58 protein-coding genes, 2 tRNA genes and 1 pseudogene (1 of these 61 running past the window's edge) are annotated in these 55,220 nt (G+C 68.9%); 42 read left to right on the top strand and 19 right to left on the bottom strand.

Features of this window, described 5'->3' with window-relative positions; genetic code table 11:
- Positions 1-735: 735 nt before the first annotated feature.
- On the top strand, positions 736-3,123 hold the full coding sequence (locus ASG40_RS06050; protein WP_055882436.1) for a bifunctional diguanylate cyclase/phosphodiesterase: 2,388 nt from the start codon (positions 736-738) through the stop codon (positions 3,121-3,123).
- A 327-nt stretch (positions 3,124-3,450) separates the two neighbouring features.
- On the top strand, positions 3,451-4,107 hold the full coding sequence (locus ASG40_RS06055) for a YoaK family protein (protein WP_055882440.1): 657 nt from the start codon (positions 3,451-3,453) through the stop codon (positions 4,105-4,107).
- Positions 4,108-4,447: 340 nt separating this feature from the next.
- Here ASG40_RS06055 and nusG read toward each other — a convergent pair whose 3' ends face one another.
- The 9 genes from nusG to ASG40_RS06095 form a co-directional block, all read right to left on the bottom strand.
- Positions 4,448-5,137, bottom strand: a complete 690-nt coding sequence (gene nusG / locus ASG40_RS06060) for a transcription termination/antitermination protein NusG (protein ID WP_156387580.1) — start codon at positions 5,135-5,137, stop codon at positions 4,448-4,450.
- Between the two features lie 6 nt (positions 5,138-5,143).
- Positions 5,144-6,097, bottom strand: coding sequence for a DUF7146 domain-containing protein (locus ASG40_RS06065; RefSeq protein WP_055882445.1), 954 nt, complete (start codon positions 6,095-6,097; stop codon positions 5,144-5,146).
- Positions 6,078-7,556: a DEAD/DEAH box helicase gene (locus tag ASG40_RS06070; RefSeq protein WP_055882448.1), complete on the bottom strand. Its 1,479-nt coding sequence runs from the start codon at positions 7,554-7,556 to the stop codon at positions 6,078-6,080. The genes ASG40_RS06065 and ASG40_RS06070 overlap by 20 nt, the downstream gene beginning before the upstream one ends.
- Positions 7,553-8,173, bottom strand: a complete 621-nt coding sequence (locus tag ASG40_RS06075; protein WP_055882450.1) for a helix-turn-helix domain-containing protein — start codon at positions 8,171-8,173, stop codon at positions 7,553-7,555. Before ASG40_RS06075 ends, ASG40_RS06070 begins: the two co-directional genes overlap by 4 nt.
- A complete protein-coding gene (locus ASG40_RS06080; protein ID WP_055882456.1) occupies positions 8,170-8,430 on the bottom strand; it encodes a hypothetical protein in 261 nt (86 codons plus the stop codon). The genes ASG40_RS06075 and ASG40_RS06080 overlap by 4 nt, the downstream gene beginning before the upstream one ends.
- A gap of 84 nt (positions 8,431-8,514) precedes the next feature.
- On the bottom strand, positions 8,515-8,799 hold the full coding sequence (locus tag ASG40_RS06085) for a hypothetical protein (protein ID WP_055882458.1): 285 nt from the start codon (positions 8,797-8,799) through the stop codon (positions 8,515-8,517).
- A complete protein-coding gene (locus ASG40_RS06090) occupies positions 8,792-9,031 on the bottom strand; it encodes a DUF837 domain-containing protein (protein ID WP_244480542.1) in 240 nt (79 codons plus the stop codon). Before ASG40_RS06090 ends, ASG40_RS06085 begins: the two co-directional genes overlap by 8 nt.
- A 166-nt stretch (positions 9,032-9,197) precedes the next feature.
- Positions 9,198-9,560: a hypothetical protein gene (locus ASG40_RS21835; RefSeq protein WP_156387581.1), complete on the bottom strand. Its 363-nt coding sequence runs from the start codon at positions 9,558-9,560 to the stop codon at positions 9,198-9,200.
- 186 nt (positions 9,561-9,746) lie between these two features.
- The gene (locus ASG40_RS06095) at positions 9,747-9,968 is read right to left on the bottom strand and encodes a hypothetical protein (RefSeq protein ID WP_055882465.1); all 222 of its coding nucleotides are present in this window, start codon (positions 9,966-9,968) and stop codon (positions 9,747-9,749) included.
- Between the two features lie 58 nt (positions 9,969-10,026).
- Here ASG40_RS06095 and ASG40_RS06100 point away from each other — a divergent pair, with 58 nt between their 5' ends.
- The 13 genes and pseudogenes from ASG40_RS06100 to ASG40_RS22060 form a co-directional block, all read left to right on the top strand.
- Positions 10,027-10,209, top strand: a complete 183-nt coding sequence (locus ASG40_RS06100; RefSeq protein WP_156387582.1) for a hypothetical protein — start codon at positions 10,027-10,029, stop codon at positions 10,207-10,209.
- A gap of 51 nt (positions 10,210-10,260) precedes the next feature.
- Positions 10,261-10,515 (top strand): hypothetical protein, encoded by a 255-nt coding sequence (locus ASG40_RS06105; protein WP_055882472.1) that lies wholly within the window; start codon positions 10,261-10,263, stop codon positions 10,513-10,515.
- 234 nt (positions 10,516-10,749) lie between these two features.
- Positions 10,750-11,049 (top strand): hypothetical protein, encoded by a 300-nt coding sequence (locus ASG40_RS21045; RefSeq protein ID WP_156387583.1) that lies wholly within the window; start codon positions 10,750-10,752, stop codon positions 11,047-11,049.
- Positions 11,050-11,539: 490 nt separating this feature from the next.
- Positions 11,540-12,214: a helix-turn-helix transcriptional regulator gene (locus ASG40_RS20290; RefSeq protein ID WP_082523925.1), complete on the top strand. Its 675-nt coding sequence runs from the start codon at positions 11,540-11,542 to the stop codon at positions 12,212-12,214.
- A 176-nt stretch (positions 12,215-12,390) separates the two neighbouring features.
- The gene (locus tag ASG40_RS06110; protein WP_055882475.1) at positions 12,391-12,747 is read left to right on the top strand and encodes a hypothetical protein; all 357 of its coding nucleotides are present in this window, start codon (positions 12,391-12,393) and stop codon (positions 12,745-12,747) included.
- Positions 12,748-12,846: 99 nt separating this feature from the next.
- Positions 12,847-14,157: a hypothetical protein gene (locus ASG40_RS06115; protein WP_156387584.1), complete on the top strand. Its 1,311-nt coding sequence runs from the start codon at positions 12,847-12,849 to the stop codon at positions 14,155-14,157.
- Positions 14,158-14,160: 3 nt separating this feature from the next.
- On the top strand, positions 14,161-14,418 hold the full coding sequence (locus ASG40_RS06120; protein ID WP_156387585.1) for a hypothetical protein: 258 nt from the start codon (positions 14,161-14,163) through the stop codon (positions 14,416-14,418).
- Positions 14,415-14,885, top strand: a complete 471-nt coding sequence (locus ASG40_RS06125) for a hypothetical protein (RefSeq protein ID WP_055882483.1) — start codon at positions 14,415-14,417, stop codon at positions 14,883-14,885. The genes ASG40_RS06120 and ASG40_RS06125 overlap by 4 nt, the downstream gene beginning before the upstream one ends.
- Positions 14,878-15,315, top strand: a complete 438-nt coding sequence (locus ASG40_RS06130) for a S24 family peptidase (protein ID WP_055882485.1) — start codon at positions 14,878-14,880, stop codon at positions 15,313-15,315. Before ASG40_RS06125 ends, ASG40_RS06130 begins: the two co-directional genes overlap by 8 nt.
- Before the next feature lie 13 nt (positions 15,316-15,328).
- Positions 15,329-16,102, top strand: coding sequence for a hypothetical protein (locus tag ASG40_RS06135; RefSeq protein WP_055882488.1), 774 nt, complete (start codon positions 15,329-15,331; stop codon positions 16,100-16,102).
- Positions 16,103-16,155: 53 nt separating this feature from the next.
- Positions 16,156-16,431, top strand: a complete 276-nt coding sequence (locus tag ASG40_RS06140) for a hypothetical protein (RefSeq protein ID WP_156387586.1) — start codon at positions 16,156-16,158, stop codon at positions 16,429-16,431.
- Positions 16,432-16,538: 107 nt separating this feature from the next.
- Positions 16,539-16,739, top strand: a complete 201-nt coding sequence (locus tag ASG40_RS20295) for a hypothetical protein (protein ID WP_082523927.1) — start codon at positions 16,539-16,541, stop codon at positions 16,737-16,739.
- Positions 16,740-17,224: 485 nt separating this feature from the next.
- Positions 17,225-17,653, top strand: a pseudogene (locus ASG40_RS22060) (tyrosine-type recombinase/integrase); the annotation flags it as partial.
- A 193-nt stretch (positions 17,654-17,846) separates the two neighbouring features.
- On the opposite strand, the gene ASG40_RS06145 reads toward ASG40_RS22060, so the two are convergent.
- Positions 17,847-17,922: transfer RNA gene (locus tag ASG40_RS06145), tRNA-Asn, on the bottom strand.
- 271 nt (positions 17,923-18,193) lie between these two features.
- Between ASG40_RS06145 and ASG40_RS06150 the strand changes: the two genes are divergently transcribed.
- The 15 genes from ASG40_RS06150 (at position 18,194) to ASG40_RS06215 (ending at position 34,083) form a co-directional block, all read left to right on the top strand.
- Positions 18,194-18,267, top strand: a tRNA-Cys gene (locus ASG40_RS06150).
- Between the two features lie 168 nt (positions 18,268-18,435).
- Positions 18,436-19,083 (top strand): protein-L-isoaspartate O-methyltransferase family protein, encoded by a 648-nt coding sequence (locus ASG40_RS06155; protein WP_055882495.1) that lies wholly within the window; start codon positions 18,436-18,438, stop codon positions 19,081-19,083.
- 339 nt (positions 19,084-19,422) lie between these two features.
- Entirely contained in the window at positions 19,423-20,862 is a 1,440-nt protein-coding gene (locus ASG40_RS06160; protein WP_082494616.1) for a TolC family outer membrane protein, read from the top strand.
- A gap of 191 nt (positions 20,863-21,053) precedes the next feature.
- Positions 21,054-21,662, top strand: coding sequence for a PopZ family protein (locus tag ASG40_RS06165; RefSeq protein WP_055882677.1), 609 nt, complete (start codon positions 21,054-21,056; stop codon positions 21,660-21,662).
- Positions 21,663-21,757: 95 nt separating this feature from the next.
- Positions 21,758-24,490, top strand: coding sequence for a valine--tRNA ligase (locus tag ASG40_RS06170; RefSeq protein WP_055882498.1), 2,733 nt, complete (start codon positions 21,758-21,760; stop codon positions 24,488-24,490).
- Between the two features lie 162 nt (positions 24,491-24,652).
- Entirely contained in the window at positions 24,653-25,381 is a 729-nt protein-coding gene (locus ASG40_RS06175) for a DUF2459 domain-containing protein (protein WP_055882500.1), read from the top strand.
- 367 nt (positions 25,382-25,748) lie between these two features.
- Complete coding sequence (locus tag ASG40_RS06180) at positions 25,749-27,284, top strand: Do family serine endopeptidase (protein WP_055882504.1); 1,536 nt, start codon at positions 25,749-25,751, stop codon at positions 27,282-27,284.
- Between the two features lie 216 nt (positions 27,285-27,500).
- Complete coding sequence (locus ASG40_RS06185) at positions 27,501-28,502, top strand: OmpA family protein (RefSeq protein ID WP_162243294.1); 1,002 nt, start codon at positions 27,501-27,503, stop codon at positions 28,500-28,502.
- Positions 28,499-29,770 carry a hypothetical protein gene (locus tag ASG40_RS06190; protein WP_055882509.1) on the top strand — a complete coding sequence of 424 codons (1,272 nt, stop codon included), beginning with the start codon at positions 28,499-28,501 and terminating at the stop codon, positions 29,768-29,770. The genes ASG40_RS06185 and ASG40_RS06190 overlap by 4 nt, the downstream gene beginning before the upstream one ends.
- A 14-nt stretch (positions 29,771-29,784) precedes the next feature.
- Positions 29,785-31,035, top strand: a complete 1,251-nt coding sequence (locus ASG40_RS06195; RefSeq protein ID WP_055882512.1) for a hypothetical protein — start codon at positions 29,785-29,787, stop codon at positions 31,033-31,035.
- Between the two features lie 110 nt (positions 31,036-31,145).
- Complete coding sequence (locus tag ASG40_RS06200) at positions 31,146-31,697, top strand: hypothetical protein (RefSeq protein ID WP_156387587.1); 552 nt, start codon at positions 31,146-31,148, stop codon at positions 31,695-31,697.
- A gap of 70 nt (positions 31,698-31,767) precedes the next feature.
- Positions 31,768-32,298 (top strand): hypothetical protein, encoded by a 531-nt coding sequence (locus ASG40_RS06205; RefSeq protein ID WP_443136587.1) that lies wholly within the window; start codon positions 31,768-31,770, stop codon positions 32,296-32,298.
- Between the two features lie 154 nt (positions 32,299-32,452).
- Complete coding sequence (locus ASG40_RS21050) at positions 32,453-32,611, top strand: hypothetical protein (protein ID WP_156387588.1); 159 nt, start codon at positions 32,453-32,455, stop codon at positions 32,609-32,611.
- A gap of 133 nt (positions 32,612-32,744) precedes the next feature.
- Positions 32,745-33,662 carry a hypothetical protein gene (locus tag ASG40_RS06210; RefSeq protein WP_338011764.1) on the top strand — a complete coding sequence of 306 codons (918 nt, stop codon included), beginning with the start codon at positions 32,745-32,747 and terminating at the stop codon, positions 33,660-33,662.
- Positions 33,663-33,759: 97 nt separating this feature from the next.
- Positions 33,760-34,083, top strand: coding sequence for a hypothetical protein (locus tag ASG40_RS06215; protein WP_055882519.1), 324 nt, complete (start codon positions 33,760-33,762; stop codon positions 34,081-34,083).
- Between the two features lie 84 nt (positions 34,084-34,167).
- On the opposite strand, the gene queF is transcribed toward ASG40_RS06215, so the two are convergent.
- Positions 34,168-34,617 carry a preQ(1) synthase gene (gene queF, locus ASG40_RS06220; protein ID WP_055882522.1) on the bottom strand — a complete coding sequence of 150 codons (450 nt, stop codon included), beginning with the start codon at positions 34,615-34,617 and terminating at the stop codon, positions 34,168-34,170.
- Between the two features lie 223 nt (positions 34,618-34,840).
- Here queF and eno point away from each other — a divergent pair, with 223 nt between their 5' ends.
- Positions 34,841-36,127, top strand: a complete 1,287-nt coding sequence (gene eno / locus ASG40_RS06225; RefSeq protein WP_055882525.1) for a phosphopyruvate hydratase — start codon at positions 34,841-34,843, stop codon at positions 36,125-36,127.
- A 114-nt stretch (positions 36,128-36,241) separates the two neighbouring features.
- Here eno and ASG40_RS06230 read toward each other — a convergent pair whose 3' ends face one another.
- On the bottom strand, positions 36,242-36,784 hold the full coding sequence (locus tag ASG40_RS06230; protein WP_055882527.1) for a chlorite dismutase family protein: 543 nt from the start codon (positions 36,782-36,784) through the stop codon (positions 36,242-36,244).
- A gap of 109 nt (positions 36,785-36,893) precedes the next feature.
- Here ASG40_RS06230 and ASG40_RS06235 point away from each other — a divergent pair, with 109 nt between their 5' ends.
- From ASG40_RS06235 to ASG40_RS06245, 3 genes are all read left to right on the top strand, one after another.
- Positions 36,894-37,313, top strand: a complete 420-nt coding sequence (locus tag ASG40_RS06235) for a thiol-disulfide oxidoreductase DCC family protein (protein WP_055882531.1) — start codon at positions 36,894-36,896, stop codon at positions 37,311-37,313.
- A gap of 58 nt (positions 37,314-37,371) precedes the next feature.
- Positions 37,372-38,031 (top strand): DUF1345 domain-containing protein, encoded by a 660-nt coding sequence (locus ASG40_RS06240; RefSeq protein ID WP_055882534.1) that lies wholly within the window; start codon positions 37,372-37,374, stop codon positions 38,029-38,031.
- 206 nt (positions 38,032-38,237) lie between these two features.
- Positions 38,238-39,158: a bestrophin family protein gene (locus ASG40_RS06245; protein WP_055882538.1), complete on the top strand. Its 921-nt coding sequence runs from the start codon at positions 38,238-38,240 to the stop codon at positions 39,156-39,158.
- Positions 39,159-39,168: 10 nt separating this feature from the next.
- Here ASG40_RS06245 and ASG40_RS06250 read toward each other — a convergent pair whose 3' ends face one another.
- A complete protein-coding gene (locus ASG40_RS06250; RefSeq protein ID WP_156387589.1) occupies positions 39,169-39,414 on the bottom strand; it encodes a hypothetical protein in 246 nt (81 codons plus the stop codon).
- A 798-nt stretch (positions 39,415-40,212) separates the two neighbouring features.
- Here ASG40_RS06250 and ASG40_RS06255 point away from each other — a divergent pair.
- Positions 40,213-40,620, top strand: coding sequence for a response regulator (locus ASG40_RS06255; protein WP_055882545.1), 408 nt, complete (start codon positions 40,213-40,215; stop codon positions 40,618-40,620).
- 6 nt (positions 40,621-40,626) lie between these two features.
- Here the strand turns inward: ASG40_RS06255 and ASG40_RS06260 are convergent, their stop codons facing one another.
- The 3 genes from ASG40_RS06260 to ASG40_RS06270 all read right to left on the bottom strand — a co-directional run bounded on the left by ASG40_RS06260 (position 40,627) and on the right by ASG40_RS06270 (position 44,439).
- Positions 40,627-41,961 (bottom strand): amidase, encoded by a 1,335-nt coding sequence (locus ASG40_RS06260; protein WP_244480543.1) that lies wholly within the window; start codon positions 41,959-41,961, stop codon positions 40,627-40,629.
- Between the two features lie 4 nt (positions 41,962-41,965).
- The gene (locus ASG40_RS06265; protein WP_055882548.1) at positions 41,966-42,934 is read right to left on the bottom strand and encodes an ABC transporter substrate-binding protein; all 969 of its coding nucleotides are present in this window, start codon (positions 42,932-42,934) and stop codon (positions 41,966-41,968) included.
- Positions 42,935-42,996: 62 nt separating this feature from the next.
- Complete coding sequence (locus tag ASG40_RS06270; protein WP_055882551.1) at positions 42,997-44,439, bottom strand: acetamidase/formamidase family protein; 1,443 nt, start codon at positions 44,437-44,439, stop codon at positions 42,997-42,999.
- A 345-nt stretch (positions 44,440-44,784) separates the two neighbouring features.
- On the opposite strand from ASG40_RS06270, the gene ASG40_RS06275 reads away from it, so the two are divergent.
- Positions 44,785-45,690: a hypothetical protein gene (locus ASG40_RS06275; protein ID WP_055882554.1), complete on the top strand. Its 906-nt coding sequence runs from the start codon at positions 44,785-44,787 to the stop codon at positions 45,688-45,690.
- Positions 45,691-45,793: 103 nt separating this feature from the next.
- Here ASG40_RS06275 and ASG40_RS06280 read toward each other — a convergent pair whose 3' ends face one another.
- Positions 45,794-48,127, bottom strand: a complete 2,334-nt coding sequence (locus ASG40_RS06280) for an NADP-dependent malic enzyme (RefSeq protein WP_055882559.1) — start codon at positions 48,125-48,127, stop codon at positions 45,794-45,796.
- A 57-nt stretch (positions 48,128-48,184) separates the two neighbouring features.
- Between ASG40_RS06280 and ASG40_RS06285 the strand changes: the two genes are divergently transcribed.
- Positions 48,185-48,853 carry a CatB-related O-acetyltransferase gene (locus ASG40_RS06285; RefSeq protein ID WP_244480544.1) on the top strand — a complete coding sequence of 223 codons (669 nt, stop codon included), beginning with the start codon at positions 48,185-48,187 and terminating at the stop codon, positions 48,851-48,853.
- A gap of 38 nt (positions 48,854-48,891) precedes the next feature.
- Positions 48,892-49,143 carry a DUF3297 family protein gene (locus tag ASG40_RS06290; protein WP_055882565.1) on the top strand — a complete coding sequence of 84 codons (252 nt, stop codon included), beginning with the start codon at positions 48,892-48,894 and terminating at the stop codon, positions 49,141-49,143.
- A gap of 58 nt (positions 49,144-49,201) precedes the next feature.
- Here ASG40_RS06290 and ASG40_RS06295 read toward each other — a convergent pair whose 3' ends face one another.
- Positions 49,202-49,864, bottom strand: coding sequence for a hypothetical protein (locus ASG40_RS06295; RefSeq protein WP_055882568.1), 663 nt, complete (start codon positions 49,862-49,864; stop codon positions 49,202-49,204).
- Positions 49,865-50,008: 144 nt separating this feature from the next.
- Here ASG40_RS06295 and ASG40_RS06300 point away from each other — a divergent pair, with 144 nt between their 5' ends.
- The 4 genes from ASG40_RS06300 (at position 50,009) to ASG40_RS06315 (ending at position 55,012) form a co-directional block, all read left to right on the top strand.
- Positions 50,009-50,677 carry a response regulator gene (locus tag ASG40_RS06300; protein WP_055882570.1) on the top strand — a complete coding sequence of 223 codons (669 nt, stop codon included), beginning with the start codon at positions 50,009-50,011 and terminating at the stop codon, positions 50,675-50,677.
- Entirely contained in the window at positions 50,674-52,062 is a 1,389-nt protein-coding gene (locus tag ASG40_RS06305; protein ID WP_082523929.1) for a sensor histidine kinase, read from the top strand. Before ASG40_RS06300 ends, ASG40_RS06305 begins: the two co-directional genes overlap by 4 nt.
- A 62-nt stretch (positions 52,063-52,124) precedes the next feature.
- Positions 52,125-53,762 carry a DEAD/DEAH box helicase gene (locus tag ASG40_RS06310; protein ID WP_055882572.1) on the top strand — a complete coding sequence of 546 codons (1,638 nt, stop codon included), beginning with the start codon at positions 52,125-52,127 and terminating at the stop codon, positions 53,760-53,762.
- Positions 53,763-53,818: 56 nt separating this feature from the next.
- Positions 53,819-55,012, top strand: coding sequence for an App1 family protein (locus tag ASG40_RS06315; RefSeq protein ID WP_055882576.1), 1,194 nt, complete (start codon positions 53,819-53,821; stop codon positions 55,010-55,012).
- Positions 55,013-55,028: 16 nt separating this feature from the next.
- Here the strand turns inward: ASG40_RS06315 and ASG40_RS06320 are convergent, their stop codons facing one another.
- Positions 55,029-55,220, bottom strand: partial view of a tetratricopeptide repeat protein gene (locus ASG40_RS06320; protein ID WP_082523930.1) — the 3' portion only. It continues 711 nt past the right edge of the window; only the last 192 of its 903 coding nucleotides appear in the window; its start codon lies off the right edge, out of view — the gene reads right to left on this strand; it ends in the stop codon at positions 55,029-55,031.

Here is a 55,220-nt window from a genome sequence, read left to right on the forward strand (position 1 = left end):
GAGCAGCCATCGCATCCTCCTCAGGCTCCAAACCCAAGGAAGGAATCACGACCGAGATGCTGACGCTACCCCGCGTGAGTCCTGCTCAGCGAGGCTTGGTATAACGCGTTCAATTTACAAGTCGATTTTCGCTACCGCCTCAAACTCATCGCCGCCATTGGTCAGCTCTTGTGACGGGCGCCCGGCGGTAAATCTGCCGGTTAGCTCTAACTAACCAACCGGTTGGCGGCACTCACAGACACATATCACCGAACGCAAAGGGGGTCACAACGCGATATTATTTCAGCTTGATAACTGCAAAATTTCAGCTTTAAGTAGGTTTGTGCCCGTCTCATTTTAGGCAGACAAAATTATAGACGAACTTTTTCGTTCGATCATCACTGCCTCATACTCAGATCTGCTCCGCCATATTACAGCCGTCGGTCTACAGATTGAGCAGCAGCAATGTCGAGACAAGCTGCATGCCTGGCTCCGTAAGAATGTTTGCGCCAAACTAGATGCGGCTGGACCAAAATAAACTTAACAGGCGCTACGGTAAGTTCACAGATTTGGGTCCTCAAGCAGATTCGTTTTAGGTTGCATTTACGAAAATTTCTAGCATGTCATTTCATAAACTAAGACAGTTTGCCCCACCCTGATCGTACCTCTGAATGCGCGATCTGCTGCCAATCATTAAGGCAGCCTACATGGGTTCGGCGTGATCCTAGCGAGTGAACGCGCTCAAGGTCTCACCGTATGCTCACCGTCGTTGGTTGTCTCGTTGAGGCCCATGATTTCCGCCTTGTCGCCCTCGCGGCGGCCATCTGCGCTTTGTCTGCGCTGACGACGGTCTTCCTCGTCAGCCACGCCCACCGCGCAGACAGTTGGATGCAAGTCGGCTGGCTTGCCGTTGCTGCTGGTGCTGGAGGCTCAGGCATCTGGGCAACCCACTTCATTGCCATGCTCGCCTATGCGCCCGGCCTGCCCGGCGGTTATGATATAGCACTGACAGCCTTGTCCCTTGTTATCGCTGTCGTCCTAGTCGGAAGCGGCCTATCCATCGCGGTTCTGGTTGGCGGCAGCCTCGCAGCTTGGGCCGGCGGTGCGATGCTAGGTCTTGGCATCGCGGCGATGCACTACACCGGCATGGCCGCCTATTACGTTGCCGGCAATAAGGATTGGGATCTAGCGACGGCGACCCTCTCGATAATACTCGGTACCATCCTGGGTAGTGCAGCGCTCGCGACCAGGCTCGGGAGCAACGGCGTGAGGCGGCAACTGCTTAGCGCCTTGCTGTTAGTCTTAGCGATATGTGGCCACCATTTCACCGCCATGGGTGCGGTGACTATCACGCCAGACCCCACCATCGTGATCTCTGAGGCCGCAGTCCCGAACAGTTGGCTTGCAGTCGCAGTTGCACTGGCAAGTTTTGCTATCCTGCTTCTTGCCGGAGCTGCTCTGGGACTCGACATCCGTGACCGCCGGCACGCCAAGCGTGAGACGGACCGTTTGCGCAGTCTCGCAAACGCCGCTGTCGAGGGCCTTATGGTCTGCACCGGCGATACAATCGTCAGCGCCAACAACAGCTTCGCCCGCCTTGTCGGCGTAACCCAAGAGGCGCTTGCAGGCTCGTCACTCTCGACCTTCCTTCCGGCCGAAGCTGCACGGCTTGCTTTGGCCAGCCACCCCGAGCGGCCGGTCGAAACCGAGTTGCGGCGGGCGGACGGTGGGATGGTTCCGGTCGAGGTTATCATGCAGACGGTCGAGCACGCCGGCCAGCCGCATTACGCCGTAGCAGTTCGCGACCTCAGGGCTCGCCGGAAGGCTGAGCACCAAATCCAGTTCCTGGCTCACCACGATCCGCTCACCGGGCTCGCCAATCGCGCCAGCTTCGGCAAAAGGCTCGATCAGGAGATGCGGGCGGCAGATGCGAGCAAACGCAATCTCGCCGTGCTCTGCCTCGACCTCGACCGCTTTAAGGAGGTCAACGATCTCTTCGGCCATGCCGCCGGCGACGCAATGTTGGAAAACGTCGCTCGCATCGTCACGAGCGAACTCGCCGACACGCAGATGATGGCCCGGCTTGGAGGCGACGAGTTCGCTGTCCTGATGCCATGCGATGGCCCGTCAGAGGCCGGTCGCCTCGCCGAGCGAATCTTGGAGGCGCTACGATCTGGTGAGACTGAGGGTAGCGGCCCGCAGATCGCCACCAGCATCGGCATAGCCCTCTACCCGGACGACGCTGACGAGCGGACAATGTTGCTGAACTATGCCGACACCGCGCTTTACAGAGCCAAGTCGGAGGGCCGCGGCACCTATCGCTTCTTCGAGGCACGTATGGGTCTGGAGGTGCGTCAGCGCCGCCTGTTGGAGCACGACCTGCGGCACGCCGTGGCGCGTGGGGAGATGCATCTGGTCTACCAACCGCAGACAGATGTCGGCAGCGGCGAAGTCACCGGCTTTGAGGCCTTGTTACGCTGGAACCACCCTAAGCGGGGCTATATCTCGCCGGCCGTGTTCATTCCCATCGCCGAAGAGAGCGACGCCATTCTACAGATCGGCGAATGGGTGATGCGGGAGGCCTGCCGCGAGGCTTCAAGCTGGCCGAGGCCGCTTTCGGTGGCGGTCAACGTCTCGGCAGTTCAGATCCATAGCCCGCACCTTGTCGGGCTTGTACACGAGATCTTGCTCCAGACCGGCCTAGCACCGCATCGGCTGGAAGTAGAGGTCACGGAGACGGCGCTTATCCGAGATCCAAGCCGGGCGCTGCTCACGCTGCGGCAGCTGAAATCGCTCGGACTGCGCATTGCTATGGACGACTTCGGTACCGGCTACTCGTCGCTGTCGAACCTGCGGTCGTTCCCGTTCGACAAGATCAAGATCGACAGTTCGTTCGTCCGGGATGTGGACACCAACGAGCAGACGGCAGCCATCGTGCGATCGGTGCTCGGCCTCGGGAGCGGCCTCCGGTTGCCGGTCCTGGCTGAAGGTGTTGAGACGGCCGCAGAACTGAATTTCCTCATCGCTGAGAATTGCCACGCTGCTCAAGGCTACTTAATGGGTCGTCCTTCGCTTATTTGCGAGTTTTCCCACTATACACATGGCGCGGAACCGATCCTGCTGAATGAGCACAAGGTTGCTTGAGATATAAATAACAACGCCTAATGTTGCTGACCGGGTAATATTTCACTGTCGTATATAACTATTTTTAAAACAAATTAGAGCAAAATCACTTGTGTTATTCGTCCCGCGCTGCTTTACAAAGCTTCCGCAAGCGGAACTTCTTGTAGCCTACGACGGTTAGATAGCCGTCGTTAAAGCGGCGTCAGCTTCCAAACTGCGACACTGCTCACCAAGTCTGCAGGTTGGCCTCACTCGAATCGAAAAGCCATTTGCAGCGAGCTTGAACCTTGGCGCTGGCGAGTTGGTAGAAGGGTCGCAGTCACCTGTGATCCCGCTAAGGCCAGCATCATGAAACGCCCGTGGCAACTGACTTTCGGCCTGCTGCTCACGGGGCTGGCGGGCTACATCGATGCGATCGGGTTCATTCAGCTCAGTGGCCTCTACACCTCGTTCATGAGTGGCAACACCACGCAGATGGGTGTGTCGGTTGCTCATGGCGCGCTGGGCGGTGCGGTCATGCCGGCGGTCTTGATCGTCACGTTTCTGCTCGGTTCGACGATCGCCAGCGGCTTATCGATCGTCGCTCCCGCGCCTTGGAAGACAGTGATTGTGCTGGCCTACGAAGCTATTCTCGTCTTCGGCGCTTTCGCCCTCGGGCTCCAACTGCCCGAACTCGGTCTGGTGTCATTCTTCCTAGCTCTCGCCATGGGCGCGCAGAACGCGGTTCTTGGTTCCGTTCAAGGCTTTCGAGCAGGAACGACGTTCGTCACTGGAGCGCTATTCAGCCTCGGTCAGAAGCTCGCCGCTGCCTTCACCAAGACGGGGCCGCCTCTGGGATGGGTTGGCGATGCAGCGGTCTGGCTGGCCCTGCTGATCGGAGCCGTCGCCGGAGCGGCTGTCTACAGCGCGATCGGTATCTTCGCCTTGATCTTTCCCGCTGGCCTTACGGCCGGCCTCGCGGTGATGGCTGCGCTATTTGCCAGGGCGCATCGTGGCGTTTCATGAGGGCGACACGACCCCCGCCAGCACCTGCGCGTTCGCCAGGAGCTGGATGGTCGTGGCCACTAAGCGCGAAGGCCCGATCTCTGACGGTACACGCGCCGCCGCGCCGGAACGCAACCTAATCGGCCAGTCACCCGAGGCTTGATGGTGCCGCAAACAGGCACGGAACGGCGCCACCGCCTTGGCCAACACCAGGGGATGCTGCTTAGTATTTCGCTAGTCCCCCGTTGGGGGTCTCTTTGGTTGACCAGCCTACATAGCGGCGAATACGGCTGTCCCGTCGCCGTGGGGGCTCAACGTCACGCAACGCGGAGGTAAGCGCCCACTGTTCGTCTCATCTATACTAGATCGGCTGCACCTCGGCAATCCCAAGTTCGATGGGAGACGAGCGGCCGAAGATGCTGACTGCAACCTTGATCCGGTCGTGGGGCAGGATTTCTTCCACGGTCGCGGGGAAGCTGGCGAACGGCCCCTCCCGCACCACGACGTTCTGCCCGACCTTCACTCCGACCGGCTGAACGATCTCACCATCAGCGATGGCCTGCACGAATTGCTGAAGCGCCACAGGATCGAGCCGAGCCGGTTTCATCACGAGGCCGGAGACGTTGCCCTGGACCGATGTGTCTTCCTCGGGGTGGCACACGATCTCCGCCAATCCCGGACAGGCGCGGGCCTCGGCGAGATGCCGCTCGTCCTTGACCCCAATGAAGACCGTCCGCATCAGGAGCGGCGTCCGGCGCACCACGCGGCGTCCGCGGCGCACGACGATCTCCGATGCACGCGGCAGGTAGGTCGTCACCTCGATCTCGGCCAATGAATCGCAGGCGCGCTTTCCCATTCGGGGCAGGGTGCGGGCGACGTGCCAGGACAGCGTGGGGTCGATGGTGTCGGCCCTGGTGCCCCGGATGGGATCGCCTGCGCCTCCGGATCCCGTCGTGCCGGGCTGGCCGTGAGTGAAAGCGGATGACACCCGGCGCTCGGCCCGGCGCTGACGCCGGTCCCGTGCACGTTGACGTTTATCGCGACGGCTCATGCTGGATCACCTTCCCGTGCGGTGGCTCTTCTGGTCGCCCGCGGCTCTCGCTTCGCGCAGGACGTCGTTCCAGTCGGCCCCGGCCGACCTGGGCAGCTCGACCCTGACGCGGGCGATCTTGGAGGACAGTCGGTGGGCGAGCCCGTAGGCCGCGGCCTGACCGGCGAAACCGACGTCCGCATCTCCGAACACGATCACTTCGCCGACGCCGTCTGGCGGGACCCATTTTGCGAGCATGGCGGCGCTGACGGCCGCCCATACGGGCACGTCAAACAATACGGACGCGGCAAGAGCCGTCTCGATGCCCTCGGCAATCCCAAGAATCGGAGCGGGATCGAACAGGCGGACGGCCGAGCCGTCAGGTATCGACCCCGGCATCAGGCGGCGCGGGGCCTCCACCTGCGCTTTGGTGCCCTCGGCGGTGAGATAGGGCCGGTGGATCGTGGCCGGGCTCCCGTCCGGGGCTGAGACCATAGCGATCATCGCTGGATGCCAGGATGGCGCGTCGTCCTGGTAGCGTAGGCGCTTCACGGTCCGGATGCAGTCGGGCGCCGCCGACACGTCCACGCGGGAGGCCAGGTAGAGCGCTACGGGGTCACCCGGGGTGACGCGACTGGATCCGCGCCAGAGCCGGCGGAGTGCCTGCCGGCATTCGTCCGCGGAAGCGTGTCGACGGCTCGTCTGCTCGGGGACGCTGCCCAACAGGGCGTCGATTCGCTCCGCCAGAACACGGAAATCGCATCCCGTGGTCTTCATCGCGAGATCGGCCCCATCGCCGGCCCCGCAGTGATTGCAGATCCAGGTGCCTCGTCCCTCACGATCGTCGAAGCGGAAGCGGGTCTTGCCTCCGCACATGGGGCATGGGCCCTGCTTTCCCGACAGGTAGCGAGGGTCGACACCAACGAGCGGCAGAAGGCCAGCCCATCGACCACGTGCGCGGTCACTCAGCGGCGTGCGCATGCGAACGGCCCCTCGTTTTGATGTAGGCGATCTGGCGGGACTTGATCCACGACAGGACGAAAGCCGTCGGCTCGACGAGCGGAGCATTGTGGTACCGATCGGGCCAGACACCCGTCAGTTCACGAAATTTGTGAGCCGCCCAGCCCTCGGAATAGTTGCGGCGTCGGGCGACGTGCTTCAGCTGGCCGAAGAGCGATTCCTTCTCGATCGTGCTGGCGCGGGCCCGCTTCGGGGTCATCTCCACGAGATCGCCGTCGTCGCACTGAACCTCGCTCTGACGCTCGGGCTTGAACCCGCAAGCCGGGCACTTGGGTGCCTTCAGAGGTTTCAGGAACGAGCACGAGGGGCACTCCTTCGGCATGGCCTCGGGCTTCGCCTTGGCCTCGCGCTTCTGCCGCTCCCGGCCGTCGTCGAGGACGTCATGATGGATGTCAGTGACGAAGCCGAGCCGCAGGTGCGTGTCGCTGTGGTCCAGCACCAGGAGATCGTCCTTCCCGGGTGCCGTTCGCAGGCCCCGGCCGATGATCTGCACGAACAGCATCTCGGACTTCGTAGGCCGCGCCAACACGATGCACCGCACGTCCAGATCGACCCCAGTGGTAAGACATCCGACGCTAGCGATGGCCGTCAGCTCACCCGACGTGAAGCGGCGGAACAGCACCTCCCGCTCGTCGGCCTTCGTGTAGGCGTCGATGTAGCCGGTGGGCACGCCGGCCGCTTCGAACTGGGCCTGGAGGTTCTTGGCGTGCGCTCGGTCGACGCCGAAAATGAACGTCGGGCGGTTCTCCCCACGTTGGAGCCAGGTCTGCACCACATCCGCGACGAGGGCGGGCTTGTTCATGGCCTCGCCGAGGTCGCCCTCGTGGTAATCGCCGGCCACCGTTCGGACGCCGGTTAGGTCGGGGTGAGATGGGACGTAAACCCGGAAGGGGGAGAGGTAACCACCCTCGATCAGGCTGGCCGTCGTGGTGACCGAGATCAGGTCGTCGTAGAATTTGCCCAGGCCCCTGGTCCACGGGGTTGCCGACAGGCCGACGAACGGGACGGTGGCCCAATCGGGCGAGCCCATCCACAGGCCCAGCATCTCGAACCACCGGTGAGCCTCGTCGATCACGACGATGTCGAACCGTGGGATCGCCCTGCGCTGCAAGGTCTGGATCGAGGCGACCTGAACCGGTTTGCTTGCGTCCGTCATCGGATGCGCGCCCTGGATCACGCCGACGTCACGGATGCCCTCGGCCCAGAACGACCGGACAGTCTGGTCGATCAGCGATAGGGCAGGGACCACGAAAAGGACCCGCTTCCCCTTGGCTAGAGCGCCCCTGACGATGGCGCCGGCGACGACCGTCTTGCCGGCCCCCGTCGGGGCCTGGACCATCGGCCGGCGATGCCCCGTTGCCAGGGATTCGCGCAGCCGCTCGACGATGCGGCTCTGGTGGGGTCGGAGGACGCGGCTCACCGGACGGCGTCCTCACCGACGACCGCAAGCTCGACCCAGGCGTCGTCGTCCTCGCCGTGGGGATCGGGGGGGCCGAAGGCGTCGTCCCCGAACGGGTCGCAGGGTCCCAAGGCTGGCCGAGGCCTCCCCGTCAGTGCCTCATCCTGAAACCTTGTCTCACGGCTAGGAAGAAGGTTCTTTTGGGTTCTTGGGAGGTTCTTTCCCCGGCACGTGGTGCCGCTAACCCTACCTTGATATGCCGCTAACCCTACCTTCATTTGCCGGTAACCCCCCTCGGAGTTACCGGCATCATCTGCCGGAAAGGCGGTGTCTTCGGGTTGCTCCCTGGCGGCGGTGATCAGGTCGAAGTCGTGCTCGATTCTGAGCGCGATCAGATCCGATGCCCGGCCGCCGGACCCGTTGCCACGACGGGTTCGGGTGATGACATTTGCGACCTGGAGTTCCGCCAGGACGAGGCGGACCGTGCGGACGGCAAGCCCGGTCTCCTCGGCCAGCGTGGCCTGAGACGGCCAGCACCGCCCGTGCTTGTCGGCTCGATCCGCAAGGGCCGTCAGCACGACACGACAGGTGGCACGGACCCGCTGGCGCTTGGTCCACTTCAGCGCGACCATGCTCATCGACCGGCCACCATCGATTGGGCGACGAGGTCGTCGGCGGTCCGATAGGCGTGTTCCGCGGCGTCCGGAAAGCTCGCTGCCTTCGCGATGGTCGAGGCGCTGTAGCGCAACAGGCGCTCGCCGAAATCGACCACCATCTGGTAGTCGCCGACCGCCTCCGCTCGCCGCACCAGATCGGCGCGCAGAGCCCGCAAGGCATCGTCGGCGGCGTCGTACAGCCTACGGTCGGCATCTAGCCGTGACTTGAGATCGGACATGGCACTTCCGTTCCGGGAACCGCTGGCGCGGCCGGTGAAAGGGATCGAGACGGAGGTTCGCGTGGTCGCGGCAGGCGCGTCGGATCAGGGCGGGGCGCGGATCTGCGCCTTCGGTCGAGGCTTGAGGTTCAGGTGGCCGCGAAACTCGGCATCGGGCGGGCAGTGGCGCTCACGCAGAGCCTTCAGGCAGACCGCGGTCTGACGATGGGCCGAGGACCGCTGGCGATTGGTCTCCGCCGCCACCGGCAGATCGTCGGCGTCCAGGTTCAGGGCTAGGCGCCCGTCCTCGGCCGCCCGCTTCTCGTGCCAGCGGATCAGGCGATCCAGCGAAGCGGCGGACGGCACGTCGTAGGCGAAGTCCTCAACCATGGTGCTCCTCGGGGGTGTGGAGCCGGGCCTGCAGCCGACCGTTCTCCACGGTGAGGCACGCGATCTCGTCTTCGAGGTCGAGGCGGGTACGCTCCTCGGACGAGAGGTGCGCCCGCATGAACGCCGTGTAGGCATCAACCGCGGCCCGGTGGTCGGCGGGATCCTCGCTGACCTGGGCATGGCGCTTGGCCTCTACCCATCGGTCGAACAGGAAGCTGCGATACGCTTTCACGCGCTCTACGATCGGCGGAGACGTCGAGAATGGAGAGACAGCAAAGGGCATCGGCCAAAGCTCCGGGGTTCGGGAGCGCCGTAGTCAGGCGGGAGGATGAGGGCGGTGGTGGCCGGCTACAGGTGGCTCACGGAGGCGGCTGCGCGTGGGTGAGCGGGATCATTCGTCACTCTCCCTGAGCCAGACGCCGAGACCGGCCAGCGAGAGCCCGAAGCGCATCAGCATCCGGCCCACCGGGTCGCGCAGCCAAACGGGACACGCGTTCCGCAAGCGCTTCGAAATCTGCCGCGAGGCACGCCAACTCATCTGAACTCTCCCGGCTGCGCGCCGCGCGTGCCGCTCGGATGGCTTCGATCTCGACGGCCTCGACGCGCCGGGCCTTGCGGTACCAGAGGTCGAAAGCTCGCCAATAGGACAAGCCGGCCCGGCGGGCGGCGCGTCCGATCTGGGATTTGACACGGTCGTCGGAGCCGACGGGTCGCGCCAAGTCGCGCAGCCCCTCGGCTGCTTCAAGGACAAGGGCGGTCACCGACCTCTCCCAAGACTTTTGGGACATCTCCCAACGCTCCTTCGCCACAGTGATGGGCGTGACGAGGAGGTTGAGAGTGCGGTCCCTGAACGGCGGAACGAGCAAGGCCGGTCCTGACGCAAGCGGTGCTCTGGCGGGCGAGCGCGGGCGTCAGGGTCGGCCCTTGGCAGTGAAAAGCGGTGACGATCACGATGAAGCCTCCGCAGGTGCGGAGCGGCGCTTCACCGGCTCCAAGTCCGGGGAGCGAACCTTGCCGCCCGAAATGGCCTCGATCCGGGCAGCAACACGGATGGAGGGACCCCGCTCTCTGAATCGCAGCTTGCGAACGCCGAAGCGGGACAGGCCGACCTTCTCGGCCACGGCCGCGTCGTCGAACCCTTCGGAGCGCATCCATTCCTTGAGCAGCATGGCGGGCCTACTCCCGTCCGCAGCGGCGCAGGCGCCGGCTGGGCTGACGCCTGGCCGATTGGCCGAGGCCCTGGCGGTTCTGATGGTGGACCTGATCGAAGTGGTGCCACTGGACGACCGCCCCGCCGCGCGAGAGCGACTGTCCAACCGGTTGGACAACCAGGCGCGGCGAGCGAGCGGAGGGCCGGCAGCAGCGCTGCTCGGCGCGATCGCTTTCGCACTGATGCGCCTGGAGCAGTGAAACCCCACGGCGCCGTGCGAGGCGCCTCATCCCAGAGGGAAGGAGACCATTATGGCGAACGAAGAGGACCTGTTCGAGATCGAACTGGCGGGGATCGAGCGCACCCTCGGGCGCGACCTCGGCGATACCGCTTACGATGTCGAGTTCGACTGCACCCGGGGGCATGCGATCATCCACATCACGGTGAGCCTGGATGCGGAGTCGGTGACCACTACGGAGATCGTGCCACTGGCGATGAGCGATCTGCACCGGGCGTTCGCTGCCATTGCGGAGCAGACGAAGGCGTGGCGGATAGAAGCTGTTTAGGCGGGGCGCGCCGCTAAAACGTGACGGCCGGGCCAATTCACTATCGATATTACGAGAGCGATGCTCGGATTCCGCTCCATCAGCCAGCGTCCGGCTATGATGAGATGGATCGACAGCACGTTGACGAGGTTCGGTTCCCACCCTTTCCGCCGAACCATCCACGTTGCAGAATGGATCGAGAACAAAGCTGTTTTGCTTTAGATTGATCGGCGTCGGAACGAGGGAGTTCGAAAAATGAGCGAAGAGAAACCTGCACTGCTGCGCATTGAGAGGCCGGAATCCTACGGCGACTTTACGGCGGTCTTTGAGCTTCCTGGATCCGCTGGAACGATCAGCATCACGGTGCCGAGCGAAACGGACGAGAAACACATGGTCGAAGTGGCACGTGACCACCTCCATCGCCTCCTGCAGGCAACGACCGAGGTGACATTGGATTGGATTGTACCCGACGACCGCCGACAGAAGATCGACCCCGACCGCAAACAGACTCTCGGCTTCGGCAGCCGTGGGAGTCGGGGAGTGAGAAACCCGTGAGCATTCTGCACGAAATGATAATGTCCCACGCGCACTGATCCGCGACCGCAACATGGCGGTGGGCCGAATCAGGCCCGCCGTCATAGTCAGGGTGATATCGAAGTGTTCGGCGCGCATTAAAGGCGAGCCTCACGGATCAGATCGCTGGGTCGACTGTAGTGGGTTGTGGAAATCCGAGATGGTCGAAGAGCGGCCCAAGCTGCGGCTGTAACGGCACCACCGCTCATATTCTCGACATGAGCAATGATGTCTACTGGTACTGGCCGCTGACCATTTTCCCACCGCTGGAGGGTCCGGGCCGGATTGCGACCTGACAAGCCCAGCCGACGCGCCAGCACATCCAAAGATAATTTTCGGCTGATCCGCCACTGGCGCGGCGAGGGAAAAATGCTCATGGCTCATCCTATAGCCCATGAGGCTAACTAAGCGCAATGGGCTAAATAGCCGCTGCGGCTATAGACGAGAGAGCGCAGGCAGCGCATAGGGCTATATGACCTCTGAGCCACCAAACCGAATCGCCGAAATCCGGAAGAAGAAAGGCATGACGCAGCAGGCGCTTGCGGATGCCGTTGGAGCACATTGGATAACGATATCTAAGCTTGAGCGAGGAAAGTTGCCACTTAGTTTTGAATGGGCCGAAAAACTAGGCTCAGCCCTTGGAGTGGGAGAATTTCAGGTATTTAAAGAGGTGATGTCAGCAAAGCCAGTTTTCATTGATGGGATAATTACTGAAGGCGGTAGAGCTCATTTTTATAAAGATGAAGCCGGAAAAGAAGACTTTGACGCTATTCAGGTAGAATTAGATCTAGGAAAAAGAGCCAATACAGTTTGGTTTGAGATTGATAACGATGGCTTTTTTCCTTTTTTCCAAACACACGATCTTATCCAGGTAGAATGGCTAACGAGCAGAGACTCGGATCTGTTCATCAATAGACTCTGCCTTGTGGATTTGAGAGATAGCGACAAAGATACCGGTGATTTAAGACTCGGATTTATAGTTAATGGCACCAAAAAGGGTTTTTATAATTTAAATATTCTCAGTGGGGCTCCAATTAAAGACGTCCAAGTCAACAGCGGGGTAGCTGTTGTCACTATGGCTTTGTTTAATCCCGCGGTTTGGCGCGGCAAGGCCGATAATCTTGAGCCTATCGAGCCGACAACATAGCCGCATCGGCTAATATGAACTTGACATTGACATAGCCGCTAGGGCTAACATGCTCTCATCGCCTTTCGCGGTGGAGCCCTCCCATGTTCGTCCAGGCCAACCCCTACCTCCCGATCATTGGTCTGGCTGCACTGTGGCTCGCGCGCCACCTCACTCTCCGTATGGAGGGCTGAGGGATGGCCGCTGTCGGATCTGCCTCACTGAACCACGCTGAAGTCGGCCAGCCCGAGTGGCGCAGCGCCCTCCTGGCCGAGGCGATCCGGCATACGGCGCATGTCGCCGGCCCAATCAACCCCTTCGCGCTTCACCGCCACCTTCAGGATTGGGTCGGCATTCCCGAGGAGGCCTGCGGCGGTGAGATCAACACCATCCTGTTCGCGATGGTCCGCAGCGGCCTTTACACCTCGAACACCCACGATGAGGCCACCGGCACCATCACCATGGGCGTCGAGACGCGCCTGACGGCCTCGCGCACGCTGACGGTCTGCCTGCACGGCGAGCCCTGCGGCGACTACGAGGAGACCGAAATCTGAGAGGTTTCGGGTGAGCGCGGCGCGCCACCCGACACGAAGCGGTCTCCGCCAGCGCTGCAACGCCAGCGGAGACCTTCCCCGAACCCAGGAGCTAAAACCATGGAACAGGGCAACCGCCTTGATAGCAGACCCGTGTCCGGACGACAGGCCGACACGCAACACGATGCAGCCGACCACGTCCTCGACGAGGCCGTCACCCGGCTTCTGGCCGCCCCCGAGGGTGCGCCGGCCACTCCACCCGACCGCCGGGCGCTGGTGGCCTACTCATCCTGGCTGGCGATGGAGAGGCGCTACCTGTGCAGGGAGCTCTATCCGCACCTGGGGCATCGAGCGTCGGAGTTCATCGTCGGCATGAATGCCGGCTTCGATTTCCATCGCTCAGCGACCTCCGACCCGTCGAGCCGTGCCGTCGCCATGCTGGCGGCCATTGGCTGCGACTGGACCAAGGACGGCTACCTGGGCCTTGGCGATAGCGGCGATCCGGTTCCGCAAGAGAAGGCATTCCCGCATCCCGATGCGCGCCTGATCGATCTGGAGCAGGATTTCCTCGCTGCGAGCGCGGCCTACACGTCCGCTTGCGACCGAGAGGAGGTGGGATGGGCCGAACGCGACCGCCGCGAGGAGCCGTATCGGGAAGCCAATCGGCGGCTCCTTCTTCATCCGGAGCCGCACTCCATTTTTTGGACCGGGGACTATCTGCGCAGCATTCTGTCCGGTCGCTCTGCTCCTCTTTCGGCACAAGATGCGGCGGTGATCGGCAAACTGCGACGGGCTCAGCTCGTAGAGTTGCTGCCGCTGGTGGAAGCGCGTGATGCGAGGCGTGAAGCACTCGCTCTGGAACTGCGGCTCGAAGTTCTGGAGGCCGACGTCAAGACGGCATTCGCTGCGTGTGCTGCGATCACTGAAGAGATTTATCGGCTGCCGGCCAAAACCGTCGACGGGTTGGCTCTCAAGGTTCGGGTTCTGAAACTCGACGAACCCGGCTTCTGGCAGCGCCCGGATCAGAGAGTAGGACAACCGGGCTATTGGCACGAAGCCGCTTTTGCCGAGATTGCAGACGGCGTCGAGTACCTGCTTGCCACGGGGCAGGCCCGTCCGAGAACTGCTACCCCTAGCGACCTCGCCCGGGCCTGCGTCTGGGCCATAAGGCGGCGAGCCGAGATCAACCGCCAATGCTCTGCCGAGGGCTGGTGCGACGAACAACTCGATCGAGAATGCCAGAAGGTCGACGATGTTTTCACCCGAGCCATCCAGGAGCCGTCGCAGGGGCTGGGAGACATAATCGCCAAGGCCCAACTCGCCCTGAATGACTACGAGTGCTTTACCGCCTATCCCGGTGCTGGGCTCGACGATGGCAAGCGCATCGTTCTTACGGTGCTACGTGAAGTTGCTCAGTTGGCGGAGGCCTGATCGATGGCCGCCGCCACGCACCTCGCCTCAGGCGCCGATATGCGCCTCGCCCTCCGCCAACAGATCGAACGCGCCATCGAGGCGGCGTTCGACACCGCGTACCGGCTCATCGTCATCCTCGACGAGATGACGGGAGACCCGGACTTCGAGCCGGAAACCGACCGCGAGGACAACGGAGACACCGAGCCTGCCATGGCAGCGCTCGTGGGATCCGAGACGCAAACCCGATGGGTCGGGTTCGAGATGGGAGTGGCAGCATGATCGTTGCTCGCACCCCCCAACCGACGCAGGGCGTCCGCGGCGTCAACGTCGTCCTCTACAGCGGCGGCGAACTCCACATCGACGACATCGAGACCGCCGCCCAAGGGCAGGCGATCCTCGACGAGATCGACGGGGCCATTTCGACGATCGAGGACCAGTTCGCGCACGGCGTGACGAGCGAGAAGGATCCGAGCTGGCGCGCTCGTGCCGAGATCGCTCTCAAGCGAAAGCGACGCCAGCGCCCACGCCTCCAGCAGCGCATCGGCGAACTGCGCCGGGCCGAACGGCAGGTGCTGCCCCCAAGCGGTAAGCACCTGGCCGACTACGAGCGTCGGGAGGCCCGCCGAAGGGCCTTCATCGATGCTGCCAAGCAGATGCTTGACGCGGAGATGGTCACGGAAATCTGGGCGCGGGCTGCCGAGCAGGCCCCGGACGCTTTTGCCGAACTGGAGGCCAGCCATGATTGATCAGCAGACAGCGCTTGCCCGCATCACGCCCGGGGCTGACTCCGTGCAGATGGATCGGCGGATCGGCGTCATGCTCGGTGAGTGCGACGGCCGTACCGATCGCGACGGAACAGCCCTGGGCGGCCTGCAGGCAGTCCCGGTCCGCAGCGACAACATGGAGCCGACACTACGGCGTGGCGACTTCGTCCTGGTGGCCCCCACCGACGCCTACCAAGGCGAGGGCGTCTACGCGACGGTGAGCCTGGGCGCCGTCGTCCTGCATCGCTTCGAAAGGGTGGGGAAAGGCCGGATCCGCATGTGGTCCGACAATCCTCACTACACCCGCTACGAGATCTCGAAGGACGAGTTCCTGGCGATGCTCTTTGCCAAGGTCGTCATCACGGCGAGGGTGGTCGATCGGCTACTCCTGCCTGACGCGCTTCGGGTTTGAGGGGGCTTGCATCATGAGCACGCTCGTTCTGCAGACCCGCATCGGCTCCCGCGGTGGCCAGCCGCTGCACGTCGTCAACGCCGCCATGGCGATCCTCGACCGCAGACTTCCGACGGCGGCCGAGGAAGCGGACACGGGCGAACCAGCTGGCGTTGTTCGCGGCTCGGACCGGCACGCCATGCTGCCGGGGCCCGACCCCATCCATGCAGCCATAGTGGCGCACCGGACTGCGTGGGACGCTTTCCAGACCGCGTCAGAGGGCGGCCCTTCCGAAGTGGCTTCCCTCGCGATGGCCGAAGCGCTCGACGCGCTGCTTGCGACCTCATGCGAAACCCGGTCGGGAGCCTTGGCCTTGCTGAAGCACCTGACCTGGTGGCTCGACGAGGAGACCGAGTTCGCTGGCGACTACGAGCCCGAGTACGGCATCGCGAAGGCCCGTGCCGCCGACCTCACCATTGCCTTCACCGACGGCATCCGGGGGGACGAAGGGGCCGATCCGATCCTCGCAGCAGTTGCCGTGTCTGCTGCGGCCGAAGAGGCCCACTTCCGTGCGGTCGAAAGCCTCGATGAGGACGACGACAGGTCCATGGCTCGGGCCAACGCTGCCTGCGACGCGGCGAGCGCGGCTCGCCTGCAGGTAGCCGAGACCACCCCGACGACGCTCACCGGCATCCACGCGCTCGCCATGCACTATGCCGAGTGGGCCGAATGGTCAGCCCAGGCCGACCTCGCCCACCTAGCGACGGCCCTACAGCGCCTCCTGCCGGCCGAGAGGGCGCGGTTATGAGGGTGCCGGGACCCGCTGACCTTGCCACCGCCTGGGCCGCCCTGGAGCCTCCAGTGCGCGACCGTATCGGTATGATCGCCCTCGACATGGTGTTCCAAGGCTTCCTCTCCGGAAACGCCTTCGCGCCTGAAGATCGCGTCATTCACTCAGACGAGGAGCGCGGCGAGGCCGACGCCCGCGAAGGCGAGAGACTGAACAGCCTCTACCGCACCATCGAAGATGCGTTGCCAGACCTCTTTGGGCCGCCGGGCGAAAATCCGGCTTGGGCTTTGCCGATCGTCGAGCCGGGCTCTGTCGCATCCAGGGCAGACACAAGGATGACGACATGACCCCGCCCTCATCGCCTTCAACCGTCGCGGTCGGGCAACACGCTCGTGATCGGGCGATTCATCAGGCGCGGGGACTGATGGGCTGTGGTCGGGGGAGGGGACATTAGATGCCGCGCCGGGCTGCTCTGGTCACCCAAGCCGATATCGCCAGAGCAATTCGTGCCGCGCAGGCTGCTGGTCTGTCCGTGCACCGGGTCGTGGTGCGGGCCGACGGCGTGGCGGTCGAGACCAATGAAACGCTGCTCGATCGGAGCGGCCGCGATCCGCAAGAGGGCATTGCACGAGAGGGCAGGGTGGTGGTCCTATGACGACCACGATGCCGCGCCCTCGACCACCCTACCTGCTCCGCGAAAAGACCCGCCACGATAAGGTGGTTTGGTACGTCCGTCGCGGTGACGGTCCACGCATCCGCCTGCGCGAGCCTTACGACACACCGGCATTCTGGCGAGAATACCGCGCGGCTATCGAGGGCAAGCCTGCGCTGCCGAAGCCAGATCTGACCACCGGCACGATCGCGTGGCTCGTCGAGCGATACGTCGGCAGCGCGCAGTGGAGCGAGGAACTGTCGGCCGCCACGCGGGCCCAGCGCCACGGCTTGCTCAAGGCCATGGTCACGATTGCAGGGCACGAGCGCGCTGATGCCATCAACAAGCGATCGATCCAGGAGGGTATGGATCGGCGCAAGGCCAAGCCTCATGGCGCCAACAACTGGCTCAAGACGATGCGGGGCCTGTTCGCCTGGGCGGTCGACCGCGAGTACCTGACGACCGACCCGACGCGAGGCGTCAAGCTCATGGCCGGGCCGAACGATCGCGTCGGATTCCACATCTGGACCGATGACGAGCTCGCTCGGTTCGAAGCGAAGTGGAAACTCGGCACGCGTGAGCGGCTGGCATTCGACCTCCTGCTCTACACCGGCCTGCGTCGAGGGGATGCCGTGCGGGTTGGCCGCCCGCACCTACGCAACGACCTGTTGCGGGTCACAACCGAGAAGACAGGCCAGATCGTCACGATCCGCATCCTGCCGGCCCTCGCAGCTTCGATCGCGGCGAGCCCGACTGGCGAACTGACGTTCATTGCCGGCGAGCGCGGCGGGCCCATGACGAAAGAGAGTTTCGGGAATTGGTTTCGTGAGGCTTGCCGCTTGGCCGGTTGCCCCGGCGCCGCGCACGGACTGCGTAAGGCAGGGGCGGGGAGGGCAGCCGAAGATGGGGCCACCGAGGCAGAACTGAACGCCTGGTACGGATGGGCCGACGGGAGTCGAGAGAGCGCCACCTATGTGCGTGGGGCCAATCGAACCAAGTTAGCCGAGAACCTTGCGACGCGCATAGCAGAGCGGATGTCCCCCGCACCATCCGACCCGGTGCGGGGCGGAAGCGAGAAATCAAAGCAAGATCAAGGGCTTGGAATTAGGCTGGCTCCCCGAGTAGGACTCGAACCTACGACAAAGCGATTAACAGTCGCTTGCTCTACCAACTGAGCTATCGGGGACCACGGCGGGGTCTCTACACACGGGAACGGCGGGGCGCAAGGGCCGGGGGGCGAGGTTTCACGAATCCGTCACGCAGCGTCGTTCCCGACGTGATGCCGTTCCTTGCCTGCCTCGCGGGATGCCTTGCCTCACGTGACGGATGCGTGACGCCGATGTCGGGTTGGCCGTTGCTCAAGGGGGCCCGCCTCTGCTAGAGAGCCGCTCGCCCCTGATCGGCTGCCCGATCCGGACCAGCGCGGCACGGCCCCAGGATGGGGTACGGCCAGACGAGGCCTCGTGGCGGAGTGGTTACGCAGAGGACTGCAAATCCTTGTACGGGGGTTCGATTCCCTCCGAGGCCTCCAATTTCCTTCTTCCCTTCGAACGCTTTCGGTTTCCGACCGGGAACCTTGCGTTTCTCGAGCCGATCCCCGACAAACCGCGGGCTTCGGCCGCCGAGCTCGGACCGTCCTGTCGGATGCGTCCTGCGAGAGTTTCGGCACGCCCCGGCGGCCACGGGAGAAAGGGCACCGATGCTCGATGATGCGCAGGCGCGACGCCTCATGGTCGATTGCCAGTTGCGGACCTTCGACGTGACCAATGTCGCGGTCCTCGACGCCTTCGGCGCGGTCCCGCGCGAGCGGTTCGTACCGGCGGACCGGGCGGCCTTCGCCTACAGCGACCAGACCCTGCGGCTGGGACCGGACCGGGCGATGCCCGCGCCGATGCTGCTCGCACGCATGATCCAGGCCCTGGCGGTGGAGCCCGGCGCCCGCTTCCTCGACGTGGCCGCCGGCTACGGCTACGGGGCGGCGATCCTCTCCGGTCTGGGCGCCGAGGGCGTCGCCCTCGAACCCGACGCCGCCCTGGCGGCGGGCGCCCGGGAGCGACTGGCCGGCCGGCCCGGCGTGAGCGTGGTCGAGGCCGCCCTCGACGGGGGCCCGACCGAGGGTGGCCCGTTCGACGTGATCCTCGTGGAGGGCCGCGTCGAGGTACGGCCGCAGGGCCTCCTCGACCAGCTCGCCGACGGCGGCCGCCTCGTCTGCGTGATGGGGCGCGACCGTGCCGCCAAGGCGACCCTGTTCGTGCGTGCCGGCTCCGCTTTCGGCTCGCGCCCGCTGTTCGACGCGGCCTTGCCGGCCCTGCCGGGCTTCGCGGCCGACGCCGGCTTCGTCTTCTGAGACGGTTTCCGCTCGAATCGCGTGTGAACCGTCTCACGAAGCCCGCGCGGCGCCTGAGCGGAGCCCATTTCGCATCACGACGTGATCAACCGGAGATGGCATGAGACGCCCTCCGCGCGCCCCCGATCGGGTGTCGCTTTTATGCGGCACCCGATCACCTTTCTTTACCCACCGGCCGACGGGGCCTGTGCCGATGGTGCCAAGCTCGTCTAGACAGAGCACCGGGGCGGGCAACCCGGACTGCGCTTTCTGGATCCCCACGGACGTCAAGTGGGAACCCTCGGGCGCCGCGACCGTCGCTGGACGGTCGGCCGGTTCATCGAGAAACCGCAAGGGCTGATGGACGTGAGAGAACGGAACTCCGCGACGCGGGCTGAGCTTGCGCTCGCCGGCTTCGCCGCACCTGGGCTGGGTCGTCTGGCGCTGGCCGGATTGTCCCTGGCCGGCCTCGCCGTCGCTTCGGCGGCCCCCGCGAGCGCCGAGACGCTCGAGAGCGCCCTGGCGCGGGCCTACCGCGCCAATCCCGTGCTCAACGCCGGCCGCGCCGGCCTGCGCGCCACCGACGAGAACGTGGCGCAGGCCCAGGCCGGGTATCGGCCGACCGTCAACCTCAGCGCCGACATCGGCATCCAGCAGTTCCAGGGCCGCATCTCGGGCCAGCAGCTGAACAACACCACCCGGCCGGGCGGGGCGGGCCTGACGATCAACCAGAACCTGTTCGACGGGTTCCAGACCAACAACCAGACCCGACGCGCCGAATCGAACGTGCTGAGCACGCGCGAGTCCCTGCGCGCCACCGAGATGAACACCCTGTTCAGCGCGGCGCAGGCCTACATGAACGTCCTGCGCGACACGGCCAACCTGGAGCTGCAGCGCAACAACGTCGAGGTGCTCGAGGAGCAGCTTCGCCAGACCCGCGACCGCTTCAACGTCGGCGAGGTCACCCGCACCGACGTCGCCCAGGCCGAGGCGCGCCTGGCCGGTGCCCGCTCCAGCGTGAGCACCGCCGAATCCAACCTGCGGTCCTCCATCGGCGATTACCGCCGTCGCATCGGCGTCGAACCGCGCCAGCTCGCCCCGGGCCGCCCCCTCGACCGATTCGTGCCTCCCGGCCTCGATGCCGCGGTGGGGATCGGCCTCAAGGAGCATCCCCAGATCCTGGCCTCGCTCCATGCGGTGGACGTGGCCGAGGCGCAGGTGAAAATCTTCGAGGGCCAGCTCTATCCCCGCGTCGGCCTGCAGGGCGCGGTGCAGCAGCGCTACGACACCCAGTTCCCCGGCGACAACGGCGTCACCGCCTCCATCGTCGGCTCGATCTCGATCCCGCTCTACGAGGGCGGCCAGACCTATTCGCAGATCCGCCAGGCCAAGGAGCAGGTCGGCCAGGCCCGCATCAACGTCGAGGACGTGCGCGACCAGGTCCGCTCGGCGATCGTCACCGCCTGGGGCCAGCTCGAGGCCTCCAAGGCCCAGGTGATCGCCTCCCAGGCCCAGGTCCAGGCCAACGAGGTCGCCCTCAACGGCGTACGCGAGGAGGCCCGCGTCGGCCAGCGCACCACCCTCGACGTGCTGAACGCGCAACAGGAACTGCTCAACTCGCGCGTCAACCTCATCATCGCCCAGCGCGACCGGGTGGTGAACTCCTACGGCGTCGTCCAGGCAGTGGGCCGGCTGACGGTGCGCTTCACTGCGATCCCGACCGCGATCTACTCCCCCAAGGAGCATTTCGACCAGGTCAAGGACCTCTGGTACGGCGTGCGGACCCCCGACGGGCGCTGACCCCGGCCGACGGTTTCCTGTGGCCCGCGGTGTTGCGGAAGGGTCCCGCGGCTTGTGCTCCGCCACGGGCGTGAGCATCGTGATCCACCGGATCAACCGTTCCTTAACCTTATGCTCCGAGCATCGTCCTTATGAGTGCAGCGAGCCCCAAGGCGCAGGACAAGGCCCAGGAGCTGGGCCAGGAACCCTCCATGGAGGAGATCCTGGCCTCGATCCGCCGCATCATCGCCGACGACCAGGTCGCCAAGACCGAGGACGCGGAGCCCGTGCGCTCCCCCCAGCCCAGGCGCCAGGACGACGACATCCTCGATCTCGCCGAGGTCGCCCGGCCGATCCGCAAGCCGGCCCCGATCGAGGAAGAGCCGATCGGCTTTCGCGAGGCGACGGCCGACGACGTCATCGACTTCGACTCGATCTCCTTCGACGACGCGCCGGAGCCCGAGCCGGAACTCAGCTGGGACGAACCGGCTCCCGCGCCCCGGCAAGAGATCCGCGAACAGATCCGCGAGGAGGTTCGCCAGGACGCTCGCCAGGAAGTTCGGCACGAGCCCTACCGGGACATCCGGCCCGAGCCCGCGAGCGCGCACGACCGCCTCACCTCGGCGGTGACCGATGCCAGCGTCCACCAGGCCTTCGGCATGCTGGCGAGCACGGTGCTCAGCCACAACGCCCGCACGCTGGAGGACCTCGTGCAGGACATGCTGCGCCCGATGCTCAAATCCTGGCTCGACGACAACCTGCCGGTGATGGTCGAGCGCCTGGTGCGGGCAGAGATCGAGCGCGTGGCCCGCGGCCGCTGAAGCGCCGATCCGCCGGGCGTCGGTTGACGCGGGCCCCGTGACGGGTTGAAAGCGGCCGGACGCGACGTTCCGCGTGAAGTGGCCCCGACTCCGTCATGATGGACAAGACCTTCGACCCCGCCGCCGTGGAGGCGCGCGTCTCGGCCGCCTGGGAGGCCGGCGAAGCCTTCAAGGCGGGCCGGCCCGACCGCGCCGGCGCCAAGCCCTTCACCATGATGATCCCGCCGCCGAACGTCACCGGCAGCCTCCACATGGGCCACGCCCTCAACAACACGCTCCAGGACATCCTGTGCCGGTTCGAGCGCATGCGCGGGCGCGACGTGCTCTGGCAGCCGGGCACCGACCACGCCGGCATCGCGACGCAGATGGTGGTGGAGCGCCAGCTCGCGGAGGCCGGCAAGCCCGGCCGGCGCGAGATGACCCGCGAGGCCTTCGTCGAGACGGTGTGGGCCTGGAAGGCGCAATCGGGCGGCGCCATCGTCAACCAGTTGAAGCGCCTGGGCGCCTCCTGCGACTGGTCGCGCGAGCGCTTCACCATGGGCGTCTCGGGCGCGCCCGACGACCAGATGGTCCGGGCCGTGACCAAGGTCTTCGTCGATCTCCACGCGCAGGGGCTGATCTACCGCGACAAGCGCCTCGTGAACTGGGACCCGAAGTTCCAGACCGCGATCTCCGACCTCGAAGTGCTGCAGGTCGAGGTGAAGGGCCACCTCTGGCACTTCGACTACCCGATCGTGGACGAGGCCGGCGCCGAGACCGGCGAGGTCATCACGGTGGCCACCACCCGCCCCGAGACCATGCTCGGCGACACCGCCGTGGCGGTCCACCCGGACGACGGGCGCTACACGTCCCTCGTGGGTCGGCGGGTCCGCGTTCCGTTGGTCGGCCGGCTGATCCCCATCGTCGCCGACACCTATTCCGACCCCGAAAAGGGCACCGGCGCGGTCAAGATCACCCCGGCCCACGACTTCAACGACTTCGAGGTCGGCCGGCGCGCCGGTTGCACCGCCATTAACGTCCTGGATGCACAAGCGCGCATAACCCTCGATGGAAACGAGGCTTTCCTGGCCGGTGCATCGCCGGAGCCGGAGACCCTCGCCCTGCACGGCCTCGACCGCGAGGCGGCGCGCGCCCGCGTCGTCGCCTTGATGGAGGAGCGCGGACGGCTTCGCCTGACCGAGCCCAACACCCATGCCGTCCCGCACGGCGACCGCTCGGGCGTGGTCATCGAGCCCTACCTCACCGACCAGTGGTACGTGAACGTCAAACCCCTGGCCGAGCGGGCGCTCCAGGCGGTGCGAGACGGAGAAACCCGTTTTGTTCCAGATACCTACCAGAAGACGTTCTTCCAATGGTTGGAGAACATCGAACCCTGGTGCATCTCGCGCCAGCTGTGGTGGGGGCACCGCATCCCGGTCTGGTACGACGAGGACGGCGGCATCTTCGTCGCGACGAGCGAGGCGGAGGCACGCGAACAGGCCGAGGCCCGGCACGGTCGCCCGACCGCCCTCACCCGTGACGAGGACGTCCTCGACACCTGGTTCTCCTCCGGCCTGTGGCCGTTCTCGACGCTGGGCTGGCCCGACGCGACGCCCGAGCTCGACCGGTTCTACCCCACCGACGCCCTGGTGACGGGCAAGGACATCATCTTCTTCTGGGTCGCCCGGATGATGATGCTCGGCCTCCACGTCACCGGCCGGGTGCCGTTCGCGACGGTCTACCTGCACACCCTGGTGCGGGACGCCGCCGGCGCCAAGATGTCGAAGTCGAAGGGCAACGTCGTCGACCCCCTCGGGCTCATCGACCAATACGGCGCCGACGCCCTGCGCTTCACCCTCGCCGCCATGAACGCGCCCGGGCGCGACATCAAGCTCGGCGTCAACCGGGTCGAGGGCTACCGCAACTTCGCGACCAAGCTCTGGAACGCCTCGCGCTTCGCCGAGATGAACGGCTGCGTCCTGCGGGCCGACTACCGGCCCGGGGACGCCGCCGAGACCCTGAACCGCTGGGCGCTGGGCGAGGCCGCCCGCGCGGTGGCCGAGGTGACGGCGGCGCTGGAGGCCTACCGCTTCAACGACGCGGCGGCCGCCGCCTACCGCTTCGTCTGGAACATCTTCTGCGACTGGTACGTCGAGCTGGCCAAGCCCGTCCTCCAGGGCGAGGGCGACGCCGCCTCCAAGGCGGAGACGCAAGCAACCGTCGCCTTCCTGATCGACCAGATCGCCAAGCTGCTGCACCCGTTCATGCCCTTCCTCACCGAGGAACTGTGGGCGATCAAGGGCGAGGGCATCGCCGGGCGCGGGCTCCTGGCGCTGGCGCCCTGGCCCGACCTGTCGACCCTGGCCGACCCGCAGGCCGAGGCCGAAATCGGCTGGGTGGTGGACCTCGTCTCCGAGATCCGCTCGGCCCGCTCCGAGACGAACGTGCCGGCCGGCGCGCAGATTCCCCTCGTGATCGTCGGCGCCGACGAGGCCCTGCGGGCGCGGGCTCGCCAGTGGCAGGACACGCTCCTGCGCCTCGCCCGCCTCTCGCAGATCACCTTCGCGCAGACCGCGCCGAGGAACGCGGTGCAGCTCCTGGTGCGCGGCTCGGTGGCCGCCCTGCCGCTGGAGGGCATCGTCGATCTGGCCGCCGAAGTGGTGCGCCTGAACAAGGAGGCGGCCAAGGCGGCCTCGGAGATCGCCAAGATCGAGGCCAAGCTCGGCAACGCCGACTTCCTCGCCCGCGCCCCCGACGAGGTGGTGGACGAGCAGCGCGAGCGCCGCGACGCCGAGGCCGCCCGGCTGGAGAAGATCCGCGAGGCGCTGGCGCGACTGGCGGAGGCGTGAGGCCGACGCCTGCGATCGCGACGACGATCCATCCCGCTGACGGGGAAGGATAGGGTGGGGAGGGTTCCGCCGGACGCGCAGGGCGACCGGACAGCCGTCGCCGCCGGCTCACCGCGAGGCGCGGACCACGGGCATCCTCCGCCGAGCCGGCGCTTCGGGAAGGTGCTGTCGCGCCTCGGACGTGCCCTCGCGGGCCTCGTCACCCTGCTGATCCTCGCCGCCGTCCTCACCGCGCGCCCCGGCGACCCGGCGCTCTATCCGCCGGCCGAGGGGGCGGACGCCGAGACGATCCACCTCGTCAGCCACGGCTGGCACTCGGGCCTGGTCCTTCCCCGCGACGCCCTCACCGGGGAGGGGACGGGCAGCGCCCTGCGCGCCATCGCCACCCGCTTTCGCGACTATCCGCGCCTCGAGTTCGGCTGGGGCGAGGGCCGCTTCTACCGGGCGACCCCGACCCTGGCAGAGGTCGACGTCGGCCTCGCCCTGGCGGCCCTGTTCACGCCGGGCGGCCGCAGCGGCGTCGTGCAGGTGGTGGGGCTGGAACGCGGCGTGCGGGAGAGCTTCCCGCATTCCGACATCGTGCCGATCCGACTGTCGCCGGCCGGGCTCGCCCGCCTGCTGGCCCGCCTCGACGCGAGCTTCCGCCTGGAGGCCGGCCAGCCGGTGGCGGGCGGGCCGGGGCTCTACGGGCCGAGCCTGTTCTACGAGGGCGAGGGCCGGTTCTCGGCGCTGAACCTGTGCAACCACTGGACCGCCCGGCTGCTCGACGCGGCGGGCCTGCCGACCACACCGGTGGTGGACACCCATCCGGCGGGGCTGTTGCTGGACCTGCGGTGGCGGGCGGGGGTTGGCGCCCTGCCGGCGTCCACCGCCGCGACGACGGGCCGGTGAACCGCGAGGCGCGCTAGGCCGAGATCGAGGCCTGCCGCTCGGACCGCGCCATAGACCCGATCCTCGACCGCTCGGGTCCGGTCTGGTGGCACAGCGACCGTCTGCACGAAGAAGGCATGACGAGGACGGGCGTACCCCGGCCTTCTACGGGTCCGCGGTCGGGCGGGGCCAGGCACGTCCGGTTCCCTGCGTGATCGATGAGGAGGCCATGGCGGAGGCGGCACGGTGAACCTTCCACGGCTTCGCCGCGGCACCCCTCCCCAACCTGTCCAAACGGTAACCTTCGCGCCACGATCAGGTCAGGCGCCGGGGGCTACACACCGGATCACGGCCCGCTTCGCGGTGCCCCGACAATCCGGAGTGATCCATGCCCGTCCAGTCCGACCGCCTGCGCCGCACTGCGCTCGCCTCCGTCGCCGCGGCCGCCCTGATGGCGACCGGCGCCGTCGGCGTCAGCGTCGTCCAGCCCGTGACCCCCGCCCTGGCCCAGGCCCTCTCCAAGCCCTCGGCCACCATCCCCGACCAGCCGCCCGGCTCCTTCGCCAGCATCGTCGATCGGGTGAAGCCCGGCGTCGTGGCCGTGAAGGTGAAGCTCGAGGACGGCGCCGGCGACGATGACGAGGACGGGTCCGGCGGGCGCGGCATGCAGAACGCGCCGCCGCAGCTGCGCGAGTTCCTCAAGCGCTTCGGCCAGAACGGCCAGGGCAACGGCCAGGGCGGTCCCGGCGGCCAGATGCCCCAGCGCAAGAACCAGCGCGGCGGCATGGGCTCGGGCTTCATCATCTCGGCCGACGGCTACGTCGTCACCAACAACCACGTGGTCGACAAGGCCAAGACCGTGCAGGTGACCCTCGACGACAACCGCACCCTCGACGCCAAGGTCATCGGCAAGGATCCCAAGACCGATCTCGCCCTCCTCAAGATCACCGAGGGCGGCACCTACCCCTACGTCTCCCTCGGCAAGACCGCGCCGCGGGTGGGTGACTGGGTGGTGGCCATCGGCAACCCGTTCGGCTTGGGCGGCACCGTCACCGCCGGCATCGTCTCGGCGCGCGGCCGCGACATCGGCGCGGGCCCCTACGACGACTTCCTGCAGATCGACGCGCCCATCAACAAGGGCAACTCGGGCGGCCCGACCTTCAACGTGGTCGGCGAGGTCGTGGGCGTGAACACCGCCATCGCTTCGCCCTCGGGCGGCAGCGTCGGCCTCGCCTTCGCCATCCCGGCCGAGACCGTGCAGGCGGTGGTCGACCAGCTGCGCGCCGACGGCAAGGTCGCCCGCGGCTACCTCGGCGTCCAGGTCCAGCCGGTGACCAAGGACATCGCCGACGGCCTGGGCCTCGACAAGGCCAAGGGCGCCCTCGTCGACCATGCCGAGCCCGGCACCCCGGCGGCCAAGGCCGGCCTCAAGTCCGGCGACGTCATCGAGTCGGTCAACGGCAACCCGGTCAACGACGCCAAGGAGCTCTCGCGCAAGATCGCCGGCCTCAAGCCCGGCGCCAAGGTCGAGCTCTCCTACCTGCGCTCGGGCAAGTCCGACACGGCGACCGTGGAACTCGGCGCCCTGCCGAGCGATCCCAAGGCCGCCAACGACGACCGCCGCGGCGGCCAGCGCGACGGCCAGCCTCGCCTAGGGCTGAGCCTCGCGCCGGCCTCCGAGGTCGGCGGCGAAGAGGGCGTGGCGGTGATGGAGGTCGATCCCGACGGGCCGGCCGCGGCCAAGGGCATCGAACAGGGCGACATCATCCTCGATGTCGGCGGTTCCAGCGTCTCGAAGCCGTCCGAGGTCGCCGAGCGCATCCGCGCCGCCGAGGCGAGCGGGCGCAAGGCCGTGCTGATGCGCGTGAAGAGCACCAAGGGCGTCACCCGCTTCGTGGCGGTGGCACTGTCCAAGGCCGGCTGAGCGACCGCGGTCGGGTTTCATCGAACCGAGCGCCGGTCCGCCCCATGGGGCGGGCCGGCGTTCGCCGTCGCGACCCCCCGATCGATGCACCGTCTCGTTGCACGAAAACCACAATGGCGGTCACAGAGCGCCATCCCCCACGCTTATCGCCGGGCGTCTGTTGACGGTTCATCAACCTCAGATTTAGCGTCACACCTGTAGTTGCTTCAAGACAGGGTGGCGGGGGCAGGGGTGGAGCGGGCCGTCGAGTCGATCTGCAGCGGAGCGTCGCAGGCGGCCGTCCTGGCGGCACTGCTGCTGGTGCCCGCCTCGGGAGCGGCCCGGGACGTGATCCTGTCGTGGCAGGACACGGTCCTGCTCGAACACCAGGACCGCACGGCCCGGTTGCGGCGTCTCTCGGACGCGACCCTGAACGCCAGCCCGCGCTTCTTCGAATCCCGGGTGCCGCGGCGTGAACTGCCCGCGAGCTTCAACACCGACATCCCGGTCCTGCGGGTGGTGTTCGGGCAGCAGGTGTTCTTCGATACCGACCGGGCGGAGCTGCGCCCGGAGGCCGAGGCGGTGATCGACGTGGTCGCCGAGGCGCTGCGGCGCGAGGCCTCGGACACGGCGGTGTTCATCTCCGGCCATACCGACAGCCGTGGCGGCGACGCCTACAATTTCGACCTGTCGGTGCGCCGGGCCGAGACCGTGGCCCAGGCGCTCAAGCGCCGCGGCGTGCGCCAGGCCACCATCTGGCGCATCGGCTTCGGCGAGGCGGTGCCCCTCGTCCCCAACACCTCCGACGAGGCCATGACCCGCAACCGGCGGGTGGAGTTCCTGTTCGGCCGCAAGCCCGAGGCGGTGGGGGCCTGGCTCGCCAAGCAGGAGGCTTTGGTCTGCGCCGGGGCCGAGCCGCGCCAGCGCGCCGCCTGCCTGCGCTCCTTCGCGCTGCTGCCGCGGGTCGAGGCCGCGCCGGTGACCTCGTCCCTGCCGGAGCGGCGCACCGTGGCGATCGCGCCCGCCGACGTCGCCCTCGCGCTCCCGACCATCCAGGACTCCGACCTCGTGTCGATCGTCCCGCCCGCCCGGGTCGCGGTGACGCCGGAAGGCGCGACGCCCGCGGTCGTCGCGCGCCCCCCGCCCCCGGAAAGGACCGTGGTGACCATCACCCGCGACGACCCCATCGTGATCGACCTGCGCGAGCAGCGCGTCCTCGTGCCGAGGCCGGACCGATGAGCCTGTCCGAGTACCAGGCCCTCGACCTGTCGGCGGACGGACCCGTCGCCGCCGACCTGTCGGCCCGGATCGCCGAGGAGGCGGCCTGCCCGACGGTGCCACTCTCGTCCTCGCACGGGGCCGCGGCCGACAGCCCGGCCCTGCTGACCCCGGCCATGGAGATCTGGTACCGCACCCGCGTCGCCTCCGCCCGGGTCTCGGCCATCGCCGAGATCCGCCGCGGCTTCGAACAGGAGACGCTGGGCGGCAACCCCGGCTTCCTCTACGAGGCCGAGCGCGACCGGATCGAGCAGGTCAAGCAGGGCCACCTGCGCGCCGAGCGCGACGGCTTCTTCCAGAGCAAGAGGATCCGCGACCGCGAGGCCGAGATCGACCGGCTGCGCTCCGAATACGCGTACAAGAGGTCCCAGCACGGGCGCGATGCCGGCGCCTGGAACCCGGTGTTCAAGCACGGCGGCGTGGCGGCGATCATGCTGCTCGAGTTTCCGCTCAACCTGTCGTCCTTCCTCAGGATCGACTTCCTGACGCCGGCGCTCGCCACCGCCTCGGTCCTGCTCATCGCCATCCTGTTCGCCTTCTCCAGCCACCTCCTGGGGCGCATCCTGCGGCAATGGGGCGAGCGCTTCGGCGACAACGTCACCCGGCGCCTGCGGGCCGACAGCTACCGGCACCTGGCCGTGGCCGCCGTCCTGTTCCTCATCGGCGCGGCCGCCATCGTCTTCAGCCGCTCCTACCTCGTGGCCGAGGCCCTGAACCGGCAGGCGGCGCTGGGGGAGGAGGGTGGCAGCACGGTGGCGATCTACGGGATCGCCTTCATCGGCAACCTCGCCGTCTACGCCGTGGCCGTGGCCTGGGTGCTGTTCACCGAGGACCCGGTGCCCGACTTCGCCGAGGAACGCGCCCGCCTCGACCTTCTCAAGGCGCAGTCCCAGGCCGCCTACCGCAAGGGCCTCGAGCGCCAGCAGCAGCAGCGCATCGAGCAGGCGCGGCGCGACCGCGAGCAGCTCGACCGGCGCGAGGCCGACCAGGCCAAGGGCCTGCGCAACTACGCCGCCTGCCGCGCCCGCTTCGATGTCGTGGCGCGCCAGGACGCGCGGGTGCTCGGGCTCCTGGAGAGCTACCGCAACCGCCTCGTCGCCGAGGCGCGCAAACGCGGGGTGCAGACCCGCTTCACCCACGACGACCTCGCCTCCGGGGACATCGGGACCCGGCGCGACCTCGAGGCCGACGATTACCTCGGCCGTCGCCTCGGCCTCGGCCACGCCTGAGCGGGACATCGGACATGACCCTCGTCCCGCACATCCTTCCTTCGTGCCTCCTCGTGGCCGGGCTGCTCATGCCGGTCTCCGGCCATGCGGCGACCGGCTACGAGGTGGTGCGCCAGGAGCAGACCTGCCCCAGGGCCGGAGAGCCGCGCTCCCTGCGCCAGACCGTCGTCGTCCTCGACGAGGCCATCGTCTCCGGCGAGGCGCAGGCCAACCAGCGCTGGACGCGCATGGTGGTGGAGGCCGCCGACGCCAGGGAGGCGAGCCTCGGAACGCTCGGCGCCCGCGAGCGGTTCACCGTGATGGTGGCGCGCCGCGACGGCAGCGAGCTGGTGCCGCTGTTCGTGGGCTGCTCGCCCAACCTCTCGCACGAGGAGGCACAGGCCGCCGGCAAGGCCGATTCCCTGTTCGACACCTTCATCGGCACCGGGCAGGCGGCCAAGGGCAAGGCGGCCCGCGAGGGCTTCGCCTCCGGCATCGCCAGGGCGGTGGCGCAGGTGCAGAAGCGGGCCGCCGAGATCGCCGCCGTTCCGGTTCCGACGGGAGGGCTGCTCGGCGCGCTCCAGACCGCGGGCCGGCTCGCCGACCTCAACCACGGCCTGCCGCGCTTCCTCCTCGTCACGCCCTTCCAGGTGACGGACCGCTCAAGCTTCAAGGACGTGGGAAGCGCCCGCGAGCGCGGCTTCCAGCTCGCGGAGAAGACCGGCATCGATTTCGGGCGGGCCGAGGTCTACCTCGCGGGTGCCACCCTCGGCGATGCGCCGAGCCTCGAGTTCGCCCGCGCCCTGGTGCTCGGCGCCAAGGGCAGCCTCGCAGGGGTGCGCTCGGACGGCCTGCCGCGCCTGCTCGCCGAGCCGGTGAGCAGCCGCGTCTACGCCGGCTTCATCGACTACGTCGGCCAGCGCACGCCGCTCCAGGTCCGGCTCGCGGCCACCGCCCAGGGCGACCTCGTCAACGCCTGGGTCGAGACCACCCTGTCGCGCACCACCGCGACGCCCCTCGACGGCAAGATGCTGTGCAAGGGCGAGACCTGCGAGTTGCGCGGCGACGGCCGCTTCGCGCTGGCCTGGTTTCCCGACCCCCAGGCGGAGCCCGCCGAGCGGGGCAAGCTGCCCTTCGGCGGCGCCCGCAACGTCGAGATGACCCTCAAGGCGGGTGCCGCCTCGGGCCGCATCTTCGACCCCAAGGTGATCTTCAGCGGCGAGAACGGCCTGCGCCGCGAAGACCTGCGCTTCGACATCCAGCGCGTCGAGGACCGGCCGTTCTGACGGACGGCACGGACACGAGATCGCGGGGCGCGCCGGGGGCCGGGCCGCCCCGTCGGCCGCATCCCGCGACGGACGGGGCGGTTCACGGACGGGCCGGGGGTGACGGGACGATGACCAATCGGGGCTTCAGGGCGATGGGCGTGGCCCTTTGCGTCGTCGGCTTGCTCGGGGGCTGCACGAGTACGCGCGGTGGCGGAGGAGGAGGGAGCAGTGCCGCTGCCTCGCGGCCGCTCCTCGACGACGCGATCGGGCGCTGCGTCGCCTCGACCCTGATCGGGGCCGGCATCGGCGCGCTGGTGGGCGCCGCCACCGGCGGGGGCCGGCGCGCGGGCGTCGGCGCGGCGGTGGGAGCGGGGGTCGGCGGCCTCGCCTGCGCCGTCCTCACCGCCCTCGACGCCCAGGACAAGGAGCGCATCCGCAACGCGCAGATCGCGGCCGCGGCGACCAACACGCCGCAGTACCTCGCCTACCAGGGCGCGGACGGGCGCCAGCGCCAGATCACGGTGAGGCCCCAGGCCGCCCCCGCGGTCGCCGCCGAGGCGGCGGGCAACCGCATCTGCCGGGCCGCCGACACCTCCGCCTCCATCGACGGGACCGGGACCACCGCATTGCCACAGCAGCTCGTCTGCCGCACCGCGTCGGGAGACTGGCTGCCGGCGTGAGTCGGAGGGAGGCGCGCGTCGCCAGCGAACCCATGGCCGTCCCCCGGCGGCTGGGTTAGACGTGTCGGCCATGATCCAGCGCGTCCCGCTCCTGCCCGCCGTCATGGCGGCCGTCGTCGTCCTGGCCTGCGTGCCCGCGCCGGCCATGGCGCGGGCGGGCGACGCCTGCGACGCGCTCACGGCGCGGATGATCCGGGCCACCGGGGCCTCGCTGGCCGGGCGGGCGGGCGACGGGGCGGTGTTCCGCGCCGCCGACGCCGACCGCATGAGTCTGGCCTGCGGCACGCCGCGCCGGATGGTGTTCGGCGCGGTCGCGCGTGAGCCGCTCCGGCCGTACTTCGTGCTGATCGGCCTGGCCGGCCAGGGTCTCACCGGCGCGCGGGCGCGGGACGTCGAAGTCCTGGCGCTGACCCTGCACCGGCGCTCCCTCCTCACCGGCGCCCCGGCCGAGGGCCGCACCGGCGCCGCCCTGCTCCGCTGCGAGACCGGGCCGCGCGAGGACATGCTGGCGGACAACCTCACCGTCTGCGTGCTGCAGCCGGGCCGGACTATCGTCCTGCGCCGGCGCGCCGGCCTGAACCAAGGCCAGCGTGCAGGCTAAGCAGGTTTTCGACGCAAAACCGGTGACCACTTCTGCCAACCCTGCTTAGCCGGCATCCCTGAAACGATCCGGGCGCGACTGGCTGCCTGTCTGACGGTCGCAGCCAGCCCCACGAACTCGGCGTGCGGATCGCCGAGCCTACGATGCCACCGCCATGAAACGCACGTCCGGCGCCCTGGGGGAGGCGATCCATGCGCAATCCCGCCAGGTCTATGCCCGGCCGAGCTATGGTGAGGAGCGGCGCTTTTTCCCCACGCGAGTCAGCCTTGCCGGCTCGGCACGGGCGATCGCCTGTCAGGCTGGCAGCATCTGATGTCGGCAGCATCTGTTGTCGATTGAGCCGGCAGGCTCGGAAAAGCAGTTTGCACACTGTGCGAACCTGCACGCTCGTTGGCACGGCACAAGGGCACAATCCGACCACGATCTGAAGCGGTGGAGGGGCGGAAATGGTACGTGGGGAAGCACCAGAGGAGGGCGGCCTGCATCCTCCCAAAACGGTCATCCCATTTCCGGGTGATCACTTCGTGATGCGGACATGGGCTTCGCTCAGGCGCCGCGCGGGCTCGGTGATACGGTTCCCGCTTGATCCAAGCGGAAACCGTATCACACCAAAGCGCGTGCAGGCGCTGCCGATAGGGCTGAAGCTGGCCTACACGGGCTTCATGGCCGTCCTGCTGCCGACGTACTGGACGTTCTACGGTCCGACCAACTTCCTATACTTTTGTGACTTGGCGCTGATCCTCACGCTAATAGGGATTTGGACAGAGAGCGCGCTTCTCGTGTCGATGTGCGCAGTCGGCATCCTGCTTCCGCAGACCTTGTGGGTGGCAGACTTCATTGCGAGCGCCGTTGGCGCGCCCATCGTTGGAATGACCGCCTACATGTTCAAGGCAGACGCGTCGCTGTTCCTGCGCGGCCTGTCCCTGTTCCATGGGTGGTTGCCTTTCCTCCTCGTCTTCCTCGTGTGGCGTCTTGGGTATGACCAGAGGGCCTGGGGCGCTTGGTCGCTGCTGGCCATCGTGGTGCTCGTCGTCTGCTTCACACTGATGCCCGAACCCCGGCCCGATCCCGGCTTCCAGCCTGTGAACATCAACTACGTCTGGGGAATGAACGACAACGTCGCCCAGACACTCATGCACCCTTACCTCTGGTTTGCGGCCCTCGTCGTCGGCATTCCGCTCCTCCTGTGTGCGCCCACCCACGTCGTGCTCAAGCGCCTGATGCCGTCCACCCTTGGCCGGTCCAGTTATCGGATCACCTCAGCAGGTTTCGCAAAAGGGGTCACCGGTTTCGCGTCGAAAACATGCGACGCCCGAGACCCTGAGCGGGATGAAGCGTCGGCCTGCCGACGCGAACCTACTTAGGGCGGCGCCGATGATCTCGGGACCGCGTTCGGGAACACATCGGGCTCCCGCCCGTTTCCCACACTAAGCGTTTCCCGAAACAACGATAAGGACGACCATGCGCAAGCTCGCATTGATTTCCGCCGTCACCCTGTCGATCGGCGCCATGATGGCGACCTCCGCCGATGCCCGTCCCCGGGGTTACGGCTATGGGCACGGTCACCACGGCGGCTACGGCCATCACGGCGGGCGCGGCGCCTATGGCTACGGCCGTGGCGGTGGACGTCGTGGGATCGGGACCGGCGCCGCCGTCGGCCTCGGCATCGCCGGCTTGGCCGCCGGAGCCATCGCCGCCGGAGCGGCGCGCGATTCCTACAATCGCGGTGGCTATGGCCGCCCCGCCTATGGATACCGGCAGCCGGCCTACGGTTACGGCTACTGAAACTCGGCCATCGGTCGAGGATGAGACGGGCGCCCGGTCGGACCGGGCGCCCGTCTTCGTTTGCGGTCGGACCCTGGAGCGCTCCTACCGGGCCCGGTAGGGGGGGACGCCCTGGTCGGGAAGCCACACCGACGGCAGCGGCGCCCCGGTCTGCCAGAACACGTCGATGGGGATGCCGCCGCGCGGATACCAGTAGCCGCCGATGCGCAGCCAGCGCGGCGCCAGCAGATCGACGAGGCGCCGGCCGACGCCCACCGTGCAATCCTCGTGGAAGGCACCGTGGTTGCGGAAGGCGCCGAGGTAGAGCTTGAGCGACTTGGATTCCACGAGCCAGCGGTCGGGCACGTAGTCGATCACCAGGATCGCGAAATCCGGTTGCCCGGTCACCGGGCACAGCGAGGTGAACTCCGGCACCGTGAACCGGGCGAGGTAGTCCTGGTCGGGGTGCGGGTTGGGTACCCTGTCGAGCCGGGCGATCTCGGGGGATTCCGGCGCCGGGGTCTGTTGGCCGAGTTGCAGCGTGTCGTTCGTCATGGACGGCTTATAGCGCAAGCCGCGGCGGGTGCATCACCCGGAAGCGGCGCGTCAGTTTTTCTGATCGGACCGTCAAACGTTTCCTCACGGCCTCGGGCCTCCAGGCCGGGCCCGGGCGCTTGCCCGAAGCGGGACGTTGGCGGATAAGCCTCGTCGCTCGCGTGCGACATGCCGCACCGTCGATCGTTCGACGTTCCTGCCAGACGTTTTCGGAGAGGTCGCCATGACCGCCATCACCAACATCGCCGCCCGCGAGATCCTCGACAGCCGCGGCAACCCGACGATCGAGGTGGACGTCCTCCTCGAGGACGGCTGTTTCGGCCGCGCCGCGGTGCCCTCGGGCGCCTCCACCGGCGCGCACGAGGCGATGGAACTGCGCGACGGCGACAAGGCCCGCTTCGGCGGCAAGGGCGTGCGCAAGGCGGTGGAGGCCGTGCGCTCCGAGATCCTCGACACCATCGGTGGCATGGACGCCGAGGACCAGATCGCCGTCGACGAGGCGATGATCGCCCTCGACGGCACCCCCAACAAGGCGCGGCTCGGCGCCAACGCGATCCTGGGCGTCTCGCTGGCCGTCGCCAAGGCCGCGGCCGAGACCGCCGGCCTGCCGCTGTACCGCTACGTCGGCGGCACGCAGGGCCGGGTGCTGCCGGTGCCGATGATGAACATCATCAACGGCGGCGCGCATGCCGACAACCCGATCGACTTCCAGGAATTCATGATCATGCCGGTGGGGGCGAGCTCCATCGCCGAGGCCGTGCGGATGGGCTCGGAGGTGTTCCACACCCTCAAGAGCGCCCTGAAGCAGGCCGGCCACAACACCAACGTCGGCGACGAGGGCGGCTTCGCCCCCAACCTGCCCTCGGCCGAGGCCGCTCTCGACTTCGTCATGGAGTCGATCGCCAAGGCCGGCTTCAAGCCGGGCACCGACATGGTGCTGGCCCTCGATTGCGCCGCCACCGAGTTCTTCAAGGACGGCGCCTACCGTTACGAGGGCGAGGGCAAGACCCGGGACATCGAGGCCCAGGTCGCCTACCTCGCCGGCCTCGTCGACGCCTACCCGATCTGGTCGATCGAGGACGGCATGTCGGAGGACGACTGGGCCGGCTGGAAGCTCCTCACCGAGCGGGTGGGCGACCGCTGCCAGCTCGTGGGCGACGACCTGTTCGTCACCAACGTCACCCGCCTGTCGCGGGGCATCGCCGAGAACACCGCCAACTCGATCCTGATCAAGGTCAACCAGATCGGCACCCTCACCGAGACGCTGGCGGCCGTCGATATGGCCCAGCGCGCCGGCTACACGGCGGTGATGTCCCACCGCTCGGGCGAGACCGAGGATTCCACCATCGCGGACCTCGCCGTCGCCACCAACTGCGGGCAGATCAAGACCGGCTCGCTGGCCCGCTCCGACCGGTTGGCCAAGTACAACCAGCTCATCCGCATCGAGGAGGGCCTCGACACTCAGGGGCGCTACGCCGGGCGCGGGGCCATCAAGGCCGTGGCGCGCTAGGCAGGGTCCACGAAGGTCGCCACCGGTTCTGCGTCGAAAACCTGCGACACGCCAAAGACCTGAGCAGGGTGAAGCGTTGGCTCGCCAACGCGAACCCGCTTAGGCGGCTCCGGGTCACCCCGCCCGCTCCAGCCGCAGCTCGATCTCCCTGTCGACGTAGGACCATTCCGGGGTCGCCCTGAGCGCGGCGAGCAGGGCGTCGAAGGTCGCCTCGTGCGCGGGCGCGTACTCGAACCAGGTCAGGAAATCGAACGGCTCGCCGAGGTCGCGGGCGTGGTGGAGGCGGCGGGCCACCGCCGGAAGCGCGGCCATGCCGATGCGGGTATGGCCCGAGACCTCCTCGAACAGGGCCCTGCGCTCGTCCTGGGCCATCTCCCACCACGCCGCCGTCTTGGCGATCGGGATGAGGGTGGCACGGCTGGCCTCGCCCCGGGCGAGGGGGGCCTGCGAGGCGCGCAGGGCGTCCCGCTCGGGCCGCGTCGTATAGCGCAGGTTGCTCACGGTCCCGCGCAGGGTCCAGGCCACCCCCTCGACGGCCGAGAATCCGACCGAGAGATGCGTCGCCGCCGGCAACTCCGGGCCGCACAGGGTGCGGACCGCGCGGATGCGCCACTCTCCCGTGGCGCCGCCGGAGAAGACGTGGGGCTGCATCGACATGGTGGGCTCCTTGTTCGAGCGTCATGGGCCCCAGGCGACGGGACGCCACGGCGCCGCAAGGGGCGGGCCGCCCTATCTTGCGCATGGACACTTCGCGGACGACGCACCGATGTTACCGACCCGAGACCCCGCCCTGACCGTCTATTTCGACGGCGCCTGTCCGCTCTGCGCCCGCGAGATCGCGCTCTACCGGCGCAGCCGAGGCGCGGAGCGGGTGGCCTTCGTCGACGTCGCACAGGGCGAGGCGCTCGGCCCGGGTCTCGACCGGGCGACGGCGCTGGCGCGGTTCCACGTCCGGGACGCCGAGGGCCGGCTCGCTTCGGGCGCGGCCGGCTTCGCCCGGCTCTGGGCGCAACTGCCGGCCTGGCGGCTGCTTGCGCTCGTCCTGCGCCTGCCCGGCGCCCTGTGGCTGGCCGAGCGCGCCTACCGCGCCTTCCTTCCCCTGCGCCCCTTCATCGCCAAGGTTCTGCCGTCGGACGGCCCGGCCTGCCGCGACGGCGCCTGTACGCGGCCGCCCTCGCAGCCGTGACCCCTCGGGCGCGGTCACCGCACCCTTCGCGCGGACACGCACCGGTGGAGACCCAGCGATGACCAATCCGTTCGAGGCCTTTCGGCTGCGGCCGCGGCTTCTCCTCGCCATGGGGCTGACGATGGGGCTCACGGTCCTGTTGCCGATCGCGTCGGTCCCGGTCCGGCTCCTCGTCGGCTGGTGTCTCGGCGTCGGCGTCTACACCGGCCTCGTCGTCTGGAACGCGGCCCGGCAACCCCGCGACGCCCTGCGGCAGGAGGCCTCCCGCCTCGACGACAGCGCCACGGTGATCTCGCTCTTCGCCATCCTCGCGGCGGCGGCGAGTTGCGGCGCGGTGGCCATGCTCGTGCTCGGCGAGCAGGAGCCGGGGGCGATGAAGGGGGCCCGCCTCGCCCTCGCGGCGCTGACCATGCTGTGCACCTGGGTGTTCGTGCAGGTGGTCTTCACCGTCCACTACGCGCATCTGTACTACGGCGAGGGCGAAACCGGGGAGAGCCGCGGCGGCCTCGACTTCAACGGCGATCCCGACCCGGATTTCTGGGACTTCCTCTACTTCTCGGTCACCATCGGGGCAACCTCGCAGACCTCGGACACCGACATCACCGCCAAGAACATGCGCCGCCTCGTCACCGTGCAGACGGTCTACGCCTACCTGTTCAACACCAGCGTCCTGGCGCTGGCGATCAACATGGCTGCGGGCTTCGCGCAGGCGCACTGAGACGGTTTCCGCTTGGATCAAGCGGGACCCGTATCACCGAGCCCGCGCGGCGCCTGGGCGAAGCCCATGTCCGCATCACGAAGTGATCAACCCGAAATGGGATGAGACGTCGGGCGGGACTGCCCGGTTGACCGCGTTTGCCAAGGCTCCGATGGAGGGCACGCCGGACGCGCCGCGTCGGGCGTTGGTCCAGCCGTCGAGGCAGCATGGTCGTCCGGTCCCGCCCGAACCTGTTCGTGGTGCTGTTCGCGCTCCAGGGCTCGATCCTGCCGCGCGTGGCGCCCAAGATCCTCGGCATCTCGGCGACCGCGCTGGCGGTGGTGGCGATCGAACGGGCCTTTCCGGAACTGTTTCCCGTCGGGCCGGGAATCGCGCCCTTCACCCTGATCGGGCTCGCCCTGTCGATCTTCCTGAGCTTTCGCAACGGCGCCTGCTACGACCGCTGGTGGGAGGGGCGACGCGCCTGGGGTAGCCTGATCCTCGAAGTGCGCGGCCTCGCGCGCCTCCTGCCCGCCGTGCTCGGTCCCGAGCAGGAGGCGCTGTCGCAGCGCAGCCTGCGGCGGGCCTGCGGTTTCGCCCATGCCCTCCACGCCAGCCTGCGCGGCACCGGCGACGAGGCCGAGGTGGCGCGTGCCTGGCTGCCCGCGGCGGAGGCGGAGGCGCTCGCGCACAGCCCCAACCCGGCCAACGCGATCCTGGCCGGCCTCGGGGGGGATTTCGGCCGGGCGTTCCGGGCGGGCAACCTCAGCGACATCGTGCTCGGGATGCTGGAACAGAAGGTCGCCGCCCTGGCCCAGGTGCAGGTGGTCTGCGAGCGAATCCAGGGCACGCCGCTGCCCTTCGCCTACACGCTGCTGCTGTACCGCACCGCCTGGCTCTACTGCCTGCTGCTGCCGTTCGGGCTGGCCGGCACCCTAGGCTGGGCGACGCCGGTGGCAACGGCGCTCGTCGCCTACACCTTCTTCGGCCTCGACGCCCTGGGCGACGAACTCGAGGAGCCCTTCGGCACCGAGCCCAACGACCTTCCCCTCGACGCGATGCTGCGGCAGGTGGAATCGATCGTGCGCGATGCCCTGGGCGAGGCGCTGCCGCCGCCCGTCCGGCCCGAGAAATCGGTACTGCGGTAGGGGCGGCACCTCAGCGGCGGCGACCCTCGCCGGCGTCCGGGACGATATCGAGCTCGGCGCCGATGCCGCGAAGGCAGCGAACGATCCGCTCCGAGATCTCGGGCGTGAGGTCGCGCACCGTCAGGTGCAGCGTCGTGGCGGTGCCGCCGGAGGCGGTGATGCGATAGTCCATCCCCTCGCTCGCCAGCTGCCGCAGCAGGTTGTCGGCGGCCAGGCACATCGCCGCCATGTGCCGTCCGGATAGTTCCTGGTCCAAGGCGATCCCTCCTGCGCCCGCGGGCGGGCTCCTATGGAAGTGAACGCAAGGGCGGTGCAATTCGTCCATCCCCGCCGCGATCATCCCGTGGCAGGGTGAATCGGGCCTCGCCGCCGCACCCGTTCGGCCGGCGGCGGATCAATCGATCTGGGTCAGCACCGTGATCGCGCCGAACAGCAGCACGGACGTGACGCAGAGGGCGAGGAGGATGAGCGCGGCGCGCGATTCGCGGATGGGATCGTCGGTCATGCCACCAAGCTAAGCAGGTTGTGCGAGGGTGCCCAGCGGTTTTGCGGCCGGGCCCTGCGACACGTGCGAACGCGGCGCGCCTGCGTCCCGCATCGCTCGCGCATCCATGAGCCACGAAGGTCCGAATTCGGACCCTCGCCGGCAAGGCCGACCAAGACATGCCATCGCGCGAGGCAGCACAACGCGGCGAACGGCAAATGGTTCCGAGGTTTTTTGCAAAAGATTCTTCCCCGGCGGGGGCGGCCTGTGTTGGGGCGTGGTGACGAGGCGGCCGAAGGCACGGGGAGCGGTACGCGACGGCCCTTGCCTCTGGTCTTTGCCGGAGGAAAGCCGACGATGACGGCACCATAGTGCCGCTTTCGACGCCAGATCTCCCCGGCCCGAGATCGCGTCCGCACCAGGACGGTACGGGACCGTTACTTGGTATGGTCACGCTTATAGCAAGCAATCGGCCGCGTTAACGCCTCGTTAACCGCGTTCGACGTAAGGTTACCGGCGTCAGATCGGGGATCGTTCAGCCCTCAAGCCGGTTCGCGCAGGATCCATCGCATGTCCGCACCGTCCCGCCGCCCCCTCGTGCTCCTGCTCGCCGGCGACGAGCTGACCCGCCGCATCAGCACCAGCTGCCTCGAAGCGTTCGACTACGAAGTGGTCAGCGCCCGCACCGCCGAGGAGGCCGAGCGCCTGCTGCTGTCGCTGCACGCCACCCGCCGCGTCGACGTGGTGATCACCGACGCCGACGTGCGCGACGCCGTCGACGGCCTGTCCCTGGCCAGCGTCGCCCGCTGCCTCGACCCCACGGTGAGCGTCATCTACACGGCCCGGCTGCCCTACCGCATCCCCGAGAACAAGAAGGTCTCCGGCGCACCCTGCCTGCGCACCCCCTACCACGGCCACCAGCTCGTCGGCCTGATCGGCGGCCTGCGCCTGCCCGCCGCCGGCAACCGCGCCGCCTGACGGGGTTCACGCCGGAAACCGGACCTCGCGGCCGATCGCGGCCTCGCACCAGCGCCCGACCCGCAGCAGCCGCAGGTCCTGGCGATAATCTGCGCAGAGCTGGATCCCGAGCGGCAGGCCGCTGTCGGCGAACCCGACCGGCAGCGTCAGGGCCGGGGCGCCCAGGCACGTCCAGGGCACGTTGAAGCCCGGATCGCCGGTGCTGGCGAGCCCCTCCGGCGCTGCGCCGGGGGCGGGCACGGTGAGGACCGCATCGAACCCATCGAGAACCCGGCCGAGCCCGGCCCGCAGGTCCCGCTGCCGGCGCAGGGCCGCCACGTAGTCGGGAGCGGGCACGGCGCGGCCCTCGGCGATCAGGCCGGCCAGGGGCTCGCTCACGAGGGTGGGCCAGCGGTCGCGCAAGGGGCCGAAGGTGGCGCTCGCCTCCGCCGCCAGGATCACGGCGGCGATGGTCCAGAGCGCGTCGAAGGCCTGGGGCCACTCCGTCTCCACCACCACGGCCCCGGCCATGCGCAGGCGCTCGGCGGTGGCCAGCAGCAGGTCCTGCTGCGCGCCCTCGACCTCGCTCCAGCGCGAGGTGCGCATGAGGGCGAGGCGGGGCGGGCGCCCGAGGTCGAGGTCGAGGTCGATGTCGAGGTCGGCTTCGGTCCCGACCCGGAACGGCGGCAGCGGCAGCCCGTGCGGGTCGGCGTCGCTGGCCGCCGCGAGCAGGCTCAGGGCGTAGGCGGCGTCCGCCACGGCGCGGGTGAAGAACCCGACGTGGTCGAGGGAACCGGCGAGGGGATGCACCCCGGTGCGGGGAATCGCGCCATAGCTCGGCTTGAAGCCGACCACGCCGCAGAACGCCGCCGGCCGGATCACCGAGCCCATGGTCTGGGTGCCCAGCGCCAGCGGCACGATGCCGGCGGCCACGGCCGCCGCCGAACCGCTCGACGAGCCGCCCGGCGTATGGCCGGGGTTCCACGGGTTGCGGGTCGGGCCGGGATGGCGGAACGCGAACTCGGTGCTCACTGTCTTGCCGAAGATGGTGGCCCCGAGCGCGCGCAGGTGCGCCACCACCTCGGCATCGGCCCGGGGCACATCACCGGCATGGATCGGCGAGCCGTTGGTGGTGGGCATGTCGCGCGTGGCGACGATGTCCTTGATCGCCACCGGGATGCCGGCGAGCGGCGCCCCGGGGGCGTCGACCGCCGCCGCCGCGTCGAGGTGGGCGAAGGCGTGGAGGCGGGGCTCCCACGACCGCGCCCGGTCGAGGCAGGCCTCGCGGTAGGCGGCGGGGTCGAGGGTGCCCGCGCGCAGGGCGCGCAGGGCGTCGAGGAGGCCGAGACGGTGCATGGCCATGCCGTCAGTTGGCCGCCAGGGCCTTGGCGATGAAGTCCTTGCGCACGAAGGTGTCGTAGTCGGGCTGGGCGGCGAGGTTGCCCAGGGCGATCTGCGTGTCGAGGCCGAGCGCCAGCGCCGCCTTGGTGATGTCGACGCTCACCGGATAGACCTTCTCGTCCATCATGCGCTTGACGGCGGCCTCGACCACGGCCGGATCGAGGTTCGGGAACTGGCGCTTGGCCACCGCCACGGCCTTGGCCGGCTCGGCCTGCATCAGGGTGACCGCCGCCTGCATGCCGTTGACGAAGGCCTGGGCCGCGGCCGGGTCGACGTCCTTGCGCGCGCTCACCGCCGAGAAGGCGTAGGGGCCGTAGAGCTTGGGGAACCCGAGCACCACCTTCATGCCCTTGGCCACGACCTGGTCGAGGCCGGGTTCGTAGAGCACCGCGACCTTGGCCTGGCCGGCCAGGAAGGGGCCGGGCTCGGTGCCGAGCTGGACCTGGGTGAGGGTCACGTCGTCCTTCGAGAGGCCGTTCTCCTTGAGGAGCTTGAGGAACAGCGACGTGCTCGTGGTCGGCATCAGGCCGGTCACGATGGTCTGGCCCTTGAGGTCCTTGACGCCGGTGAAGTTGAAGTCGGGCGTCGTGGCGATCCACACGGCCGCCCCGTTGACGACGTTGGCGATGACGTTGACGGGAGCGCCCTTCGAGGCGGCCACCGCCGTCCATTCCGGCCCGTGGATCGAGAACTCGGCGCTCTTCGAGATGACCGCCGAGAGGGCGACGCTCGGGGCGCCGGCCGTCTCCTTGGTCACCGCGATCCCGGCCTTGGCGAACAGGCCCTCGTCCATGGCCACGTAGAGCGGCAGGTAGAGCATCGACTGGAAGGCCTGCGAGACCGTGGCTTTCAGGGCCTGCGCGCAGGCCGGGCCGGCCGAGAGGAGGGAGCCCAGGAGAGCGAGGGCGGGGAGGGTCTTGCTGAGTGCCGTCATGGGGGAACCTCGGCTTTCGGTGGGGGAGGGAGGTGTTCGGAGAGGCCCGCGCGGGGTGCGGATCAGCTCGGCCGATCCGAAAAGATCGCCTTCTTGACGATGGCGTGGACGCCCCAGTTGCCGTCGACGACCTGGGTGATGCCGAAGTCGACGGCGATCGACATCAGCGAGATCGCCTCGTCCTCGGTGAGCCGGTGGGCGTGCATCAGGAACTGGCGCATCTTGCGGAAGGCGTCGCGCATGGCGAGGTCGATGGAGGACTTGCCGAAGATCGCGGCCTGCGCGTCGGGCCCGAGGTCGACGAGGTAGTTCGGGTAGCTGAACCCTGAGAGCACCCACTCCTCGGCCGTCTCGATCATCGGGAAATCGAGGGCCTCGAGGGAGGTGCCGGCCAGATCCGCCTTCTTGTGCAGCACGAACTGGAAGGTGCCGGTGAGCGAGCACTCGATGGCGGTGCCGCACAGCTCCGAATCGCCCTGGCTGGCGTGGGGGTCGCCCACCGAGAACAGGGCACCGGGCACGGCCACCGGGTAGTACATCGTGGCGCCCTTGCCGATGCGCCAGTTGTCGATGTTGCCGCCGGTGTAGCTCGGGGGAATCGAGTTCACCATGTCGGCCTCCCTGGGCGCGAGACCCATGGTGCCGAAATGCGGGCGGATCGGGATGCGCACGCCCTTGAGGACGTCGAAGTTGCGCTTGGTCTTCGTGTGGTCGACGGGCAGGCCGGGATAGTCGATGGTCGGATGGACGACCCCGTCGGGGTCGGTGACGCCGGGCCAGGGGAAGTTGTAGACGGCCTTGGCCCAGTCCCTCGCGCCGCTGGCGTCGACCTCGTAGATGGTCACGACCTCGCGGGTGCGGTCGCCGGTGATCATGTCCTTGTGGTGGTAGCCCCACCAGGCGGCGGCGTTGCTGCCGAAGCTGCGGCCCTCGAATGTCGGGTTGGCGCAGGGGCGCGGCGCCACGTCGAGGATGCGGACCTCGAGGACGTCGCCGGGCTCCGCCCCGCGGATCGCCACCGGACCGGTGCAGATGTGGACGCCCAGCCCCCCGCCCGGGCCGAGGGGCGAAGTCTCGGGGCCGGCACCGCGGCGGGCGACGCCCTTGGCCTCCTTCGTCCAGAGGAAGACGCTCTCGGCGCCGGGGTCGCCCGTCACCATGCGCTCGGCATCGTCGTTGGCGTGGTGGGTCAGGGTCTCGATAGTGACGTAGTCACCGGACGCGATCTCGACCTGGGGCTTGAGGAGCTTCGAGAAGTAGCCCCAATGCACCGTCTCGGCGGTGGCCGGCAGATGGTAGTGCGCGGTCCGTCTGATCCCCTTGGCGCTCGCCTGCGCCAGGGCAGGGCCGACCAGCGAGATGCCGCCCGCGGCGAGGGCGGCCGCCCCACCGGTGGCGAGAAAGCCGCTCTTGAGGAAGGCGCGCCGCTCCGGCGCGAGATCGCCGAGGAAGCGCCGGCGATGCTCTTCGAAGCCGGCGCAGTTCGGATCGTCACCACGGCACATCGCGTCGCTCCCGCCACCCGTCGCGGAAAACATGTATGCAAGCCAGCGGCCAAAGTCCGTACAGGCCAGGCTTCGTCGGGACCGGGTCTCCGGCACGGCGGCGACGTCGCCTGAGACATATCTGCCACGCGCATTTCGTTTTTCCGAAAAACGATCGAACCCGACGGGTCTCTACACGTTGGCGGTCGGTGAAACGCAGGTTCGACCCGGCACAACGGGTTCCTCACGCTCACTCCACCATTGGGTCGTCTTCGCTCCCCGCCGGATCCGGCGGAGAATGAATACGATTATTTGGTATACCACCAGCTTTCGTCTTTCTCGCGTACGACCATCAGGAGTCCCACCTTGGCCCTTTCTACGACCCTCCACCCATCCGCATCGACGACCGCCGAGGTTCGGGACGCGGGTACCACCGTCGCCCTCAACCAGGTCTCCTGGGGCGCCGTCTTCGCCGGAGCCGTCGCGGCGCTGGTCGCGCAGATGATCCTCAACATGGTCGGCCTCGGCATCGGCCTCTCCGTCCTCAACCCGACCGGCACCGACACCCCGACCGCCGGTTCGCTGTCGACGGGCGCCGGCCTGTGGTGGGTGATCTCGGGCATCGTCGCCTCGGCCATCGGCGGCTTCCTCGCCGGGCGCCTGTCGGGCCGGCCGGCCGGCACCTCCGCCTACCACGGCCTGGTGTCCTGGGCGGTGACGACCCTCGTCATCGTCTACCTCCTGACCTCGGCGGTGGGCGGCCTCATCGGCGGTGCCTTCGGCGGCATCACCAGCGTGATCGGCGGGGCCGGTTCGGCCGTCGGCGGCGCGGCCCAGACGGCGGCCCAGGCCGCGGCCCCCTCGCTGACCAAGATCTCCAACCCGCTCGACGGCATCGAGAACCAGGTCCGCCAGTCCACCGGCAACCAGGACCCGCAAGCCCTGCGTGACGCCGCCGCCGCCGCCGTGCGCGCCTATCTCTCGGGCGACGCCTCGCAGAAGGCCCAGGCCGAGACCAAGGCCGCCGACGCCCTCGCCAAGGCGCAGGGCATCCCGGCGGACCAGGCCAAGGCCCAGATCCAGGACTACCAGCGCCAGTACGAGGCCACCGTGGCCGACGCCAAGCAGAAGGCCACGGCTGCCGCCGAGGCGACCCGCAGCGCCGCCGCGCAGGGTGCCCTCTACGCCGCCCTCGCCCTGGTGCTCGGTGCCCTCGCGGCCTTCTTCGCCGGCCGCATGGGTTCGGTGTCGCCGGTCGTGCGTCGTCACTGACGCCGGCTGACGGCCAGACCTGACAAGAGAACGGCCCCCGGATCGCTCCGGGGGCCGTTTTCGTTCGCCGGTTCGCAGCACAAGGTGATCGACCGGAAATGCATCAGCCCGCGACGGGCAGCGCCCCCGGCTCGGCGGCATCCGGCTTCGGGCGCACGGCGCTGGCCTGCGCCTCGACCACGGCGGCCGCGGTGACGTTGACGATGCCGCGCGCCGTCACCGAGGGCGACAGGATGTGGGCGGGCTGGGCCGGGCCGATCAGGAGCGGCCCCACCGGCAGGGCGTCGGCCAGCACCTTGGCGAACTGGAAGGCGATGTTGGCGGCGTCCAGGTTGGGGAAGACCAGCACGTTGGCGGCCCCCTTGAGGTGCGAGACCGGCATCACCCGGTCGCGGATCAGTTCGGACAGGGCGGTGTCGGCCTGCATCTCGCCGTCGACCTGGAGGGAGGGAGCCCGCGCCCGGATCAGCCCCAGCGCGCTGCGCATCTTCATGGCCGAGCGGGAATCGGACTGGCCGAAGTCGGAATGGCTGAGGAGCGCGATCTTCGGGGTCAGCCCGAAGCGCGAGACGTGGCCGGCGCAGGCCACCGCCACGTCGGCGATCTCCTCGGCGCTCGGGTCGGGACGGACGTGGGTGTCGGCGAGGAAGAACGCGCCCTTCTTGGTGACGATGAGGCTCATCGCCGCGAAGTCGAGGACGCCGGGGGCGAGCCCGATCACGTCGCGGATGGCGCGCAGGCGCGTCTCGAACCGGCCCTCCAGGCCGCAGATCAGCGCGTCCGCCTCGCCCCGGCGCACCGCGATCGCGCCGATCACCGTGGCGTTGGTGCGCACGATGGTGCGGGCGGCGTCCGGCGTGATGCCGCGCCGGCCGGCGACCTCGAGATAGGTGGCGACGTAGTCGCGGTAGCGCGGATCGTCCTCGGGATCGATCAGGTCGAAATGCTCGCCCTGGCGCAGGGACAGGCCGAACCGCTTGATGCGGGTTTCGATCACCCGCGGGCGTCCCACCAGGATCGGCCGGGCCACCTTGTCCTCGACGAGGACCTGGGCGGCGCGCAGCACCCGCTCGTCCTCGCCCTCGGAATAGATGACGCGCTTGGGGTTCTCCTTCGCCTTGGAGAAGATCGGCTTCATGATGAAGCCGGAGCGGTGGACGAAGCGGTCGAGGCTGTCGGTATAGGCCTGGACGTTCTCCAGCGGCCGCCCGGCCACGCCCGAATCCATCGCCGCCTTGGCGACGGCGGGCGCGATGCGCAGGATCAGGCGCGGGTCGAACGGGCTCGGGATCAGCGAGCGCGGGCCGAACGGCCGGGCCTCGCCGCCGTAGGCGCGGGCGACCACGTCGGAGGGCGTCTCGCGGGCGAGCGCCGCGATCGCCTTGACGGCCGCCTTCTTCATCTCCTCGTTGATCGAGGTGGCGCCGACGTCGAGCGCCCCCCGGAAGATGTAGGGGAAGCACAGGACGTTGTTGACCTGGTTGGGGAAATCCGAGCGCCCGGTGCAGATCATCGCGTCGGGGCGCATCTCCTGCGCCAGATCCGGCATGATCTCGGGGTAGGGGTTGGCCAGCGCCATGATCAGCGGCTTCTCGGCCATCTTTTCGAGATACTCGGGCTTGAGCACGCCGCCGGCCGAGAGGCCGATGAACACGTCCGCCCCCGGGATGACCTCGGCCAGGGTCCGCGCCTCGGTCTCCTGGGCGTAGATGTCCTTCCAGCGGTCCATCAGCTCGGGGCGGCCCTTGTAGACCACGCCCTTGATGTCGGTGACGGTGATGTTCTCGATGCGGGCGCCCAGCGAGACCAGGAGGTTGAGGCAGGCCAGCGCCGCGGCACCGGCCCCCGAGGTGACGATGCGGACGTCAGACAGCTGCTTGCCGGCGAGTTCCAGCGCGTTGAGGACGGCGGCGGCCACGATGATCGCGGTGCCGTGCTGGTCGTCGTGGAACACCGGGATGTTCATGCGCGCCCGGCACTGCTCCTCGACCTCGAAGCACTCGGGCGCCTTGATGTCCTCGAGGTTGATGCCGCCGAAGGTCGGCTCCAGCGCGCAGACCACGTCCACGAGCTTGGCGACGTCGTTCTGGTCGACCTCGATGTCGAACACGTCGATGCCGGCGAACTTCTTGAAGAGCACCGCCTTGCCCTCCATCACGGGCTTGGAGGCCAGCGGGCCGATGTTGCCGAGGCCCAGCACCGCGGTGCCGTTGGTCAGCACGGCGACGAGGTTCTGGCGGATGGTGAGGGTGGCGGCCTCGCGCGGATCGGCGGCGATGGCATCGCAGGCCGCGGCGACCCCGGGGGAATAGGCCAGCGCCAGGTCGCGCTGGTTGCCCAGGGGCTTCGTCGCCTGGATCTCCAGCTTTCCGGGGCGCGGCAGGCGGTGGTAGACGAGCGCCCCGGACCTGAGATCGTCGGACATGTTGTCGCCCATGGGCCTCCCTCCCTGGATCGCGCGCCGTTGTCGCGCCCTCGTGCCGTCCCGATCCGGATGGCTCCGTTGAGGACTCTGTTGCACCGCCTGCGGACCCTGCGCAACCCGCACAACGAGACCCGCCTGCACCTGGCGCGGCTCGCGCGCCGGCACGGTTTCAGCATCGGCGCCTACTCCTACGGGTGCCCGAAGGTGCGCTTCGCCGGGTCGGGAAAATCCCTGACGATCGGCCGGTATTGTTCCATCGCCGACCATGTCGAGATCATGCTCGGGGGCGACCACCGCCTCGACTGGGTGACGACCTACCCCTTCGCGGCCATGGACGGCCTGTGGCCGGGCGTGGAGGCGCCGCCGGACTACCAGGTCTCGCGCGGCGACGTGACCATCGGCAGCGACGTCTGGCTCGGCACGGGCTGCCTGGTCCTGTCGGGCGTTACCATCGGCCACGGGGCGGTGGTGGCCGCCCGCGCGGTGGTGAGCCGCGACGTGCCGCCCTACGCGGTGGTGGCCGGCAACCCCGCCCGGGTGGTCCGCCACCGGTTCGAGGCCTCCGCCATCGCCGACCTCCTCGAGACCGCCTGGTGGGACCGCGACCCGGCCACCATCGCGCGCCTGGTGCCGCTCCTGCAGAGCGGGCGGGTGGCGGAGGTGGCGGCGGCGCTGCGAGCGGATCGCGAGAGAAGCCAAAGGCCGCCCGCCGTTGCGGCGGCGGCGCGAATTTCCTAAACCCGCCGCCTGCCGACCTGCTCTTCAAGGCCCCGACGATGTCCGACACGCCCCCCGACCGCCTCGCGGTGAACCCCAACAGCCCGTTCTACAACGAGGCGATCCTGGAGCGCGGCATCGGCATCCGCTTCAAGGGCGTCGAGAAGACCAACGTCGAGGAGTATTGCGTCAGCGAGGGCTGGGTCCGCCTGTCGGCCGGCAAGACCCTCGATCGCGCCGGCAACCCGATGACGGTCAAGCTCAAGGGCCCGGTCGAGCCCTACTTCCGGCAGGCGCCCGAAGAGGCGTGAGGTCGGGCTGAGGCGAGCGGGAGGCCCGGATGGGCCGCCCGCCCGGTCGTCCTGCGGCTCAGAACGTGCGCTTCTCGCGCACCTGCCCGTCGAAGCCGACGTGGAGTTCGCGCTCGCGCCCGTCGGCGCCACGGGCGGCCACATCGAGGTGGCGCGGTCCGCGCTTGATCACCCGGACGTCGGAATAGCCCGCCGCCTCGACCCTGGCGGTCAGGGCCGGCACGTCGATGGTGGGGCCGAGGCCGACCTTGTCCTTGGCCCAGTCGAGGCCGCCGGGACGCGGACCGCCCGCCGGCCCGAGGACCACGACACGCCCGTCCGCACGGGTGATGGTCGCCGCGCGCAAAAAACCCTTCTCGAAGCTGCCCTGGACGGTGACGGCCTCGCCCTTGGTCACCAGGGTGGCCCCCTCGCCCTCGCGGCCGGTCTCCACCAGCGCCCGGCCGGTGGCGTCCTGCAGAACGAACTTGTTGCCGTAGATCTCGGCGACCTCGCCCTTGACGGCGGTGGCGGCCGAGGAGGCCAGCGCCGAGACGGCGACGGGGGCCACCGGCGTCGGCGCCACCGCGGCGGGCTGGGCCAGGGACAGTCCGGCCGCACCCAGCGCCAGCGGGGCGGCGATGGCGCCGACCACGAGCGCCCGGCGGCGGGGGCGCTTGGCGGCGGGAACGGCGGCGGGAACGGCGGTAGGGGTCTGGGTGGTCTCGGTCTCGGTGGTCATGATGGCGATGTCCTTTCGGTGCGAAGTCCCTCTCGGGTCGACGCCGGTCTAGGACACGGCCTCCAACCCGGACTGAACCGGCCGGTTAAGCCCCGGTTCAACGAGCCGGGTTAAGCCGCCCGATCGCAAGGACCACGAGCCGCCATGAAAATCCTGCTGGTGGAGGACGATGCGCCCCTGGCCGCCGAGATCGAAAAGGCCCTGCGCGCCGAGAACTTCGCCCTCGACCGGGCGGGCAACGGCGAGGACGCCCAGCATCTGGGCGAGACCGAGCGCTACGACGCGGTGGTGCTCGACGTCGGCCTCCCGAAGCGCGACGGCATCGCGGTGCTCGGGGCCTGGCGCGCGGCCGGGCTGACGCTGCCCGTGCTGATCCTCACCGCCCGCGACGGCTGGAGCGACAAGGTCGCGGGCTTCAAGGCGGGCGCCGACGACTACCTCGTCAAGCCCTTCCGCATCGAGGAACTGGTGATCCGCCTGCGCGCCCTGGTGCGGCGGGCGAGCGCGGGGGGTGCGGCCCGGATCGCCTGCGGCCCCTTGAGCTTCGACGCCGGGCTCGGCACCTTCGAGCGCGACGGGCTGCCCTTGAAGCTCACCGGCCTCGAATGGCGGGTGCTGTCCTGCCTCATCCTGCGCAAGGACGGCGTGGTGCCCCGCGACCACCTCATCGAGAGCGTCTACGACGGCGATGCCGAGGTCGATTCGAACTCCGTCGAGGTCATCATCACCCGCCTGCGCCGCAAGATCGCCCCGGCCCGGATCGAAGGCGTGCGCGGCCACGGCTACCGCCTCCTGGACGGGGAGGGGGCGTGAGGTCGCCGGGCGCGACGCCGTCCTCTGGCAGGAAGGGGCCGCCCCACGTCCGTCTCGGCTCCCTGCGCCGGCGCCTGCTCACGGCCGCCCTCGTCCTCGTGGTGGCGGCCCTGGTGGTGGCGGGCATCGCCATCGGGCTGATCCTGCACGGGTTCGTGCGCGGCCAGCTCGACAGCCGCCTCGACAGCCAGATCGTCGCCATCGCGACGGGCCTCGAGGCCGGTCCGAACGGCCTCGCCACCGCCCCCGGCCTCGACGGGCCGCCCTTCGACCGGCGGCGGTCCGGCTGGTACTGGCAGGTCCGCCGGGACGGGACGGTGCTGCGCTCGGGCGCCCTCGAGGGACGGGACCTCGACGTCCCCGCCGGGCCGCGGCGTCCGCGCGACCACGACGGGCCGCATCCGGCCGACGGCGTCGATCCCTGGGGCCGCCCGGTGATCCTGCGCGTGCTGACCCTGCCGCCCGGGGCCGGGGCGGGGCCGACGGTGATCGCGGCCGCAGCGCCGGCCGCCGCCCTCAACGGCCCCTTGCGCGAGGCGCTGGGCGCGCTGGCCCTGACGCTCGGCGTCCTCGGCCTGTGCCTGATGGCCGGGGTGGTGGCGCAGGTTCAACTCGGGCTGCGCCCCCTGGAGCGCCTGCGCCGCGATCTCGCGCAGGTCCGGGAGGGGCGCCGCGCCCGCATCCCCGCGGCGCAGCCGGCCGAGATCAGGCCCCTGGTCGCCGAGGTCAACGCCCTCCTCGACCAGGGCGAGGCCAACCTGGAGCGCGCCCGCACCCATGTCGCCAACCTCGCCCACGGCCTCAAGACGCCCCTGGCGACCCTGTCGATGGCGCTGGCGAGCGAGGGCCGCGACACCGACGGCCGCCTCTCGGCCCTCGTCTCGGCCATGGACGGGCAGATCCGCCATCACCTGCGCCGTGCCCGCGCCGCGGCGCTGGGCGAGGCCGCCCGCACCCGCCTCGAGCTGGCCGGCCCCGTCGCCGACCTGCGCACCACCTTCGTGCGGCTCTACGCCGAGAAGGGCGTCGCCATCGCCCTCGACGTGCCGGCCGGGCTGGGGGTCGCCTGCGACGGCCAGGACCTCGACGAGATGCTCGGCAACCTCGTCGACAACGCCTGCCGCTGGTGCCGGACGCGCGTGCGCATCGCGGCCGCGGCCCGCGGGGCCGGCATCGTCATCGCGGTGGAGGACGACGGCCCGGGCCTCGACGCGCAGGCCGCGGCCGAGGCGCTGCGACGTGGCCGGCGCCTCGACGAAAGCCTGCCCGGCCACGGCTTCGGCCTGTCGATCACCACCGAACTCGCCGACCTCTACGGCGGCGGCCTCGCCCTCGGCCGCGCCGGCCTCGGAGGCCTGCGTGCGGAGCTGACCCTGCCGGCGTGAGGGCAGGGGTGCAGCCCATCGGCCACGGACACCCCACCGCACCCTCGTGTAGAGGGTGGCGGGTGATGCACCTGCGACCCTACCAGCGCGCCAGCCTCGATGCCCTCCACGCCTCCTGGGCCGCGGGCGAACGGGCCGGCCTCGTCGTCCTGCCCACGGGGGCGGGCAAGGCGCTCGTCATCGCCGCCCTGGTGCGCGAGGTCCTGGCCGCCGCGCCGGACCGGCGCATCGCCGTGGTCACCCACACCCGGGAACTGATCGCCCAGAACCATCGCGAACTCCTCGGCTACTGGCCGCAGGCGCCCGCCGGGATCTATTCGGCGGGCCTCGGCCGGCGCGAGGCCGGGGCGCAGGTGCTGTTCTGCGGCATCCAGTCGGTGGCCGGACGCACGGCCGAGATCGGCCCCGTGGACCTCGTGATCGTCGACGAGGCGCACCTGATCCCGCGCACCGCCGAGACCCGCTACGGGCGTTTCCTGGCCGACCTGCGCGAGGCCCGGCCCGACCTCAGGGTGGTGGGCCTCACCGCCACCCCCTACCGCCTCGACAGCGGCCGCCTCGACGAGGGCGAGGGCCGCCTGTTTTCGCGCATCGTCTTCGAGGCCAACGTCGGCGACCTGATCCACCAGGGCTACCTCGCGCCGCTGGTGTGCAAGGCCACCGCCACCACCCTCGACGTGGCGCATGTGCCCAAGCGCGGCGGCGACTACATCCCGAGCGCCCTGGAGGCGGCGGTCAACCAGGACTGGATCACCCGCGCGGCGGTGGAGGAGATGGTGACCCTGGGCCACGGCCGCCGCGCCTGGCTCGCCTTCTGCGCCGGGGTCGACCACGCCCGGGCGGTGCGCGACGCGATCCGGGCCGAGGGCGTCTCCTGCGAGACGATCTGCGGCGAGACCGGCAAACGCGAGCGCGACCGGATCGTGGCCGCCTTTCGCGACGGACGGCTGCGCTGCCTCACCTCGGTCGGCGTGCTCTCGACCGGGTTCAACGTGCCCCGCGTCGACCTCGTCGCGCTGCTGCGCCCGACCCAGAGCACCGGCCTCTACGTGCAGCAGGTCGGGCGCGCCCTGCGCCTGGCGCCGGGCAAGGAGAACGGCCTCGTCCTCGACTATGCCGGCCTGGTGCGGATGCACGGCCCGGTCGACATCGTCACCGCCCGCACCGCCGCCGCGATCAAGGGCCGCGAGACCGAGATCCGGGCCAAGGCCTGCCCGGGCTGCGGCGCGCTGATCGCGCTGAACGCCAGCACCTGCGAGGCCTGCTGGGTCGAGCCCGACGGCGAGGCCGGCGAGCCCTCGCACGGGGCCAGCGCCGAGGACGAGACCCCGATCCTCTCGATCGCCGCCGCCGACTGGCTGCGCGTCGAGGGCTGGAGCCTCGCCAGCCGGGCCGACCGGGACGGGAGCGACAGCCTCGCGGTGACCCTGCACCTCGCCGGCGGCGATCGCACGGTGCTGCGCGTGCGCCTCGAACACCGCGGCCACCCCCGCGAGAAGGCGGTGGCGTGGTGGCGCGGGTTCGGCGGCGGCGCCGCGCCGATGACGGTGGCCGAGGCCCTCGACCGGCAGGGCGACCTCGTGCGCCCCCTGGCGATCCGGGTGGTGGCCAACGGCCGCCTGTCCCAGAGCGTCCACTATCGCATGCCGGGCGGGCGGGTGTACGCCGAGACCGGCCGGCTGGCGGACGCGATGGCCTGAACGGTGCGCGCGCTGGGGCGTTGCCGACCGGTTGCAGGCGTTCGGGAGACGATCAGGTGACGCGATCGAGGTCGGCGAAATGGCGGCGGGCGGCAGGCCGGCTGCTCGCCCTGGCGGCACGCCCGGTGCGATCGGCCCAAGGCCGCCACGGCACGGTGCTCGAAGCCTATCGCGGCTACGGCTCGCGCGACGAGATCTTCCTGATCGGCCGGGTGTTCCGCCAGTCGCGGCCGGAGGACGACCGGGACGACGGCGAGATCCGGCGGGCCCTGCGCGACATCGGCCGGCGCATCCGGCGGCGCAAGGTCGTGGGCGCCCCCGTGGTCGCCCGGTTCGCGGGTGCCGAGCAGCGCGTCGTCACGGACCGCGACGGCTACTTCCGCATCGCCCTGCGCCCCCTCGCGCCGCCCCCGCAGGACGCCTCCTGGCACCCGGTCGCCCTGCACGTCGACATGGAGCCGCCGGTGCGCGGGGAGGGGCAGGTGTTCATCCCCACCGAGCGCTGCCGGTTCCTGCTCATCAGCGATGTCGACGACACGGTGATGTACACGGGCGTCGCCAACAAGCTCACCATGCTCTGGCGCCTGTTCGTGGCGGATGCGCAGAGCCGGGTCGCGTTTCCCGGCGTCGCGGCGTTCTACCGGGCGCTGCACGTCGGCGACACCGGCGACCAGGGCAACCCGATGCTCTACGTCTCGCGGGCGCCCTGGGGCATCTACGACATGCTGAGCACCTTCTTCGAGATGCACCGCATCCCGGCCGGGCCGGTGCTGTTCCTGCGCGAATGGGGCCTGTCGTGGACGCGGCCGCTGCCGCGCAAGGCCGAGGACCACAAGCGGGCGCTCATCACCCGCATGCTCGCCCTCTACGAGGACCTGCCGGTGGTGCTCATCGGCGACAGCGGCCAGCACGACCCGGAGGTCTACGCGGGCATCGTCGAGGCGCATCCCGGACGGGTGAAGGCGGTCTACATCCGCAGCGTCTCGCGCAGCAGCGGCCGGATCGAGGACATCGAGCGCCTGGCGGCGGCGGTGACGGCGGCCGGCAGCAGCCTGGTGCTGGCCGCCGACAGCATCGCCATGGCAGAGCACGCCGCCGGCCTCGGCCTGATCCACCCCGACGCCGTGGCGACGATCGCCACCGAGCACGGCATCGAACCGGCCGGGACCACGCGGGTGGTGGCCTCCGAGGAGGTCCGCGCCGCGCTGGCCGACGACCCGGCGACCCCGCCGCGCATCATCGTCGAATAGGCCCGATCGACGCCTCTCAAGCGCTCCGCGGTATCCTACGGACGGCCAGGGCGAGCAGGGCCGCCAGGATGAGGCCCTGGACCCGCCGCGGGATCCGGCGCGATCCCCGGCCGCCCTCGCTCGCGGCCGGCCTGGCGCGCACCTCGCCGAGGCGCGCCCGGGCGGCGGCGGCGATGGCGGCGAGGTCGGGTTCGGGCCGGCGCTCGAA

It is taken from the genome of Methylobacterium sp. Leaf399 (assembly GCF_001424525.1).
GTDB lineage: Bacteria > Pseudomonadota > Alphaproteobacteria > Rhizobiales > Beijerinckiaceae > Methylobacterium.

What these genes read in the sequence shown, in the direction of transcription:
- ASG40_RS06050 (WP_055882436.1), top strand. Translation starts at nt 736, where the DNA reads ATGCTCACCGTCGTTGGTTGTCTCGTTGAGGCCCATGATTTCCGCCTT.
- ASG40_RS06055 (WP_055882440.1), top strand. Translation starts at nt 3,451, where the DNA reads ATGAAACGCCCGTGGCAACTGACTTTCGGCCTGCTGCTCACGGGGCTG.
- nusG (WP_156387580.1), bottom strand. Translation starts at nt 5,137, where the DNA reads ATGAGCCGTCGCGATAAACGTCAACGTGCACGGGACCGGCGTCAGCGC.
- ASG40_RS06065 (WP_055882445.1), bottom strand. Translation starts at nt 6,097, where the DNA reads ATGCGCACGCCGCTGAGTGACCGCGCACGTGGTCGATGGGCTGGCCTT.
- ASG40_RS06075 (WP_055882450.1), bottom strand. Translation starts at nt 8,173, where the DNA reads ATGAGCATGGTCGCGCTGAAGTGGACCAAGCGCCAGCGGGTCCGTGCC.
- ASG40_RS06080 (WP_055882456.1), bottom strand. Translation starts at nt 8,430, where the DNA reads ATGTCCGATCTCAAGTCACGGCTAGATGCCGACCGTAGGCTGTACGAC.
- ASG40_RS06085 (WP_055882458.1), bottom strand. Translation starts at nt 8,799, where the DNA reads ATGGTTGAGGACTTCGCCTACGACGTGCCGTCCGCCGCTTCGCTGGAT.
- ASG40_RS06095 (WP_055882465.1), bottom strand. Translation starts at nt 9,968, where the DNA reads ATGCTGCTCAAGGAATGGATGCGCTCCGAAGGGTTCGACGACGCGGCC.
- ASG40_RS06105 (WP_055882472.1), top strand. Translation starts at nt 10,261, where the DNA reads ATGGCGAACGAAGAGGACCTGTTCGAGATCGAACTGGCGGGGATCGAG.
- ASG40_RS21045 (WP_156387583.1), top strand. Translation starts at nt 10,750, where the DNA reads ATGAGCGAAGAGAAACCTGCACTGCTGCGCATTGAGAGGCCGGAATCC.
- ASG40_RS20290 (WP_082523925.1), top strand. Translation starts at nt 11,540, where the DNA reads ATGACCTCTGAGCCACCAAACCGAATCGCCGAAATCCGGAAGAAGAAA.
- ASG40_RS06110 (WP_055882475.1), top strand. Translation starts at nt 12,391, where the DNA reads ATGGCCGCTGTCGGATCTGCCTCACTGAACCACGCTGAAGTCGGCCAG.
- ASG40_RS06115 (WP_156387584.1), top strand. Translation starts at nt 12,847, where the DNA reads ATGGAACAGGGCAACCGCCTTGATAGCAGACCCGTGTCCGGACGACAG.
- ASG40_RS06120 (WP_156387585.1), top strand. Translation starts at nt 14,161, where the DNA reads ATGGCCGCCGCCACGCACCTCGCCTCAGGCGCCGATATGCGCCTCGCC.
- ASG40_RS06125 (WP_055882483.1), top strand. Translation starts at nt 14,415, where the DNA reads ATGATCGTTGCTCGCACCCCCCAACCGACGCAGGGCGTCCGCGGCGTC.
- ASG40_RS06130 (WP_055882485.1), top strand. Translation starts at nt 14,878, where the DNA reads ATGATTGATCAGCAGACAGCGCTTGCCCGCATCACGCCCGGGGCTGAC.
- ASG40_RS06135 (WP_055882488.1), top strand. Translation starts at nt 15,329, where the DNA reads ATGAGCACGCTCGTTCTGCAGACCCGCATCGGCTCCCGCGGTGGCCAG.
- ASG40_RS20295 (WP_082523927.1), top strand. Translation starts at nt 16,539, where the DNA reads ATGCCGCGCCGGGCTGCTCTGGTCACCCAAGCCGATATCGCCAGAGCA.
- ASG40_RS06155 (WP_055882495.1), top strand. Translation starts at nt 18,436, where the DNA reads ATGCTCGATGATGCGCAGGCGCGACGCCTCATGGTCGATTGCCAGTTG.
- ASG40_RS06160 (WP_082494616.1), top strand. Translation starts at nt 19,423, where the DNA reads ATGGACGTGAGAGAACGGAACTCCGCGACGCGGGCTGAGCTTGCGCTC.
- ASG40_RS06165 (WP_055882677.1), top strand. Translation starts at nt 21,054, where the DNA reads ATGGAGGAGATCCTGGCCTCGATCCGCCGCATCATCGCCGACGACCAG.
- ASG40_RS06170 (WP_055882498.1), top strand. Translation starts at nt 21,758, where the DNA reads ATGATGGACAAGACCTTCGACCCCGCCGCCGTGGAGGCGCGCGTCTCG.
- ASG40_RS06180 (WP_055882504.1), top strand. Translation starts at nt 25,749, where the DNA reads ATGCCCGTCCAGTCCGACCGCCTGCGCCGCACTGCGCTCGCCTCCGTC.
- ASG40_RS06190 (WP_055882509.1), top strand. Translation starts at nt 28,499, where the DNA reads ATGAGCCTGTCCGAGTACCAGGCCCTCGACCTGTCGGCGGACGGACCC.
- ASG40_RS06195 (WP_055882512.1), top strand. Translation starts at nt 29,785, where the DNA reads ATGACCCTCGTCCCGCACATCCTTCCTTCGTGCCTCCTCGTGGCCGGG.
- ASG40_RS06200 (WP_156387587.1), top strand. Translation starts at nt 31,146, where the DNA reads ATGACCAATCGGGGCTTCAGGGCGATGGGCGTGGCCCTTTGCGTCGTC.
- ASG40_RS06205 (WP_443136587.1), top strand. Translation starts at nt 31,768, where the DNA reads ATGATCCAGCGCGTCCCGCTCCTGCCCGCCGTCATGGCGGCCGTCGTC.
- ASG40_RS21050 (WP_156387588.1), top strand. Translation starts at nt 32,453, where the DNA reads ATGAAACGCACGTCCGGCGCCCTGGGGGAGGCGATCCATGCGCAATCC.
- ASG40_RS06210 (WP_338011764.1), top strand. Translation starts at nt 32,745, where the DNA reads ATGGTACGTGGGGAAGCACCAGAGGAGGGCGGCCTGCATCCTCCCAAA.
- ASG40_RS06215 (WP_055882519.1), top strand. Translation starts at nt 33,760, where the DNA reads ATGCGCAAGCTCGCATTGATTTCCGCCGTCACCCTGTCGATCGGCGCC.
- queF (WP_055882522.1), bottom strand. Translation starts at nt 34,617, where the DNA reads ATGACGAACGACACGCTGCAACTCGGCCAACAGACCCCGGCGCCGGAA.
- eno (WP_055882525.1), top strand. Translation starts at nt 34,841, where the DNA reads ATGACCGCCATCACCAACATCGCCGCCCGCGAGATCCTCGACAGCCGC.
- ASG40_RS06230 (WP_055882527.1), bottom strand. Translation starts at nt 36,784, where the DNA reads ATGTCGATGCAGCCCCACGTCTTCTCCGGCGGCGCCACGGGAGAGTGG.
- ASG40_RS06235 (WP_055882531.1), top strand. Translation starts at nt 36,894, where the DNA reads ATGTTACCGACCCGAGACCCCGCCCTGACCGTCTATTTCGACGGCGCC.
- ASG40_RS06240 (WP_055882534.1), top strand. Translation starts at nt 37,372, where the DNA reads ATGACCAATCCGTTCGAGGCCTTTCGGCTGCGGCCGCGGCTTCTCCTC.
- ASG40_RS06245 (WP_055882538.1), top strand. Translation starts at nt 38,238, where the DNA reads ATGGTCGTCCGGTCCCGCCCGAACCTGTTCGTGGTGCTGTTCGCGCTC.
- ASG40_RS06255 (WP_055882545.1), top strand. Translation starts at nt 40,213, where the DNA reads ATGTCCGCACCGTCCCGCCGCCCCCTCGTGCTCCTGCTCGCCGGCGAC.
- ASG40_RS06260 (WP_244480543.1), bottom strand. Translation starts at nt 41,961, where the DNA reads ATGGCCATGCACCGTCTCGGCCTCCTCGACGCCCTGCGCGCCCTGCGC.
- ASG40_RS06265 (WP_055882548.1), bottom strand. Translation starts at nt 42,934, where the DNA reads ATGACGGCACTCAGCAAGACCCTCCCCGCCCTCGCTCTCCTGGGCTCC.
- ASG40_RS06270 (WP_055882551.1), bottom strand. Translation starts at nt 44,439, where the DNA reads ATGTGCCGTGGTGACGATCCGAACTGCGCCGGCTTCGAAGAGCATCGC.
- ASG40_RS06280 (WP_055882559.1), bottom strand. Translation starts at nt 48,127, where the DNA reads ATGGGCGACAACATGTCCGACGATCTCAGGTCCGGGGCGCTCGTCTAC.
- ASG40_RS06285 (WP_244480544.1), top strand. Translation starts at nt 48,185, where the DNA reads ATGGCTCCGTTGAGGACTCTGTTGCACCGCCTGCGGACCCTGCGCAAC.
- ASG40_RS06290 (WP_055882565.1), top strand. Translation starts at nt 48,892, where the DNA reads ATGTCCGACACGCCCCCCGACCGCCTCGCGGTGAACCCCAACAGCCCG.
- ASG40_RS06295 (WP_055882568.1), bottom strand. Translation starts at nt 49,864, where the DNA reads ATGACCACCGAGACCGAGACCACCCAGACCCCTACCGCCGTTCCCGCC.
- ASG40_RS06300 (WP_055882570.1), top strand. Translation starts at nt 50,009, where the DNA reads ATGAAAATCCTGCTGGTGGAGGACGATGCGCCCCTGGCCGCCGAGATC.